The 50,073-nt window shown below is 60.8% G+C and carries 44 protein-coding genes; 25 read left to right on the top strand and 19 right to left on the bottom strand.

Features of this window, described 5'->3' with window-relative positions; all coding sequences use genetic code 11:
- Nucleotides 1-19: 19 nt before the first annotated feature.
- Nucleotides 20-1,333, bottom strand: a complete 1,314-nt coding sequence (aztD, locus tag EU811_RS04915) for a zinc metallochaperone AztD (RefSeq protein WP_187697080.1) — start codon at nt 1,331-1,333, stop codon at nt 20-22.
- 300 nt (nt 1,334-1,633) lie between these two features.
- On the opposite strand from aztD, the gene EU811_RS24545 reads away from it, so the two are divergent.
- The 6 genes from EU811_RS24545 to EU811_RS04885 all read left to right on the top strand — a co-directional run bounded on the left by EU811_RS24545 (nt 1,634) and on the right by EU811_RS04885 (nt 11,457).
- Nucleotides 1,634-5,995, top strand: coding sequence for a rhamnogalacturonan lyase family protein (locus EU811_RS24545; RefSeq protein ID WP_142937379.1), 4,362 nt, complete (start codon nt 1,634-1,636; stop codon nt 5,993-5,995).
- A 94-nt stretch (nt 5,996-6,089) separates the two neighbouring features.
- Nucleotides 6,090-6,422: a PEP-utilizing enzyme gene (locus EU811_RS04905; protein ID WP_142937378.1), complete on the top strand. Its 333-nt coding sequence runs from the start codon at nt 6,090-6,092 to the stop codon at nt 6,420-6,422.
- Nucleotides 6,419-6,982 carry a hypothetical protein gene (locus EU811_RS04900; RefSeq protein WP_142937377.1) on the top strand — a complete coding sequence of 188 codons (564 nt, stop codon included), beginning with the start codon at nt 6,419-6,421 and terminating at the stop codon, nt 6,980-6,982. The genes EU811_RS04905 and EU811_RS04900 overlap by 4 nt, the downstream gene beginning before the upstream one ends.
- Before the next feature lie 62 nt (nt 6,983-7,044).
- Entirely contained in the window at nt 7,045-8,019 is a 975-nt protein-coding gene (locus EU811_RS04895; RefSeq protein ID WP_142937376.1) for an acyl-CoA thioesterase, read from the top strand.
- A gap of 220 nt (nt 8,020-8,239) precedes the next feature.
- The gene (locus EU811_RS04890) at nt 8,240-10,804 is read left to right on the top strand and encodes a LuxR C-terminal-related transcriptional regulator (RefSeq protein WP_238703296.1); all 2,565 of its coding nucleotides are present in this window, start codon (nt 8,240-8,242) and stop codon (nt 10,802-10,804) included.
- A 68-nt stretch (nt 10,805-10,872) separates the two neighbouring features.
- Nucleotides 10,873-11,457, top strand: coding sequence for a helix-turn-helix transcriptional regulator (locus EU811_RS04885; protein ID WP_142937374.1), 585 nt, complete (start codon nt 10,873-10,875; stop codon nt 11,455-11,457).
- Here EU811_RS04885 and EU811_RS04880 read toward each other — a convergent pair.
- From EU811_RS04880 to EU811_RS23490, 6 genes are all read right to left on the bottom strand, one after another.
- Nucleotides 11,454-12,833 (bottom strand): UDP-glucose dehydrogenase family protein, encoded by a 1,380-nt coding sequence (locus EU811_RS04880; RefSeq protein ID WP_142937373.1) that lies wholly within the window; start codon nt 12,831-12,833, stop codon nt 11,454-11,456. The genes EU811_RS04885 and EU811_RS04880 overlap by 4 nt on opposite strands.
- Nucleotides 12,834-12,901: 68 nt before the next feature.
- Nucleotides 12,902-13,825 (bottom strand): nucleotidyltransferase family protein, encoded by a 924-nt coding sequence (locus EU811_RS04875; RefSeq protein WP_142937372.1) that lies wholly within the window; start codon nt 13,823-13,825, stop codon nt 12,902-12,904.
- Nucleotides 13,826-13,858: 33 nt separating this feature from the next.
- Nucleotides 13,859-14,824, bottom strand: a complete 966-nt coding sequence (locus tag EU811_RS04870) for a GDP-L-fucose synthase family protein (RefSeq protein ID WP_142937371.1) — start codon at nt 14,822-14,824, stop codon at nt 13,859-13,861.
- Nucleotides 14,821-15,858, bottom strand: a complete 1,038-nt coding sequence (gene gmd, locus EU811_RS04865; protein ID WP_142937370.1) for a GDP-mannose 4,6-dehydratase — start codon at nt 15,856-15,858, stop codon at nt 14,821-14,823. Before gmd ends, EU811_RS04870 begins: the two co-directional genes overlap by 4 nt.
- Before the next feature lie 44 nt (nt 15,859-15,902).
- Nucleotides 15,903-17,129, bottom strand: a complete 1,227-nt coding sequence (locus tag EU811_RS04860) for a glycosyltransferase family 4 protein (RefSeq protein ID WP_142937369.1) — start codon at nt 17,127-17,129, stop codon at nt 15,903-15,905.
- 67 nt (nt 17,130-17,196) lie between these two features.
- Nucleotides 17,197-17,367, bottom strand: coding sequence for a hypothetical protein (locus EU811_RS23490; RefSeq protein WP_160147622.1), 171 nt, complete (start codon nt 17,365-17,367; stop codon nt 17,197-17,199).
- Between the two features lie 629 nt (nt 17,368-17,996).
- On the opposite strand from EU811_RS23490, the gene EU811_RS04855 reads away from it, so the two are divergent.
- The 9 genes from EU811_RS04855 (at nt 17,997) to EU811_RS04815 (ending at nt 27,763) form a co-directional block, all read left to right on the top strand.
- A complete protein-coding gene (locus EU811_RS04855) occupies nt 17,997-18,554 on the top strand; it encodes a DapH/DapD/GlmU-related protein (RefSeq protein WP_223941280.1) in 558 nt (185 codons plus the stop codon).
- A complete protein-coding gene (locus EU811_RS04850) occupies nt 18,551-19,876 on the top strand; it encodes a hypothetical protein (protein WP_142937367.1) in 1,326 nt (441 codons plus the stop codon). The genes EU811_RS04855 and EU811_RS04850 overlap by 4 nt, the downstream gene beginning before the upstream one ends.
- Nucleotides 19,876-21,240: a lipopolysaccharide biosynthesis protein gene (locus tag EU811_RS04845; RefSeq protein WP_142937366.1), complete on the top strand. Its 1,365-nt coding sequence runs from the start codon at nt 19,876-19,878 to the stop codon at nt 21,238-21,240. The genes EU811_RS04850 and EU811_RS04845 overlap by 1 nt, the downstream gene beginning before the upstream one ends.
- On the top strand, nt 21,224-22,123 hold the full coding sequence (locus EU811_RS04840) for a hypothetical protein (protein WP_142937365.1): 900 nt from the start codon (nt 21,224-21,226) through the stop codon (nt 22,121-22,123). Before EU811_RS04845 ends, EU811_RS04840 begins: the two co-directional genes overlap by 17 nt.
- Nucleotides 22,120-23,403, top strand: coding sequence for a glycosyltransferase family 4 protein (locus tag EU811_RS04835; RefSeq protein WP_142937364.1), 1,284 nt, complete (start codon nt 22,120-22,122; stop codon nt 23,401-23,403). The genes EU811_RS04840 and EU811_RS04835 overlap by 4 nt, the downstream gene beginning before the upstream one ends.
- The gene (locus EU811_RS04830; RefSeq protein ID WP_142937363.1) at nt 23,387-24,484 is read left to right on the top strand and encodes a glycosyltransferase family 4 protein; all 1,098 of its coding nucleotides are present in this window, start codon (nt 23,387-23,389) and stop codon (nt 24,482-24,484) included. The genes EU811_RS04835 and EU811_RS04830 overlap by 17 nt, the downstream gene beginning before the upstream one ends.
- The gene (locus tag EU811_RS04825) at nt 24,481-25,059 is read left to right on the top strand and encodes a glycosyltransferase (RefSeq protein WP_142937362.1); all 579 of its coding nucleotides are present in this window, start codon (nt 24,481-24,483) and stop codon (nt 25,057-25,059) included. The genes EU811_RS04830 and EU811_RS04825 overlap by 4 nt, the downstream gene beginning before the upstream one ends.
- Nucleotides 25,059-26,057, top strand: a complete 999-nt coding sequence (locus EU811_RS04820; RefSeq protein ID WP_142937361.1) for a PqqD family peptide modification chaperone — start codon at nt 25,059-25,061, stop codon at nt 26,055-26,057. The genes EU811_RS04825 and EU811_RS04820 overlap by 1 nt, the downstream gene beginning before the upstream one ends.
- A 131-nt stretch (nt 26,058-26,188) precedes the next feature.
- Complete coding sequence (locus EU811_RS04815; RefSeq protein ID WP_142937360.1) at nt 26,189-27,763, top strand: polysaccharide biosynthesis tyrosine autokinase; 1,575 nt, start codon at nt 26,189-26,191, stop codon at nt 27,761-27,763.
- Between the two features lie 425 nt (nt 27,764-28,188).
- Here EU811_RS04815 and EU811_RS04810 read toward each other — a convergent pair whose 3' ends face one another.
- A complete protein-coding gene (locus EU811_RS04810) occupies nt 28,189-29,646 on the bottom strand; it encodes a sugar transferase (protein WP_342211712.1) in 1,458 nt (485 codons plus the stop codon).
- Between the two features lie 427 nt (nt 29,647-30,073).
- On the opposite strand from EU811_RS04810, the gene EU811_RS04805 reads away from it, so the two are divergent.
- Entirely contained in the window at nt 30,074-30,733 is a 660-nt protein-coding gene (locus tag EU811_RS04805; RefSeq protein WP_238703295.1) for a helix-turn-helix transcriptional regulator, read from the top strand.
- A gap of 370 nt (nt 30,734-31,103) precedes the next feature.
- Here EU811_RS04805 and EU811_RS04800 read toward each other — a convergent pair whose 3' ends face one another.
- Complete coding sequence (locus tag EU811_RS04800) at nt 31,104-31,655, bottom strand: transcriptional initiation protein Tat (protein ID WP_142937358.1); 552 nt, start codon at nt 31,653-31,655, stop codon at nt 31,104-31,106.
- A 149-nt stretch (nt 31,656-31,804) separates the two neighbouring features.
- The gene (locus tag EU811_RS04795) at nt 31,805-32,758 is read right to left on the bottom strand and encodes a hypothetical protein (RefSeq protein ID WP_238703294.1); all 954 of its coding nucleotides are present in this window, start codon (nt 32,756-32,758) and stop codon (nt 31,805-31,807) included.
- 271 nt (nt 32,759-33,029) lie between these two features.
- On the opposite strand from EU811_RS04795, the gene EU811_RS23685 reads away from it, so the two are divergent.
- Entirely contained in the window at nt 33,030-33,236 is a 207-nt protein-coding gene (locus EU811_RS23685) for a hypothetical protein (RefSeq protein ID WP_162520264.1), read from the top strand.
- A gap of 510 nt (nt 33,237-33,746) precedes the next feature.
- Here the strand turns inward: EU811_RS23685 and dnaB are convergent.
- Nucleotides 33,747-35,135, bottom strand: coding sequence for a replicative DNA helicase (gene dnaB, locus EU811_RS04790; protein ID WP_017197290.1), 1,389 nt, complete (start codon nt 35,133-35,135; stop codon nt 33,747-33,749).
- A gap of 591 nt (nt 35,136-35,726) precedes the next feature.
- Between dnaB and EU811_RS04785 the strand changes: the two genes are divergently transcribed.
- Nucleotides 35,727-36,200, top strand: a complete 474-nt coding sequence (locus EU811_RS04785) for a hypothetical protein (RefSeq protein WP_142937382.1) — start codon at nt 35,727-35,729, stop codon at nt 36,198-36,200.
- Between the two features lie 7 nt (nt 36,201-36,207).
- Complete coding sequence (locus tag EU811_RS04780; RefSeq protein ID WP_142937356.1) at nt 36,208-36,780, top strand: hypothetical protein; 573 nt, start codon at nt 36,208-36,210, stop codon at nt 36,778-36,780.
- Nucleotides 36,781-36,783: 3 nt separating this feature from the next.
- Here the strand turns inward: EU811_RS04780 and EU811_RS04775 are convergent, their stop codons facing one another.
- The 4 genes from EU811_RS04775 to EU811_RS04760 form a co-directional block, all read right to left on the bottom strand.
- The gene (locus EU811_RS04775) at nt 36,784-37,140 is read right to left on the bottom strand and encodes a TFIIB-type zinc ribbon-containing protein (protein ID WP_238703293.1); all 357 of its coding nucleotides are present in this window, start codon (nt 37,138-37,140) and stop codon (nt 36,784-36,786) included.
- Nucleotides 37,141-37,189: 49 nt separating this feature from the next.
- Complete coding sequence (locus EU811_RS04770; RefSeq protein WP_142937381.1) at nt 37,190-37,816, bottom strand: FMN reductase; 627 nt, start codon at nt 37,814-37,816, stop codon at nt 37,190-37,192.
- 95 nt (nt 37,817-37,911) lie between these two features.
- Nucleotides 37,912-38,868 (bottom strand): alpha/beta hydrolase, encoded by a 957-nt coding sequence (locus EU811_RS04765; RefSeq protein ID WP_142937354.1) that lies wholly within the window; start codon nt 38,866-38,868, stop codon nt 37,912-37,914.
- Nucleotides 38,869-38,926: 58 nt separating this feature from the next.
- Entirely contained in the window at nt 38,927-40,003 is a 1,077-nt protein-coding gene (locus EU811_RS04760; RefSeq protein WP_142937353.1) for an alpha/beta hydrolase, read from the bottom strand.
- Between the two features lie 243 nt (nt 40,004-40,246).
- Here EU811_RS04760 and EU811_RS04755 point away from each other — a divergent pair, with 243 nt between their 5' ends.
- Together EU811_RS04755 and EU811_RS04750 are read left to right on the top strand one after the other, a co-directional pair.
- Nucleotides 40,247-41,497 carry a CaiB/BaiF CoA transferase family protein gene (locus EU811_RS04755; RefSeq protein ID WP_142937352.1) on the top strand — a complete coding sequence of 417 codons (1,251 nt, stop codon included), beginning with the start codon at nt 40,247-40,249 and terminating at the stop codon, nt 41,495-41,497.
- Nucleotides 41,494-42,456 (top strand): hydroxymethylglutaryl-CoA lyase, encoded by a 963-nt coding sequence (locus EU811_RS04750; protein ID WP_142937351.1) that lies wholly within the window; start codon nt 41,494-41,496, stop codon nt 42,454-42,456. Before EU811_RS04755 ends, EU811_RS04750 begins: the two co-directional genes overlap by 4 nt.
- A 2-nt stretch (nt 42,457-42,458) precedes the next feature.
- Here the strand turns inward: EU811_RS04750 and EU811_RS04745 are convergent, their stop codons facing one another.
- The gene (locus tag EU811_RS04745; RefSeq protein ID WP_142937350.1) at nt 42,459-42,902 is read right to left on the bottom strand and encodes an SRPBCC family protein; all 444 of its coding nucleotides are present in this window, start codon (nt 42,900-42,902) and stop codon (nt 42,459-42,461) included.
- Between the two features lie 76 nt (nt 42,903-42,978).
- Nucleotides 42,979-43,272 (bottom strand): DUF4287 domain-containing protein, encoded by a 294-nt coding sequence (locus EU811_RS04740; protein ID WP_142937349.1) that lies wholly within the window; start codon nt 43,270-43,272, stop codon nt 42,979-42,981.
- Nucleotides 43,273-43,888: 616 nt separating this feature from the next.
- Here EU811_RS04740 and EU811_RS04730 point away from each other — a divergent pair.
- On the top strand, nt 43,889-44,776 hold the full coding sequence (locus tag EU811_RS04730) for a hypothetical protein (RefSeq protein WP_142937348.1): 888 nt from the start codon (nt 43,889-43,891) through the stop codon (nt 44,774-44,776).
- Nucleotides 44,777-44,782: 6 nt separating this feature from the next.
- Here EU811_RS04730 and EU811_RS04725 read toward each other — a convergent pair whose 3' ends face one another.
- Nucleotides 44,783-45,682 carry a diacylglycerol/lipid kinase family protein gene (locus tag EU811_RS04725; RefSeq protein WP_142937347.1) on the bottom strand — a complete coding sequence of 300 codons (900 nt, stop codon included), beginning with the start codon at nt 45,680-45,682 and terminating at the stop codon, nt 44,783-44,785.
- A gap of 295 nt (nt 45,683-45,977) precedes the next feature.
- Between EU811_RS04725 and EU811_RS04715 the strand changes: the two genes are divergently transcribed.
- From EU811_RS04715 to EU811_RS04705, 3 genes are all read left to right on the top strand, one after another.
- The gene (locus tag EU811_RS04715) at nt 45,978-47,090 is read left to right on the top strand and encodes an acyltransferase family protein (RefSeq protein WP_142937346.1); all 1,113 of its coding nucleotides are present in this window, start codon (nt 45,978-45,980) and stop codon (nt 47,088-47,090) included.
- Between the two features lie 85 nt (nt 47,091-47,175).
- Entirely contained in the window at nt 47,176-47,853 is a 678-nt protein-coding gene (locus EU811_RS04710) for an ABC transporter ATP-binding protein (protein WP_142937345.1), read from the top strand.
- Nucleotide 47,854: 1 nt separating this feature from the next.
- Nucleotides 47,855-49,387: a DUF6297 family protein gene (locus EU811_RS04705; protein ID WP_142937344.1), complete on the top strand. Its 1,533-nt coding sequence runs from the start codon at nt 47,855-47,857 to the stop codon at nt 49,385-49,387.
- A 6-nt stretch (nt 49,388-49,393) separates the two neighbouring features.
- Here EU811_RS04705 and EU811_RS04700 read toward each other — a convergent pair.
- Nucleotides 49,394-50,073 (bottom strand): PhzF family phenazine biosynthesis protein (locus EU811_RS04700; RefSeq protein WP_142937343.1); only part of this gene is annotated, 680 nt, incomplete at its 5' end.

Here is a 50,073-nt window from a genome sequence, read left to right as displayed (position 1 = left end):
AAACCATACGGCCGCAGTTCTAGCCCTTGACGCCCGTCAGCTCGTTCGGCACATGCTCCAGCTGGGCCGACTTCTTCACTTTGCCCGCCTTCAGGTCCACCGCGTGAATGGTGCTGGTGGCCGGTTCGGTGACGAACGCCGTCGAGCCTTGAACGAAGAGCGTGGGCCGCGGGTCCTGCCACGTGGTGGACTCTTCCCACGCGCCGACAACGGGAATGGTGGACGTGATCTCGCCGGAGATTGGATCAATAACGCGCAATCCACCGTCAGTGCCGAGCACCAGCGCTTCACCCGAAGGTCCGCGACCCAACGAACGGAAGGAGTAGCTGGCCCCGGTGTCCACCAGCTTCAACGTGGCGGCTTCGGTGTTGACCAGCGAGATCCGGGTAGGCCGCTCGAGCTCGGCGGCCTTATCCACTTTGTAGTCACCGAGAATGACGGGCGACTTTTCTGAACCCGCCTGGTTCCCCATCCGCCCGTAGGCGTCAGGGCTGGCCACCTTGGTGATGGCGCCGTCCTTGTAAATCAGCATTCCGTTTTCGCATCCGACCACTACGGCCTCGCCTGCGGCTACTGCCTCGCCGTGAACGCCGGGGCATTCTTCGTTGCGCAGTACTTCCTTGCGGTCCTGGCCTTTGCCTTCGGAGAGGACGGCGATTCCGGAACGGCCCTCCTCATTGCCGAGGGTCACCAGCAACTTGCCGTCTTCGAGCTCCACTGCCACACCGTGATGGGCCTCGGGCGTGGTGTAGACGTCGGTCGAAGGAAGCTTTCCATCCTCCACGGCAGCGGCCAGCGCGGATGTTTCGAAGCTCTCCACCTTGCCGGAACCATCGTTGAACAGCACGGTCTTGCCGCCATGCAGTACCACGTGACCGGCCTTGTCCGCCGCAAAAGCCAACTCAGTCAACGTGGGCTCAGCTACGTAGTGGTGGCTGTGATCTCCATGCGGCTCGGTCCAGGCGCCGGCGTCGAAGAGGCGGAAGGAGTCGCCGGTGGACACGAAGACGTGTCGGCCGTCGCCGGCCGGATTCAGGCGATTGAAACCGGACATTTCCGCACTTCCCACCTGCTCAAGCGAGGCCGCGTCCAGTACCGCAATGCCGGCGTCGTGGGTATAGACGAGCCGCGGAGTGGGGGCGCCGGCCTCCTTCGCACTGGGAGTGGAGGCGGCCGAGGGCGTTGCATCGACCGCCTTGCCCACCGAGCCGCCGGGAGTGGCGCAGGACGCCAGCAACAGAGCAGAAAGTCCGACGGCGGCGATCGGCAGGGCGCGGAGGCGGCGGTTGCGCGGGGCTAGGACAGGGGACATGAAGGTGGGGTGATGAGGCATGAGTTAATGATATTGATTCTCATTTATAGAGCAAATCGATGCTGGGGTGACGCTGTCACACTTCACGACAATGAACACAAAACAACAAATACTCCCGTCAATTCCTTGACTCGTGATTTCAAACACTGGTAAACATGTCCCACCGGGCAAGCGTTTTCCAGCTGCTCCACTCTCATCCCTCAGCCGGCGGCCTCCCCTCCGCCACACCACCATGGATGCGCCTCCCGGGTTGATGAAACGATACAAAGTCCGACAGTGTGGCCGGTACTCACCCCCACGCGTCATCAAAGGAGATGTTCGGTGAAACACCCCCCTCAACGCGCGGTCAGAACAGGCGCAACCGCCCTGACTGCCGCCGTCGCCTCGGCTGCCCTCGCCTTTACAGGGCTCCCTGCAGCGCATGCCCAAACGCCGCTCCCCCCAGCCGGAAGCGGGTTCAAGTTCGACTTTGGCCCCGGCGCCGTGGCCGACGGATACACGCAAGTGAACGCAGGCAGCGCCTATAGCCCCACCACGAAGTTCGGTTTCACGGACACCGCCGTCACCTCCGGGACTGACAGGGGCACCCCAGACGCCTTGCGCAGCGACTTCGTCCAAGCCCATGGAAGCTCCTTCCAGGTAGACCTTCCCAATGGCGACTACACCGTGAAGCTCATTGCAGGCGACGCAGCGGAAGCCACCAACATCGCTATCACTGCCGAGAAAATGGCCAAAGTGCAGGCCACCGACAAGCCGGCCGGCCAGTTCCTGGAAATGGAATTCCCCATCTCCTTGGTGGACGGTCAACTCAATCTGGACATCACCGGAACCGCCGCCAAGATCAACTCGCTGGTCATCGCAGCCCGCGCTCCCCGCACGGCAACAACGGACCCGGGTGTTTATTTGGCCGGCGACTCCACCGTGCAGACGTACGACCCCGGCTACGCACCCCAGGCGGGGTGGGGCCAAATGATCGACCGCTACCTGGACGACAAAGTCCCCGTATACAACCACGCGATCGGCGGCCGTAGCTCCAAGAACTTCATCAGCCAGGGCCGCCTTGACGAGATCCTCCGCGTCATCAACCCCGGCGATTACCTCATGGTCCAGTTCGGCCACAATGACGCAACCATCGGCGTCGACGACCGCTACGCGTCCCCGGCAGACTACAAGGAATACCTGCGCACTTACGTCAACGGTGCCCGCCAACGTGGCGCCACCCCCATCCTGGTGACCCCAGTGGGGCGCCGGGACTTCGACGCCGCCACCGGCAAGTTCCGCGTCAGCTTCCCGGAGTACGTGGACAAGATGAAGGAACTCGCGGCAGAAGAGAACGTGGCACTGGTGGATCTGTCCGCCCTCAGCCGCGGCTACTACGACCAAATCGGACCGGAAGAAGCCAAGTCGGTCTTCCTCCATGTCGACGCCGGTGTGTACCCCGGGCGTCCGAGCGGCACCGCTGACGACACCCACTTCCAGGAATACGGCGCCATCCAGATTGCCCGCCTGCTCGCCGGCGGCATGAAGCAGCTCAACGTTCCGCTGGCGTCGCGCGTCCAGGAGGTCACGCCGCCGTCGAACGTTCCTGCCAAGCCGCAAGGCCTGGTTGCCGGCAGCGTCTCCAACGCCGGCGCCCTGCTCAAATGGCAGCAGGTAGAGGGAGCGGACATTTACAAGATCTACCGCAAACTGTCCACTGAACCGGACAGCGCCTACAAGCTGGCCACCACCTCCACCATTCCCACCACCAACCTGAACGGCCTCGCCGAAGGCACCGCCTACACCGTCCGCGTGGCAGCAATGAACGGCAAAGGACTGTCCGAGTACAGCGATGCGTTGGCCTTGACCACCAAGCAGGCCACGTACAAGTTCGACTTCGGACCAGTCGGCGCGCCGGTGGAGGCCGGTTACACCGAGGTCAACCGCACCATGGCGTACTCTGCCGAGCGCGGTTATGGCTTCAAGGACATCACGGTCCTCAGCGATCGCGACCGCGGCGCAACCACCACCAACCTGCTCCGGGACTTCGTCCTCAGCGGCGCCAGCTTCGAATTTCAGCTGGACGTCCCCAACGGCACGTACGCCCTGAAGACGTACCACAGCGACTGGATCGGCTCCACGCGGACTGACATCGCCGTGGAAGGCAAGGGCTTCGGCACCGTCACCTCCGGCAAAGCCGCGTCCGCCACCAAGGTCATCAACGAGGTCCTGGTAACCGACGGTCAACTCAACCTGAGCATCAGTGGTTCCGGCCAGCGCCTCAACGGGCTCGAAGTAACCCCGCTGCTGGTTGGCCCCACTAACCTCAAAACCACGTCCGTTGACGCAGCCGCCCAGCCGCCCGTCGTCGGACTTTCCTGGGATGCTGTTGGCGACGCCGCCAGCTACCGCGTCTTCCGTCAGGCACCCTTCGAGACGTCCGCGCAGCTGATTGCAGAGAACGTCGCCGACCCCGCGTTTTCGGACACCACCGCCACAGCGGGACTGCCCTACAAGTACTACGTCACTGCCCTAGACCGCACAGGCCTGGAGTCCGTCCCGTCCAACACTTTGGACGTACCGCTGATCGACCCCGGAACTGCAGCGCCCGCCGCACCGGGGAAGCTGAAAACCAAGAAGGTGGAAAAGACCAGCGTTTCGCTTCAGTGGGGCGAGGTTAAGGGCTCGACGGCGTACCTCGTCTATCGCTCGACGGCAGCTGACGGGGCATTCACCTACGTAGGTAAAGCCGACGACAAGAAGTTCACCGACACCACCGTCCTGACCACCATCAAGTACTACTACCGGGTGACGGCCCTGAACGCCGGCGGGGAATCGGCTCCGTCTGAAACCGTCGGCACCGACGACGTGGTGGTTCTGGACCGCCAGATGGAGAAGCTGGACCGGGCACCTGTCGCGATACCCACGGCGGAGGGCATCCGGATCGGCTGGCGCATGCTCGGCCTCGATGAAGACAAGATCGGCTTCGACGTTTTCCGTGACGGCAAGAAGATCACGTCCTCACCCGTCACCAACAGCACCAGTTACCTGGACACCACCGGAACCGCGGCCTCGAAGTACGTGATCAAAGTAGCCGGCGGTGGAAACAGCGGCGAAAAGGAGACCAAGGAATTCAGCCCCCTGGCGCAGGACTACCTGGCCATCAAACTGGATAAGCCAGCCGACGATTACACCAAGGACGGGCAGCCTTACAGCTACTCGGCCGGTGACGCCACAGTTGCCGACCTTGACGGTGACGGCCGGTACGAGATCATCCAAATGTGGTCTCCGTCCAACTCCAAGGACAACTCGCAGGCCGGGTACACGGGCACCGTTTACGTGGACGCCTACACCATGGATGGCACCAAGCTCTGGCGCATCAACCTCGGCCAGAACATCCGTGCCGGCGCGCACTACACCCAACTCCTGGCCTACGACTTCGACGGCGACGGCAAGGCTGAAGTGGCCATGAAGACCGCCGACGGGACCCGGGACGCTGCTGGTACCGTGATCGGCAATGCCAACGCAGATCACCGGAACAGCAGCGGTTACGTCCTTACCGGTCCGGAATTCCTGACGGTCTTCCATGGGCAGACGGGCACCATCATGGACACCGTGGCGTATGACCCGCCGCGCGGTGACGTGGGCGCCTGGGGTGACACGTACGGCAACCGCGTGGACCGCTTCCTGGGCGCCGTCGCCTACCTCGACGGCGAGCACCCGTCCATGATGTTCAGCCGCGGTTACTACACCCGCGCAGTCCTGGCCACCTACGACCTGGTGGGCGGCAAAATCGTGAAGCGCTGGGTGTTCGACTCCAACGTTTCCGGCGATCAGTACCGGAGTATGGGCAACCACAACCTGTCCGTGGCTGATGTGGATGCCGATGGCAAGGACGAGTTCATCTTCGGCTCCATGACCATCGATGACAATGGCCAGCCGCTCTACACCACGGGCCTGGGCCATGGAGATGCCATCCACACCAGCGACCTGGATCCATCCCGTCCGGGCCTGGAAACCTTTGCAGTCCACGAAGACATGGCATCCAGCGGGAACCTTGGAGCCACCTTCCGCGACTCCGCCACGGGTGAAGTGCTCTGGAGCATCCCCGCGGCCAGGGATACCGGCCGTGGAGCCTCCGGAGATATCGACCCGCGCTACCTGGGTGCTGAAGGGTGGGCGGTCGGCGGCGACGCTGCGTGGAACTCCCCGGTAGGCGAACTGCGCTCGGCCAAGGGTGAGCTGATTTCCACCAGTATCCCGGCGGCCAACTTCCTGGCGTGGTGGGACGGCGATCTGCTCCGGGAAATCGTGGACCACGACTGGGACGTCGCAAGCACCAGCGGCACCCCGAGCATCAGCAAGTGGAACTGGAACACCCAAAACAGCGATCGCCTGCTGACGGCCACCGGCGCGCGGACCAACAACAGCACCAAGGGCACCCCGGCTATCCAGGCCGATCTGCTGGGCGATTGGCGGGAAGAAATTGCCTGGCGTTCTGCGGACAGCACGGAACTTCGGATCTACACCACCACGTCTGGTACCGACGTCCGGCTCCGCACCCTGATGCACGATCCTGTGTACCGGCTCTCGGTTGCCCGCGAGAATATCGCTTACAACCAGCCGCCGCATCCGGGCTTCTATATCGGTGTGGGCATGGACGCTCCTTCTATGCCGAATATTGCATATACGGGAGGTCAGTGAGTCCTTTTACTGAGATGGGCACTGCCCCGGCGCCTGCTGGTGCCGGGGCAGTGCTTATCGTCGATAAATGCTTTTCAGTGGTAGAAATAGCCAAATGATGACCATTCTTACCGGAGTCGGCGCCAGCACTGGTAGAGCCCTCGGCGCTGCCCGGCTCATCCACGGTCCCGACGAGTTCGGCCGCTTCCAGTCCGGCGATGTTCTGGTGTGCCGCACCACCGACCCCGCCTGGACGCCTCTCTTCGGAATGGCATCAGCGGTGGTCACGGAAACCGGCGGAATGTTGTCACACGCTGCGATCGTCGCCCGGGAGTTTGGGATACCTGCCGTACTGGGCGTCCGGGATGCGCTGGACCTGCTTGCCGATGGAGAACCGTTGGCCATCGACGGAGCCCAGGGGACAGTCAGCCTGATGGACGGAAAATGACGCACCTCACCTTGCACGCTGTCCGCCTCCTTGGTTTCGCTGACACACAGTCGGTGGCGGCCCGCTTCTCGCAAGACCCCGCGGTGGTGGAGTTCCAGCTCATCGACGCCGGGGTGAACGGCTTCGTTTCGCACAGTACTTTCGCTGGGGTCAGCGGTTGGTCGTTGTCCAATCTCGGGAGAAGCGAAAACGAGCGGTTGCTGGCGGAGGAACTGGACCGTGCGCGCGCACGGGACGCGGTGATGGCTGTCCACGCCGATTTCGCGGACATCAACACCGGCGTCGTGGAGGCCTGCAGCGCCGTCCAACTGCAAACGTCGCCCGGTGAAGAGGCCATGGATGTCCTGATAGGCGCCTTGGCGTCGTGGCGTCCACTCGAAGCGCAGTTATCCGGCGTGCTTCCTCGCTTTGAGGGCTACTCCCAGCGTCTGTTGCGCGCACTCAAGCTCGCTGTCCAGGACACAGCGTGGCTCACGGCCACCGACCGCGACTCCTTCCACCGGGTCTGGTTCGAACTCCATGAGGATCTCATCGCCACCCTCGGCATCCAGCGCGGGTAGGCACACCGCCGCCTTTGGACTTCGTCACGTAACAGAAACCTGGCGACAGTAAGATTCCAAGCATGAGCGATGACGCCGCCAACTCAGTGACCCTCCGCTTCCTCGCGGCTCCCATGGACGTCGGACACAGCGGGTCCGTCGACGCCGGCACCGTCCTTGAGTGGGTGGACAAAGCAGCGTACGCGGCAGCCGTTGGCTGGGCCAAGGCCTATTGCGTTACGGCTTACGTGGGAAATATCCACTTCACGGATCCGGTCAACAGCGGCGACATGGTGGAAGTAACCTCCACCATCGTTTACACCGGGCGCTCCTCCATGCACATTCACACCGTTGTCAGCTCACGGGATCCCAAAGGCGGCCCGGAGACCATGCACAGCCAGTGCATGGTCATCTTCGTTGCCGTCGGTCCGGACGGCAAGCCGATTCCCGTCCCGCAATATGAACCGTCAACGGCTGCGGAGATCGAGCAGCGCGATCACGCCCTGGCCCGCATTGAGGTCCGTGAACAGATCGTCAACGCGATGAACGCCCAGGAATATACCGACGCCGGGACCGCCGAGCGCGTCGTCCTACGGTTCATGGCGTCCCCCACTGATGTGAACTGGGGCGGCAAGGTCCACGGTGGCATCGTGATGAAGTGGATCGACGAAGCCGCCTACGTGTGCGCCTCCCGCTACTGCGGCATGGACACCGTGGCGGTGTTCTCCGGCGGTGTCCGCTTCTACCGGCCCTTGCTGATCGGACACGTCGTAGAAGTGGAGGCACGCCTCGTCTACACCGGCGCCAAGGGTATGCACATCGCGGTTCACGTCCGCTCGGGTGACCCTAAAACCAAGGTCATGAACCTCACCACCTATTGCCTCACGGTGATGGTGGCGCGCGACGAAACGGGGACGGCCGTTCCCGTCCCCGCCTGGGAACCAGTGTCTGACGAGGACAAGAAGTTGCATGCACATGCCCGCGAACTGCTGGAAATCCGTGGCCGGGCCCCGGGAAACCGGCTGCCGGACCATCTGCAGAACCGCGCTGGAAGCTAGGGCAGGCATTCCTTCTCCCCCAATGCCAAGGCCTAAGTACCGGGGCGCCTTCGTCGTGCCTATGACTGCCGTGCAAATGTACTAAGGCCCCAACCGTTCCTCGACACGAATCAAGTCCTTGGCCCACTTGGAAGTTGTCAAGTAGAGGCACGGCTTTTTGGCGGCGTCACGTGGTCGAACAGCCGCCTCCATAAGGGGTCAGCAGTTGCATACACGGAAGATGAAATGTGTCCTGGACTACGTTGCCAAAGGTCTGGGTGTGAGAATCGTCGGGGCACCCGGCAGTGGCCGAACCAGTCTCCTTAAGAGAGTCGTTGCGAAACTGGAGGAAGACGGCGCCACTGTTTACACCATGTTCGCTGCTCCAGCGCTTGCTGCCGTGCCTTTTGCCGGCGTACTTTCCCTGGGCTTGGATCTTCGTTCCAGGACAATCGGAATTCTCGGCATCGTGGACCTTCTCTCGGTCCAGATGGCCAGGTCCGGGGCGCACCTGATAGCGATCGACGATCTCGAGAACCTGGACCGCGAGTCGTTGGCAGTAGTGGACGTGCTGCGAAGAAGGAGCAATGTCCCGCTGATTACCACCATGAATGATCGACCCTTTCAGCCCAGAACCTCCGGCTATTTGGGGAGCATTCCCGAAGCCACCGTCGCCCTGGCACCTCTGGAATACGACCAAATCAGCAAACTCATCACCGAAACCCTTGGGCATCCGGCGGAAGTGAATGTAGTTGCGACTGTTCTGACCAAATCCGGCGGCAATTTGCGGTTGGCGGTTCGCATCCTCCAGACCTCGGCCCTCAGCGGGCGCATCCTTCTCAAGGACGGTCAGTGGTGCATGAACAGCCCCAAACTGATGAACGAACATCTCAACGGAACCGTGGAAGCCTTGCTCCAGGGTCTGCGGCCGGAGGAAGTCCGGGCTCTGAACAAGTTGTCGCTTCTGGGTCCCAGCCCTGTTGACCGATTGGTGGCAACTGTGGGTGAGGACATCCTCGATAACCTCGAATACAACGGGTTGATCTCTGTGATTCAAGGCCCGGAAGAAACCCTACTTGCTGCTGTCTTTCCGCCGATAGTGGATGACTACCTTCGTGCCCACACGCTAAGCTCGCGGAGAATTCTCCAGAGCGCAGTCACTGATCACGTCATTGCAGGGCCAGGCGATCTACCCACTCCGGCAGCCACAGATGACATGTTGTCGGCTTCGATTTCCAAGGTGCGCGGAGAAATGGGCAGCAACCACGCGGCCGCCACGCGATACTTCCAGCAGCGGCGCGACGCCTTTGAAGAGTTGTGCTACCAAAACTGGCAACGTGATCGCAGCCTGGCCAATGCTGTCGCGATCCTCAAATTCTATTGGGGAGCGCCTGCCAACCCGCATCGAATCCAGGAAGTTTTGCTCCAAACCGACTCCGACGGCGGTGAATTACCAGAGCTCTTTTTGTTCAGTATGTCTTTGGCTTGGTGGCAGTTCTCACACGAGAAGAACCTGCCCGGCGCAATCGGGACAATGCAGGCTCTGTCTTCCAAAGAACCGGGCCTGCGGCATGAAGCCGAAGGGGTCATCGCACTCCTTCACGCATCACAGAGCGGCATCCCCGGCGATCGGGACGAGGTTATAGGTGATCCCCCCAGGCGCGGACCACAAAGCGACATTCTCCCCATAATCAAGGGAATGCTGGAGCTCTATGAGCTCAACCCACAGAGGGCGCAGAGCGCTATGGACTCCGCCGAGGGAGCACATGGCTGCCAGCCTTTCGAGTCATTTATCCGCGGTATGGCAATGCTCTCCAGCGGCCGCGAAGAATCGGCCCTCGTCATGGCTCTCGAGTGTCGGGAAAGGGCTTTGCAGAATGTCGATCAGTTAGCCTTCGTCAGCCAGAGTTACATCGCAGCGCTTTCCCTTCTTCATCACGGCCTGTTTGACGAAGCCGAATATCTCATGGGGCGCGCCTTTTCCTTGGGCAAGCCTGGGTTTATCGTGGAGCCGTTGCACGTGGCCATGCTGCGCCTCTCCTCACTTCGGGACGCGGTGCCAGCGACTTCCTTGGGGATGTCGGCGGGATCCAACGCAGTGGATATTGGTGCGCTACCTGGTTTCGGCACGGGTTTGCACGACCTCGCCGCAAGCCGCCCCGCGAGCGCCAAAGCCTTCGACGAGCGAGCCAGCCGCATCATCGAAAAGTCACTTGCCCGTGGTTATGTCTACGAAGCCATGCACACGGGGCTTTTCGCGCTGGGACTGCTCCCGGGCCCGCGAGTCCGGGGTCTCCTCCAAAAAATTCTGGAGGACCGCTCCATGACAGCACACCACCAGCTCCTAACCATTGCGGATGCCGCCATAGCGATGGATCTACCACGACTACGCCATTTACTGGACACCTACGTCTTGGACGGAGACACGTTTCAAGTGTCCATGCTTCTTCGCGGAGCAGAGCAGAGGTGCCAGCTCAGCGGGGAGCCTGCTGTTGCCAGCCAGATCAGAAGGGCAGCAAAGGATTTCGTTGCCCGTTTCGGTGTGGTGGGGACGTTGTTTGATTTCAGGTCCGAGCCTCCCGGCTCTTCCCTGACCATGAGGGAGATCGAAGTTGCCCTCGTCGCCGGGCAGCAGAGCAATCAGGACATCGCGGAGCAATTCGGCATCAGCATCCGGACTGTGGAGAGCCACATTTCCAACGCTCTGCGGAAGACCGATACCACCACTCGAAAACAACTGGCAGATCTCATTCGGAATGCACCCAAGCCCTTGACATCGGGCGCCAGTGACCCATCCCAAGTTTGAGGCTTCGGCCCGGAGCCTTCCTCAGCGCCCCACTATTTCACTTGCCCCACAAGACAGGAGTCACGGAGTTGCCCCAGATACTTGTTGTCAGTACGCACCGGCAGTTCACGGCGCTGATCCATTGGGCCACTAACTCGTTGCCCGCCGTCTCTTCTGGTCGCGTGGCCGTGGTTGATGGAACGTTACCGGAGCTTGAAGCCGATGTGGTGGACCTGGTCCATGACAGCTACAGGGTGCTTGTCTACGGCGGTCTGCTCCACAGCTCGCGCGTCCTACGCCTGATGGATCTCGGCGTACGGGGCTACGTACCGGAAACAGCCACGCTGCCCGTCCTGCTTGCCGCGGTCAGGAGCATCGCCGCCGACGGAACACATTTGCCGTTTGATCCCACCACCGGCCGAAATCACGTCCCCCTAACGACTGCTGAGGAAGTGGCGGCCGATGCTTACTTCCTCACTGATGAGGAACTGCCGCGGATTGAAGTAGCGAAGCGACTGGGAATTGCCGACTCGACTCTCCGTAACCAACTGGCCTCGGTTCGACGAAAACTCGGAATCCCCCCGCAGGCCAGCCGCGCAGCAGTAGCCCGACGGTACCGCGCTACCGTGCGGCCGGCGGCACCGTCGAGGCAATCGATTGAGAGCCGCCTCTAAGCGGAGGGGCCGGAACTCATGTGGAGTTGCGGCTTTGGTTGGTCTTCTGTCGCCATGTTCGCCTCGTAGCGGCGACCGAGCGAACCAAGCGACCAGCCGGAATCTTCCCATTCCCGGACCTTGAGTATGTTCCGTCCGTCAATGATCTTCCGTGTCCCCGTTTGCGCGGAAAGAACCTCCGGCGTCAGGGCTTTGAACTCGTCCCACTCGGTAAGAAGAAGGATAAGATCTGCGTTCCTGACGGCATCTTCTGTGGAGGGTACGTAATTATGCTGAGGCGATCGCCGGGAGGCGTTGAGGTTGCCTGCCGGGTCATAGATCGATACCTCCGCACCCTCGTCGAAGAGCCTATTGGCGATGTCCAGGGCCGGTGAGTCCCGGACGTCGTCGCTGTTGGGCTTGAACGCAACACCAAGAATGGCGATCCTGCTGTGCGGAATCGAACCGAGCATCACGCGGGCCAACTCAACAGCGCGCTCTCGACGCCTCAAATTGATGCAGTCCATCTCGTCGAGGAATCGCATGCTTCGATCCAAGCCGAGTTCAGCTGCGCGTGCCTGAAGTGCGCGTATGTCCTTAGGCAAGCATCCGCCACCGAACCCAATGCCGGCATTGAGGAAACGCCGCCCGATACGCGCGTCGAGGCCAATGGCATCCGCAAGCGTTCGAATATCTCCCCCAATGACCTCTGTTACCTCAGAGAAGGCATTGATGAAGGATATTTTTGTAGCGAGGAAAGCATTTGCAGCTACCTTGACCAGCTCTGCAGTCTCAAAGTCGGTGCTGATCAAGGGCACGCCTTCCCCGAGGGCGGTCGCATAAACCTGCCGCAACACTGACTCGTCCTCAGGCGATTCCACACCAATAACCAGCCTGTCCGGGGTCAAAGTATCTACTACTGCGAAGCCTTCCCTGAGGAATTCCGGATTCCACGCAACGTTCAATGTGACGCCGTGGCGTTTGTTGTCACGAACAAGGGCCTTCAGCCGCCTCGTGGTTCCCACCGGAACTGTCGACTTTCCCACAATGAGGGCGTCCCTGGTGATGTTTCGGGCGAGGGAGATGGTTGCCGCATCCACGAATGACATGTCGGCAGCACCTTCTCCGGGGCGCTGGGGAGTTCCCACGCCAATGAAGTGAACATCGCCCCACGCTCCTACTTCCTGATAAGAAGTGGTGAAGCGAAGGCGTCCGCTCTTCACATGCTTCCGAAGAAGTTCGGGCAGGCCGGGTTCATGGAACGGCAACAGTCCCTCTGAAAGCGACGCGACCCTTGCGGGGTCAATATCGAGACCAAGCACCTCAAAGCCAAGTTCGGCCATACAGGCGGCATGAGTGGCACCCAGATATCCGGTGCCTATGACGGTGATTCGCATGAGTTCTCGCTTTTCAGAGTGACAACGATGATCAAAAACTGTGGGGGCGGCCGCGCGGTGGGGCCCGCCTATTTCTGGATGCGGGCCCGGATTTCGCGGACTTCCCGCAGGGTCTGGACGCCCTCGGTCAAACTCCGCCATAGTCGGCGAAACCTGAACGAGGTTTGCTGCCAATGGTTCATGTCGCGAAGGTCCAGGTCATGCCAGCTAATGGACTCCCGGGAGGGAACCAAGGCCTGCCACAGCGCTGCCGGCTTCCTGGACCACGGAATCTCCATGAGGTGGAAGAGACGGAGAGTGGCAGACCTTTGCGCCGTCGTCCGAAGTACCCAATCAAAGGGCGGCTCACCAAGGTCAAAGGCCCGCGTTTCCGGCAACTCCGCAAACAACGGTCCCAGAGGTCCTATTGCCCCGAGTTCCAGTGCCCTGTCATAGTGCTCCTGCGGGGACTGCCTTATCTCCTGGAGGCAGAATGCGACGTCGTCGTGGAGGACCCCCTTTGCCGGACTTCGCAAGGCGTGCAGGAGGGTTACCAGGAGGGCATCGTTGCGCGAAAGCGTCCAAGCGGGACGACCACCCAGCTCGATGCTTTGCCTGGCAGCCCAAAGGTGTTCGAAAACCTCAGACTCATCCTCGTAAAACCCGGGGAACCTCCAGTGGACGTCGATGTCGGAGGGCCACCCTGGGTTGATGAGCGTCGTCGAGTGATCAGGGAACGCCTCGGAGACTTCAGGGATTCTGGCCGCCCACCCCTGTTGCTCAAGTGCCTTTAGCAGAGCCTTCAAGTCCGAGCGATGGAGCAGAATGTCCAAGTCCAGGGATGGTCTTACGGGACGTGCCCCCACCATGGTTGCTGCTGGACCCTTGATGAGCAGCACCCGGATGTTGCATTCCGCCGCGACATGGGAAACCACTGCGGCAGAGAGCAGGATCGACTCAGTGATCCTGAGAACTTCCACCGGTGCTGGTGCTGCCGAGGTTGGCGGGCTCATAGCCGCGAGCAGAACGTGAAGCGGCTTCACAAGCTAGTCCCTGAGGCCGTTTCGGTTCTCGTTGAACCAGGCGTAGGTGGACTCGAGCCCATCCTTCAAGGAAATGCCCGTGGTCCATCCGAGCGCCTCCAGCTTCTCCACGTCCATCAGCTTGCGGGGCGTGCCGTCGGGTTTCGTCGCGTCCCATTCAAGGGCGCCCTCATAACCGACGACGGCGGCAACCAAGCCGGCGAGCTCCTTAATGGTCAGGTCCGCCCCGACACCGACGTTGACGTGTTCCGGACCGTCGTAGTTTTCCAGCAGGTGCAGGCAGGCAGCAGCCAAATCGTCGACGTGAAGAAATTCGCGGCGCGGTTCGCCCGTTCCCCAGTTTGTCACCGACTCATCGCCCCGAGCCCGGGCCTCGTCCATCCGACGAATAAGGGCCGGTAAGACATGGGAACCATGTGGCGAAAAGTTGTCTCCAGGACCGTACAGGTTGGTGGGCATGGCCGAAATCCACGGTAGACCGTACTGCCGACGTACAGCTTGGACGTGCATTATTCCGGAGATTTTGGCTATGGCGTAGGCTTCGTTGGTTTCCTCCAACGGCCCTGTTAGTAGGTACTCTTCCTTGAGGGGCTGGGGTGCCAGCTTGGGGTAGATGCAGGATGACCCCAAGAACAGCAGCCGTTCCACCCCATATTCCAGGGCTGCATCCATGACATTTACTTGAATCCGAATGTTCTCAGTGAGGAAATCCACCGGGTACGTCTTGTTCGCAAGGATGCCGCCAACTTTGGCTGCCGCTAAGGCCACGTATCGTGGCCTCTCCTTCTCAAAGAACGCGAATACGGCAGTGCGGTCCTTGAGGTCCAGTTCCTTGGACGTCCGCCCGATCCTCTTCGTGAAGCCTTCAGCCGAAAGTTTCCGCCACAGGGCGGATCCCACCAAGCCTCCATGCCCTGCAACATAGAAAGGGGAGGATCGATCAAGCCGTCCGGGGGTAAAGGCCGTCATCGGGCGAGTGCCTTCCAGGACTGCAGATCCACGGCATCGATCCACGGGTTTCCTCCGTGCTGCAAAGCTTCAATGTCGGCGTCCACCATGAGGCGGGCCAGCTCCGGCGTCCTGACAGTCGGTTCCCAATCCAACTTTTCCTTGGCTTTGGAGTAGTCGCCAATGAGTGCTTCAACCTCTGTAGGACGAAGGTAACGCTCATCAAAGCGAACGTAGTCTTCCCATTTCAAACCAGCATGTTCAAACGCGGTCTCAAGAAAGTCCTTGACCGTATAGCCCTCATTGGTGGCCAGCACATAGTCATCGGGCTCGTCTACCTGAAGCATGCGCCACATGCCCTCGACGTACTCCGCGGCGTACCCCCAGTCGCGAACAGCTTGAAGGTTGCCCATGTACAACTCGGACTGTTTACCTGCCTTGATGGCTGCCACGGCACGCGTAATTTTGCGCGTAACGAATGTCTCTCCACGGCGTGGTGATTCATGGTTGAACAGGATGCCGTTGACGGCAAACATCCCATAAGCTTCCCGGTAGTTCTTCGTCATCCAGTAGCTGTAAACCTTGGCCGCGCCATAAGGAGAACGCGGATAAAAAGGAGTGGCCTCGTCCTGCGGCGGCGGGGTAGCGCCGAACATCTCGGACGAGGATGCCTGGTAGAAGCGGGTTTCGATTCCGGCCATGCGCACGGCCTCCAGAAGCCGGGTTGTACCAATTCCAGTGGTGTTGCCGGTGTGCTCCGGTTCGTCGAAAGAAACCCGCACATGGGACTGGGCGCCCAGGTTATAGACCTCGTCAGGACGGATATCAGCCAGTAAAGTCACCAGCCGGGCGCCATCGGAAAGGTCACCGTAATGGAGGAAGAGGCGTGCTTTGCTGTTATGCGGATCCACGTAAAGGTGGTCGATCCGGGACGTATTAAAGGTTGAAGAGCGGCGGATCAATCCGTGCACCTCATAGCCTTTAGAGAGCAGGAGTTCGGCGAGATAAGAGCCGTCCTGCCCCGTAATTCCTGTTATTAGCGCTTTCTTGGCCAAGGTCTTTCCTTCTCTTCGTACAGATAAATGAGGTAAATCCCGTGTCAGCGCAGTCGCTTTCGCGACGCCAGATCGCTCAACCACTCGACGTAGCTCTCCACTGCCACCTCTTCGGTAAGAACCCTGTCGCTGTACTGCCGGCCTGCAGCACCGAAGTCTTTGGCGGTTTCAGGGTCCTTGCGGAGACGCTCGATGGCTGCCACCAGGTCTCCGGGTGATCCGCACTCAGCCCGGATCCCGGCCCCTGCGGCCAATAACTCGTGGGCTGTTGCGCTGCCTGCTTCAGTGGCGGCAATAATCGGAAGACCGGTCACGAAGTAACTCGTCAGCTTGCTCGGCACTGACATCTCTTTGACACCCGGGCGCTCGTTGACCAGCAGGACGTCGGCGGATCGGAGCGCCTCGGAGTAGTCGCGGTCCGGAAGCGGCTCCAGGAACTGCAGCCTGTCGATGCCCACACCTTTGGATTCGAGGGTTCGCCGCTGGTTACCGTTGCCCAGCAAGACGAAACGAACATCGCTTCCGCTACGTCCAGCCAGGCGCGCGGTATCAATGACGTTCTCCAACCCCTGCTTGACCCCCATATTGCCCGCGTGGAGTGCTACGAAATCCGTTGCCGCCCAGCCAAATCGTTTGCGGGCGGCCGTTCTGTCAAAAGAATGGTGGTGTTGTACGTGCGTCCAGTTTCGAATGACGCGGACACGGTGGGCGGGCACCCTCAGGTCATTGACGACGTGATCGCGGAAACGTTCGTGAATCACACTGACTCCGTCCGCGGAGCTGAAGATCGCGGCTTCGAGGCGCTTCATGATGGAAGCCAGCGGGGAACGCGAATCGCCCGTTTCTTCCATGCCCTTGCTGTAGAGGTCCTGGACCCAGATGCCAACCGGGACACGAAAAATGCGTGCCCGAACAATAGCGAAAGCCGCGGAGAAAAGGGCAGGGCTGACTACGAGGACCACATCCGGGCGGTCCCAACGCTCAAGCACGGTGCGGACTCCGAACGTAATCTCCATGAGGAGGCGGCTCAGTCCGTTGGGTCGTCTAGGGACGCTGGACCGTAGTCGCTTAACAGGCACGCCGGCCAAATTCTCTTCCATGGAGAGGCCGGTATAGCCGTCGGCGATCTTCCATTCGGGGTAGTGGGGGTAGCCTGTCAGCACTTTGACGGACACCCCGCGCCTCGCCAGCCCTTGGGAGAGTTTGGTGGTGTACGGAGCGTTTCCGCTGGGTTCCGGGGCATAGTTCAGACCCACAATCAGCGCTTTCATGAGCCCTCCCCGCTCGGGCAGAAAGTCATTGCCGGAACGGATGTCCATTGCCGAGAAAATGTGCGCGTCACAGGGGTGCCACGGGCCATCGGCCAAGCAGCAACGGCCCGAAGATGGTCACAAGATGCCCCATGACGATGCCCGCAATCAAAGCGATGCGTCGTCCCTTTCCGTAGGCCTTGGGTTGGGGCTCAGCCGGGATATCCAGGCCAGTGTGAATAACCGGGCTTTGAGTCACCGGTTGGTGTTGCACGGCATGGACGTGGCTAATAAGCGATGGTGAACATGCCGGCGCCCTCGTCGTGGTGTCCATTTGTCCTCAGCATTCTTTCAATCGGGTACCCCTCGATTGTGGAAGGGGGTTTGCGCCCCTTAGACCCCAATGGGAGCCCATTCTCAGTGGCGGGGCCCGCCGCGGGGATAGCAGAACGCTAGAGAACCCGAACCCTCCGTGGAGGTCCTCCCCGTATTAGGTGTGGCAGTGGAAAGCATCTGCGTGTAGAGGAAGAAGACGCTGGTTTTCGCTCCGCTTTGACCTGTCCTTGCCCGATACGCAGATGGACTTTGCGCCAACACGGAATAGCCACACGCCACCACGGAGGACCCGGAAAGCAAGAGAGCGGAACCGGATGGTGACAGCGCAGCATCCTGTGACTGGTTGCCCCTGCACCGTGGATAAGCGGCACGCCGCACTACTGAGAAAGTGAGGCCATCCGGCTCTAGGGGGTGTGCGTTCTGGCAAGAATCAAGGGGTATCCGAATGACAGAATGCCGAGGACAAATGGACACCACGACGAGGCCGCTGGCATGTTCAGTATCAACCGCAGGCCACGCCTATGCCTTGGAACTCCACCAAGGATGAGCCGCATGGATCTGGCCGGGTTCACCGGGGCCGGCTACCACAAAGGCCGCGGACTACTCTGGCAAGCGGCCTGGTTCGCCGTTCAAAATCTTGTCTTCAGCACCTGGTGGTGCCCGTCATCATTGCGGGTTCGAATCCTCAGGGCTTTTGGTGCCTCCGTCGGGCAAGGTGTAAAAGTCCGCCATGGAGTCAAAATCCATTGGCCGTGGAAGCTGAAAATCGGTGACAACGTGTGGATCGGAGTCGATGCCTGGATCCTCAATCTTGAGCCTGTCACCATTGGTTCCGATTGCTGCATCTCGCAAAATGTCTTCATTTGCACCGGCAGCCATTCGTACGACTCCCCAACTTTTGAGTTCGATAACGCTCCGATTGTGGTTGGTGACGGCAGCTGGATAGGAGCCCGCGCAACAGTGCTGCGCGGCGTGGAAATCGGCGCTTCGTGCCTGGTGGGAGCCGGCGCATTGGTAGTGAAGAACCTACAGCCCGGGACACGCCTGCTGGCACCGACGGGCACTGCATGGCCCGCCGTGAAAGCCAAGGCAGACGGAGCGCCGCATTGACTGCGCTGATCGTCTGGTTGGGTTTCGGTCTGGTTTTCAGCGTCGTTTTTGTGCGTCGCATGCACATCGTGCTGGTTGCCGTGATCGTGGCGAGAATCCTGGTTCCGGGGGTGGTTCAAAACGAAGTCATGCCCGGGTTGCACCCTTCGACGTACCTCTTCCTCTGCTTTATCCTCGTCCAGTTGGCATTCACCCCAAGCGTCTTTGGGCGGGTGATCCGTTCTGCAGGGGTTTTGCCCCAAGCAACCATCGGTGGCATGGCGGCGGTCATGATGACCGACGTCGGAAACCCCGGAAGCGCGGGATTGCTGGATACAGCGATGTTCGTCCTTGGCATCGTGGTGGCACCGTATTACGTCTTCGTGTTTATGCGATATTCGATCCGCTCATTGCCAAGGGCAGGCAAGGCCTTTCTTCTGACGTTTGCGCTACTGGCACTGGCGGAAGCCGTGCTCTCGCAGGCCCAAGTGGCCACAGGCAGGCCCGTGGTGTGGGAAAGCGACTTCTCCAGGATCTGGCTGAGCGGGACGACCTCCGAGCTTGGCGCCGCTATTGGAACCTTTGGCCACGGCATCCAGGTTGGTGTCCTTTTTGCTGCCACTATGCCGCTCCTTGCCTTGATCAAGTCGATGCTGCTGCGCTTTGCGTTGGCGGCGGTCCTCCTCGTGACTGTGCCGCTAGCCTACGGTCGCATGGGCCTCATTCTTACGGTGGCCGGATTCGTCTTCCTGGTGATCATCGGAGGACGAAAAGTCATCCGAAGCATTCTCTTCGCCGCTGTGGTCCTCATAGCCCTTCTGGTCAGCGTCCAGGGGGTGGCCGGCGAGAAGCTCCTGCGAAAGTTCGAGGACGACAACGGCTCGGCCGCCCTAAGAGTGGCCGCGTTCGACTGGTTTTGGGAACATACGGCGGACTTTTTTGCTGGCGGCTACCCGGGAGCTAGGGACCTCAAGGGCGTGGGCACCCTGGGCTCCAGCCTTGAGAACGGCTACTTCATCATGGCTCTCATGTTCGGAACTCTTGCTGCAGTAACGTTCTTCATTTTCATGATTTGCCTACTTTTTGCTCAGATCGACATCAAGGACCGTGGGAGTTGGCCGGGCGCCGCGGCGGCAGCCTTGATCATCGTGGCCATCAACGGCTACAGCTCAATCGGTGGCAACTCGATCGACATTCACCTTTTCTGGTTCGTGCTTGCCATGGCGAGCTACCGTTCCACCCGCACCTTGCCGGCAGTGGACGGCATCCATCGGGCTTCATCTCATGAGTTGCGGCCAACGGGTGGATCATCGGGTTTTCCAGTAACGCGGGTACCCGCTTGATGAGGATTCGAATACGCCCTCTGTCGAGTGTGGATGCTACCCAAACGGATAGCCATGGAAGCCGGATATTCCATGCGGTAGCCGGCTCGGCAATTACCCCACTGATGTCACTGGCTACGGCTCCAATTCTGGCCCAATCCCTCGGTGTTGCCGGCCGGGGAGAGCTAGCTGCCGGAATGGCTCCCATGCTGTTCGCGGTGGCAATCGGCGCACTTGGCATTCCAGAGGCGCTCACTTTCTATGTTGCCAAGCAGGCGCGGGGCGCCCGAAGGGCAGTTAGACGGGCCTTTTGGATTCTCACACTCTTAGGGCTGGCAGCAGCGGCCCTTGTGGCGCTAAGCGCATCTCTCCTCTCCGATGGAAACCTGGAGATTGAGCAGCTCATCTTCCTTACGGCGATCCTGACCGTTCCCACCTTCTGGGCCTCAATACCGAACAGTGTCCTGGCCGGGAACCACGCATGGAGGCTATCGGCAAGGATTGATCTGGCCCTGTCGGTCCTCCGGCTTGTTGCGCTGTCCGCCCTGGCAGCAGCACATCTTTTGACCCCGCAGGCAGCGACGATAGTGATGCTGGGCTTCCCCCTATTGAAGGGCCTGGTGACTCTGCCGTTCCTCATCATGTATCGGCGCGGGTGGAGAAATGCCACCGCTGCAAGGGTGCGGCTGTTCAACTATGGAAGTCGTCTGTGGGTGGGCTCCCTGGCAGGTGTGGTTCTTTTGCGCCTCGACCAGCTTCTGATGGTTCCGTTCGGGAACGCTGCACAGCTCGGACTTTACTCGGTGGCGGTCAGTTTGGGTGAGATCCCCGCCCTGCTCTCCGGAGCGGTGCGAAACGTCGTCTTTTCCTCCGATGCGGAGGACTCCCACCAGCGCGACGACGGAGGGCGTCTGCAACAGACTTCACGCTTGACGGCGGCAGCCACTGGGTTGGCGGCCGTCGCAATCGGCCTGGTCCTTCCTTGGGCCATCCCCACGTTTTTCGGTACGGCTTTCAATGACGCCGTACCGGTGTGTTGGGTAATTCTTGCGGCAGTGTCCTTGGGCACCACCGGTTCCGTCGCGGGCGCCGGTCTGAGCGCTCGTGGCCGGCCCGGGCTGCGCAGCTTCGGAATGGTCATTGGGGCGCTGCTCAACACCGCCACTCTCTTGGCGGCAGTACCCGCCCTCGGTGCGATGGGAGCTGCGTTGGCCACTTTGGCCGGCAGTGTCGTCGCCGGCACCATGAACATCGTCTGGCTACGGACGCATTTCGGCATGGCAATGCGGGGCTTCTACGGACTCAGGCGGATGGATTTCCAACTGGTCCGCACCACGATCAAACACCTGACAGGAAAGAAGAACGTACATGCCGTCTCCTCATAATCCAGGGCCACAGCTTGCCTTGGACAGTCTCCTGCCGAGAGTTCCCCGGCTTGCGTACAAGGCCGGGCTCATCAGTATGCTCAGGCTTCGCAACCGTTTCAGCCGGCACAAGATAACGGGTTCAGCGGACGTTGTGGTGAGCATGACCTCCTATGGCCGCCGGTTGGGGATCGTTGCCCATGCCCTGGAGTCCATCGCAGCGGGTTCAGTACGTCCGGCACGGATGATTCTGTGGGTCGACAAGCCGGATTTCGAGGTAGCCACGTACCCCATGCTCAGGAGTCTTCAGCGCCGCGGGTTGGAAATTCTTCCCTGCGAGGACCTCGGACCTCACAAGAAGTACTTTCCCTATTGTCGTGATTTCACCACTGACCGCATGGACCTCGTCTTAGCCGACGATGACCTAATGTACCCACGGCGTTGGCTTGAGGGCCTCCTTGGAGCCGCCGGGCATGCCCATGAAATTCCTGCCTATCGTGCGCACCGCATGAGGACTGATGCGGCGCGATGCGCCCTGGAGGACTACAACTCATGGGCCCCGGCACCCACCGGGTCAACCAGCCACGCCAATTTCCTGACGGGCGGGGCCGGCGCGCTCTTGCCTCCCAGGCTTCAGTCAGCCATACGTGAGGCTGGGACTGCTTTCCGGGAAGTGGCTCCACGTGCCGACGATATCTGGCTCAACGCCCTGGCCATCCGCAATGGATATCGACGGCGGGTGGTGGCCGCCGCGGGGCAACACCTCACCATGTATCCTCGTTCGCAAAGAGAGGCCTTGCACAGCGAAAACGTAGAAGGCGGCCGCAACGACCTGCAAATTGCTGCTGTCTTCAGGCCCCATGACATAGCCACCATCGCCGCCGACATCGTCAACGCGCCATGAGAGAGTCCACGCAGCACGCTTCCGCCACCGATGTGGAAACGGTCCTTGTGCACCCCTTCGGTAACGAGAATGTCCGTCAAACCCTGACCGCGCTCAGCGAGCACCGTCAACTATCTGCCTTCATCACCTCCATCGGTTGGACAGAGTCGGAGGCCTTGTCATGGCTCCGGCCCGCAAAGTCATTGGTTGAACGCCGGCTTTTTCCCATGATCGGAAGCCAGCAGCTGCACGTCACACCGGCCAGTGAACTTGTTCGCAACCTTCTCCTGCGCGCACAGCCCGCGGCGTTGAGACGGCTTGGCTCAGGATCAGGTCCGCTCTCCGCGCACTGGGTCGCACGGCAGGTGGAGAACAAGGCGATCAAGGCCCTCAGCCGGCTGAATCAGCCTGCGGCCGTCTACGGATACTCGACCTTCGCTTCAAGAGTGTTCGGGGCGGCCAGGGAACGCGGCATGGAAACGATTCTGGAAGTTCCTCACGTTCACTGGGCTACCACCAGAAGCTGGGCAGGTCAGCTTCAAAGCCGCGCACCGGGATGGGCCGTTACGGCGCGTCAGGACTTATCCAGAAGCAAGGTCCATGCCATGGAAGACCTTGAGCTAGCGTTGGCAACCCGGCTGATCTCACCGTCGGCACAGGTCACTGAGAGCCTTCGCGCGGCCGGCATTGACAGCCACATCACTGAGATTCCCTATGGCTGTCCTGATGTCCATCCCGGGCAAAAGCCCTTGAGGTGGGACGGGCGCGGTCCGCTAAAGGTCTTGTTTGTGGGCCGCATCGTAGGCATGAAAGGGATCGCTGACGTTGTGTCAGCGGCCAAGGCCCTCTCTTCCGCCGTCCACGTCACGGCCATTGGCCAACTTCCCGGCGAGACTTTTCCAGCCCTTGAAGACATGCTCCGCACGGTGGATTACCGCGGGACGATGCCAAGGAGCGAAATTCTCCTGGAAATGCGCAAGCACCACGTGCTGTTGCTACCGAGTCTTGTTGAGGGTCGTTCGCTTGCCGCTTTGGAAGGACTCAGTCAGGGTCTGCCCGCGGTGGTCACGGCCGGCAGCGGTGTTGACGACCTCGTGGCCCTAGGAGCGGGCGCCATAGTGGATCGCTTCGCACCTGAACAGATTGCTACTGAACTTCACCGTTTTCTGGACGATCCCGGGCTGGTTGAAGCGCGGAGTGCCAAAGCCCTGGAGATAGCCAGAGCCTCCGGATGGGGGCCTTTTCGCGACGGGACAGCGCAATTCTTTCAACAGATTGGAAGTGGTGTTCGTGGTCACTAAGCTCAAGACCGAACGAGCACTGAAAATCGCAGTGGTGGCCCACGTGTTCCACCCGAGTGTCGGCGGAGTTGAAATTACTTCCGACATTCTGGCCCGTGGATTCATGCGTCATGGTGCCGACGTAACAGTCATCACCAACACACCAGAAGCGCACCCGACGAAGACATTCCCTTACGAAGTCATCCGGAAGCCAAAACCATGGCGACTGTTAGCGCTGGTGAACAGGGCCGACGTCGTATTCCATAACAACCCGGCAATATCGCTGTGGTGGCCTCTGGTACTCATCCGCAAGCCCTGGATGGTCACCCTCAGGATGTGGGTGACCATGCCGGGGCAGGAACTGTCCCGCCTTCAGCGGCTGAAGTATTCAGCTAAGTACAAAATTATTGAGCGGGCCGATGTCCTTGTGGCAAACAGTAAGGTTTTGGCGGATCACATCAAAGGTGATGTTGAAGTGATCCCTAACAGCTACCGGGATGAGTTCTTCAACGTCCTCGACGGCGAAGTGCGCGCTCCGTTGGGCATTGTGTATTTAGGCCGGCTCAGCCAAGACAAAGGCGTGGACCTCCTCATCCAGGCAGCAGCTGATCTGGTAGGCGAGAACGACGGCTTCACACTGACAATCGTGGGTGATGGTACCGAACGTGAACGACTGGAGACCCTCGCCGAAGAGAGCGGTTTGGGCAAGGCAGTAAAGTTCCTTGGCTCCAAGGGTCCGGAGGAGGCCAACCGGATTCTGAACCAGAATTCCATCGTCGTTATACCGAGTCGGATGCCCGAGCCTTTCGGAACCGTGGCTCTGGAGGCGGCCGCCGCCGGGTGCGTGGTGGTTTATGCGGATCATGGCGGACTGCCTGATGCCGCCGGTCAGCAAGCCATAGGCTTCACGCCCTTGGACCCGACGTCGTTAAGCGGTCACCTGAGGGCACTGCTCAGCAATCCGGAGGACGTTGCCGCGCGGCGGCGAGACGCCATATCCCATGCGGACCGACATCGGGAGAGCGTCATGGTTGACCGGTACTTCGCGGCGATCAAGCGAACGTTGTTGGTGTCCGGTAGGGGCAGGAGTCACACCCCATGAAAATTGTGCAGGTAGTAACGCTGGTCAGTCCGGACGGAGCATACGGCGGGCCCGTTCGGGTGGCTCAAAACCAGTCGGCAGAGCTTTCCAAACGGGGTCATCAGGTGCAGGTATTCGCTGGTGCACGCGGGCATGTGGACCCTTCGTACTTTGGTCCAGGCGTAAGGACCCGACTTTTCAAGGCCCTCCAGATTGTCCCCCGCACCGGGTTCGCCGGGCTCTGCGCACCGACAATGCTGCCGTCCCTATGGTGGGCACTCAAAGGTGCAGATGTTGTCCATCTTCACCTGGCACGTGACTTGGTGATGCTTCCGGCTGCCCTCCTCTGCCTGATCCGGCGAACACCCTTCGTGGTCCAAACACACGGCATGATCGACGAATCCGACAAGAAGCTGGCGAAGATCCTGGACCGGCTGCTTACCCTTCGTGTGCTGCGCGCCAGCCAACGGTGCTTTTGGCTGACGCCCGAGGAACAGAAATCCTTGGGAGAACTTCTAGGTGACGGTCACCAAACCCTCGAACGGCTCGTCAACGGAGTGCCTCAGGCCGACGTCGCGATGAACGGTGCTTCGTAGTGAATACAGCGAATAGTTCCTTTCAATTTCTCTACCTGGCCCGGCTGCATAGTCGAAAACGGCCCACGGTGCTGGTCGATGCGGCCGCCATGCTGGCCAAGACCATTGACAAGCAAATAGAAGTGGCTTTAGTGGGGCCGGACGAAGGCGAAGAGTCCAAAGTGCGGCAACAAATTCTGGATACCGGGACCTCAGACTGGATCCGGATTGAAGGGCCGCTGCAGCCCGGCAGCACGCTTGACCGTATGCGGAAAGCATCCGTGTATGTGCTGCCCTCCGTCAACGAGCCGTTTCCCATGAGCGTCCTTGAAGCCATGTCCGTGGGTGTCCCCGTCATCGTGACAGACAGCTGCGGGCTCGCCCCGTTCATTGCTGAGTCAGGGGCGGGGATCGTCTCGGACTCAAGCGTCGAGGCACTCTCCGCAGCCATGCGCCGCTTTGTCGAAGAGCCGGGGCTAAGAGCATCGGCGGCCGCAGCCGCCGTCGGACTGGCCAGGGAACGATTCTCCATGTACGCGGTCACCAGTCAGCTTGAAGACGTTTACCAGAGCTTGGCCAGCTCTACCGCAGGTCAGGCGCCTTCGCCCGTACAGCAAATGCTCAAAGGCCGCGGGGGGCCCTCACCAACTACGGACAAATTGGGGGGTGAATACGGAGAACAATCCCAGCAGCACCACGGATGCCATGACGTAAATCAGTTCTGGCACAGGGCAGAAGCCGTGGCTGAAGTTCCGGCCTTGGGTGAAGAGCGCGTGGTGGTGCTGAATGTGGAACTCGGTTTCCCCCTCGTCCTTCAGGGGTCGGCGGCCGCGATTTGGGAACTCATTGACGGAACACGTACTGAAACCGACATTCTCATGGAGCTGGCAAGCGCCTACTCGGGAGCAGATGAACCTTCCGTGGCCCAGCAAGTCAGGAACTTTCTGGCCGGGCTGGCTTTCCATGGCCTCGCCGCGAGTTGCGACACCCCCGGTAACGACGGCGGATCAAGGTACTGAGGCGCGCGGCTTATCCGGTACTCAGTGCTCCACGGCAGTACCGAGACTGACACTACAAGTCTTGGAATAGTACGCACCCGGCATGCATGGAGAGGACCACACAATTGCTGCAGGACGATAAACCTCAAGGGATGTCGGGCAATGACCTCCTTTCCGTAGTCCGCTCACATTGGCTCGGGATCCTGCTCATCACAGTGTTGATGGTGGGAGGATCCCTGGGGTGGTATGCGCTTCAGCCCAAGATCTACTCAGCGGAGTCAAGCGGAATAGTGGTGGCAGCGGGGGCCGAAAACCTTGGCATGTCCCTGGCGGGAGACAGCCTCGCCAAGTCCAAAGCCAAGGGCTATCAGTCGGTGGGCGAGTCCATCCTGGTAGCTGAAAGCGTCATCAAGTCATTGGGCTTGAAGGAATCGGCCCCGGACATCACTAGATCGATCAGCGTGAGTGTCCCCCTCGATTCGGTGGAAATCCGGATCACTGCACGGTCATCCGACCCCCAGACAGCCCAGAACGTAGCTGATGCGTGGGTGACCGCCTTGGCCGCGCAGGTCTACGACTTGGACAAAGGAAATGCCAGCCCCGGGACAGAACCCGTCACCAAGATCGTCCCTTTGGCGAAGGCGAGCCTTCCATCGGCCCCCGTTTCACCGCTCTTGACGGCAACGCTGGGCATTGGACTGGCCGCGGGATTGCTCATTGGTCTTGGCTACGCGCTGGCACGAAACCACCTGGACCGGAGGATTCGCGGAGCCAGCGAGATTGAGCGACTATTTGGCCTGGCCGTCGTGGGTACTTTGCCTCTGGACAAACGGCTCAGCGAAAAGTCGAGCGTACTTGAAAATACTGCGGGAACTCATCGGGTTCCCGGCGGCCATGCCATGGCTGAAGCCTTGAGGGAACTACGCACAAATCTGGACTTCATTGATGTAGACAACCCTCCCCGAATCCTGCTGATTACCAGTTCCTTGCCCTCCGAAGGCAAGAGCACAGTCACCAGCAACCTGGCGGCGACCATAGCCGCTGCCGGCAGGGACGTCATTGTTGTGGACGCGGATCTTCGCCGTCCCACAGTTCATCAGGTTTTTGGTGTCTTGCCGGACGTTGGTGTGACGGACATCCTCTCGGGCCGGGCGGCCATCGATGACGTACTTCAGGAATGGGGTCCGAATTCCCACCTCCGGATCCTCACAGCTGGTCGCATCCCCCCGAATCCCTCCGAACTCCTTGGCTCACGGGCCATGGAACATCTGCTCAGGGAACTGTCGCTGAGAGCTATGGTCCTCATCGATGCGCCGCCGCTGCTCCCCGTCACTGACGCCGCTGTACTTTCCCGAGTCGCAGACGGCACGCTTGTGGTAGCAAGGGCACGTAAGACAACCCGTGACACCCTGTACCGCGCCCTCGGCAACCTTACTCGTGTGCGCGGGCGCGTCCTGGGCGTCATTCTTAACTGCGTATCCACCAAGGGTCCCGGAGATCTCAATTATGGCTACTACGGAGCATACGGAAGCGCCGAAGACTTGCAGGGCCACAATCCACTGACGCCCGAAAACAATCCACCGTCTGCTCCCGGCAGGGCTCTTGAGGCTCACCCGGTGAATTCTTTGCCTGGAAGCCAGGAGGGACAAACCGCGTCGGATCCCCTCAGCCGATGGCGTGCATCTCAGGATGGCTCCAGAGGCCGGCGTTCGGCCCCTCCGGGCTAGATGTACTGCCTCGAGGGGTCGGTTGAACCGTGAGGACCAAACTTGCGATTTCTCCGGCATGAACGAATGCCCTCAGCTTTCGCCGGCGAGCATTGATCGCCACCGGAGGGTTTGCCCTGGCGGCCGGGGCAGCTTTCGCCGAGACGGTGCCAGAGGCAGCTGCAATCGCTGTAACGAAGAGCGCCAGACGGGTTTACTATGCATCGGATTTCGGTATCTTCCCGAAGGCGACTATGCCAGCCACAACACCCCAGGGTGCGATTTCCAGCACCTGGATTCTTGCCAATGGCAAACCGTTGAGCGACGCACTGCGCTAGGTGCCACGTGACATCCCCACTACAGACACAATGGATCGCTTTTGAGCCGGACTCGGGGATCGGTCCTGGATGCTCTCCCGCAGCAGCGAGCCCCCGACGAGGAACCTTCTAGTAGGCGCCGTCTTTGGCAAAGACGGCTCTCACGGTTCGCAGGAGATAGATCATGTCTTGAAACATGGACCAGTTCTCTACGTAGTAGAGGTCAAGGCGAATCGAGTCATCCCAGGACAGATCGCTGCGCCCGCTAACCTGCCATGGACCCGTAAGGCCGGGTTTGACCAAGAGCCGGCGGTGGGCAAAGTCGTCGTAGGTTTCTACTTCCACCGGAAGCGGCGGACGCGGACCCACCAAACTCATGTCGCCCATGAGGACATTGAAGAGTTGGGGCAACTCGTCAATGGAATACCGACGGATGAATCGGCCGACCCTTGTGACGCGAGGATCGTCTTTCAACTTGAAAAGGACTCCGTTGCCCTCGTTGAGATCGGCGAGCCGGGACAGTTGTTGCTCGGCGTCGGTCACCATGGATCGAAACTTCAGCATACTGAAGACTTCACCGGACCGACCGATACGCGTCTGCCGAAACATTGCCGGGCCAGAGCTGTCGAGTTTGACCAAAAGGGCAACGACGCACATGGGGACGGCAAGGATAGTGAGTATGACCAACGACGCAGAGACATCCAGCCCGCGTTTGGCTACAGCTTTCAGGCCCTCCAACTTAGGCGTGGTGACATGGATCAGGGGCAACCCGGCCAAAGGCTGCATGTGAATTCGCGGACCTGCCACATCGGTCAGCGCAGGAGCCATGAACATGCCGATGTCGCGAGCGGTTAGCGCCCAGCCAAGTTGCCGCAATGTGGGCGGGTCAACGTCTGCGCCGGATATGGCCACGGAGTCCGCCGCGGAGGCTTCCACCGCTGCCAATATTCCTTCCAGGTCCTTGCCCTTGCCCATGACAGGCAGGTCGAGCCCTTCCGGCCAAGGGTCGAAAGCATCTGGAGTGGTTAAGTATGCGGCCACAGGCTGGTAGCCGGCAGCCGGATGGGCCCGGAGTTGCTGAATAAGGTGGGCAGCACTCGGGGCCCCTCCAACAACAAGAACCCGGCGCAGATGCTGGCCGGACTTCCGCCGGAGGATCAAGTCTTTCCGCAGTGCCCACCGGCCGATGAGCAGGCTGATGGTGCCCAATGGCAGGGCCACCGCCACATAGCCTCTGGCAGTGTCGAGCTGGAACACGTACGAGAAGATGGCTATGCCTCCGAACAGCCACAGGGAAGCCGTGGTCACCCGCCTGTACTCCTCAGTGCCGAAGCCTTGGATTCGGTGCCCACGGGTTCCTAGGGCCCCCAAGGTAATCAACCACAGGACGTCGAGGACCACGCTAACCAGCGGGTACGGCGTCTGAACGGACCCTATGCCCAATGAGGGTCGCTCCAGGCCGAAGCGGAGGAGCTCGGCAATCGCGACAGCCCACGTAATGCACAGGAAATCAACCAGCAGGACTCTTACCCGGCCGTCATGCTCAAGCATGTCCAGCTTGTCATTTACCTGGCGTGAACTGCTCACACTTTGGGTGGGTTTATTCATCAATGTCAACACCAAAAAATCCCATGTGGCTAGCTGATGGTTCCGGAAGGAGTGAGGCAAGAGATCCCGCATGAATGACCGGAACAGGCAAGGAAGGTTGGCATCGTGGCCTCTCTTGTTCGGTCATCTACTCACTCCCGACTGAAAGCGGAGTTGCTCCGCCTGTCTGATTATGGAAGCGCTGGTGACCTGAGGTGCTCTGACTACTCCCAAAGTACTAGGGGTGTAGGCCCGGTGCCGCGCAGGTCACAACGCTCGCCGAGCCTCGCCCCACAACACTTAGCCAACACAGGAAAGGCCACTGATAGGGCGAAAAGAGCGGGCTAACTTACTCATGTGTCAGATCGACATCTACACATAGCTGGCGCGTTGAAAGCGCGGGCCTAGCCATCGATCAGGGGGCAAAATGGGAGCTGTTGCATACACCTTTGACGTCGACTTCATCCACAGGAATCCAGTTCTCAACAGCGCAGTCATGTCTGAGTGGGAAAGCAGTGCAAAAGCCACAACGCTGGGGAAGGTCTACAGTTCCTGGGCTTCCTTCTCGCGGGATCATCCCAGAGCTGCCCACTGGATAGCGCTGGACGCCTTTTTTGATGACGAAGTTCCTCTTCCGCTGAAGGTCCGCACTATTGCTGCGACCGGCCGACGCTGCATTGTGTTGGGAAGGGTGAGCTCAGCTCAACGCTCTGCGCTAGGCGCAGAGGGTGCCGTTGCCATCCTGGATGATGACTCAACACCTGCGGAAATTCCACGGCGGATTGAAGAGGTGGTGGTTGGTTCTGCCCCCACGCTTCCGGCAAAGCCGGGAGTCGGCACCAGGCTCACCGATCGTGAAATCCAAGTCTTGGAACTCTTCGCGCAACGCCGGGCCCTGACAGCTTCGTCGCTGGCCTCAGCGCTCGGACTCCGTACCACCACCGTCCGGGGCCATCTCTTCCGCGGCCGCCGGAAACTTGCTGCTGCAGGCCTCAAATGCGCCACACGCGGGGAGCTGGCGAATGCACTCCAGGAGATTGGATACAGCCACACTGACGCTCAGTGGCATGCCTCCGGGCGATGGTGAACAGGCCTTAGGCGGCCTATGCCACTGAGGGATTCCATGCTCCACCACTGAGATTGGGGCATCGGGCATGAGCCACTAAGAGTGCCAAACCAGACAGCAGCGAGCCTTGCCCGCAGCAACGCCAACAGCGAAGTGATCCTGGCCCCGATACAACGGGAGTAGCGCGGGGTTGCAGTGGGCAACTAGGCAGAGCCCAGGTACGTAAGCGAAGACTCCCAAAAAGACCCTGAAACGCAACCTACGGGCCCGACGAATAGCGTCGAACCCGTAGGTGCGCCTTCCCGGGCTGGGCGGACACACCCACCACCCGGGACGAGCGGAACTGCAAAAGCCCTCCCCATCAAAGGCAGGGCAGCCAACGTTTCGGCTACTAGTCAGATTCGGTCAAGACAACGCTGATGACGGACACAGTGGTGGTGCCGTTGTAGGTCACGGTCACAGTCATGGTTGCGGTGGAAGGCCTCTCGCTGGATGCCAGGTTTTGAGTACTCACAGCAAAGAGAGCAACACCATCTGCACCCGTGACGACGGTGACACTGCGGCTCTGATCCGACTCTGGTCCGCCGTTGTCCGGCGCCGGGTACGCGTAGATACCCAGGACGTCGCCGTCGCCATTTTGGCCGGATACGGTGACGGTGACCGTAGCGCCTACAACAGGGTTGCCGTTGGCGTCCTTTACCGTGACCGGGAAATCGTAGGCTCGTTGATCCAGATCCTCTTCGAAGCTCCCGTAGTGGTGGTCGCCCTTCCAGTTGCTGATGACGGTTCCGGTTCCGGGCGTCACAACCACCGGTGGGAGTGACGCAGCCACTGCCGGAGTTGCCGCGGCTATAGCAATTGCAGGAATGCTCCACGCCGTCCCGATAACCACTTTACGCCGGTCAATAGTCGAACTTTTTGCTTTACCTTTATCCAAGGTCATCGTTTGCTCCTTCAAGTCAGTCAGCGCGCTAGCTGACTGAAGTAAATCTGTCGTGGAAATTTCGGTGCAAACGGAACTTATCATTGTGCTCTTATCCCAAATTTTTTGCTGCTTGGGATGTACTATGCAAGTTTCAAAGGCCTCACTGATCATGCATCCAGCAGAATTCCGTGAGACCGAAGCTTCTCAACACTCTCCAGCAAATGGGATTCATATCCACCTGGAAGTCCAATATGAGGAGCGATGCGCTCGGAGATTCCGACTAGATCGCAAGGGGTAGCCAGTGCGTGCCAGATGGCGGGCCCAATGCCTGAAAGTCGAACTACGCCCTGGCCGGTCATCACGATCAGTTCAGGGTCCTGGCCGTTTGGTGAGGGAATCTCAACGGCGTCGAGGAGTTCAGCCCTCTTGAGGACCCTGGAGTGGGCGCCATGGAGGTGCGAATGTTCTTCCGACGACGGTTCTGTGCCCCTATGCAGGACTGACCTCCACGTTTTACGTATGGCTGGCTGTTCAAGGAGGGCGGGCAAAACCACCGCCAAGTCTCCGGCCTCGCGGTAAGTCACACGGACCGCGCCACCGGTCGCGTCGAGGATCCCACAGAGGCGACTCACTGGCTGGCGGACTTCACCCAGGGACGAGGTGTGGGGTGCGAGCTCGATGATCGCCTCCGCGTGAGAAAGCGGAGTGACCTTAGGTGTGGACGCATTGGGCTTTCGGTCCAGTAGGACAACCAACGCCAGCGTCGGCGAGGCAGGTGCCACCAGCAGTCCGAGGTCGTCAGGGCCGATCTGGTGCTTGGGTGCGGGGAGTTCTTCGACTATCAGCGATAGTGGCTTCGCATATGGAACGATCATTCCTGCGCCATCAACGGCAACGGTTTCATCAGTGACGTAGCCCAGGGTAGCCCCCAGACGTCTGGTTGCGGTGGTCTTTCCCATGCCCGAACGCCCTACAAGGGCAACTGTCCGGCCGGTTCCCGTATCCGCCAATGCTGCGGCATGCAGCATCACCAATTCTCCCCGGCCCGCGGTGATGCCCGCCAAGGTTATGGCGCTTGTCAGATCCGCGGCGAATTGCCTGAATGTGCGGCCGGTGACCACGGAAGTTCCAACACGCGATGAGACTGTGGCCCGAAAGGGCCGTCCCGCTGCGTGAACCGGTTCTGCCCCGGCGCTATTTCCGGAAGACGGCTCGTCAGACAGATCGAGGCAGCGCTCCCATGCTCGCCGCAGTTCCGCGTAGAGATACGGAGTTACTCCCGCCTGCAGCACCACTGAGACAGAAGCTCCCAGAACACGGAGTTTCAGTCGGTACGACCCCGCGAAGTTTGCTGGTTCTTCCGACAAATCAACCCCACTTGTACTTCCGTGGATGCTGGTCGCCGACCCTGTGGTCATGGTTGTACTCCTCTTCATCAAAGTGGCCTTGCCGAATTTTTCAGGCCAGGAGACCGCCCATTGGGCCGGTGCCGGCGTTACCAATGAGTGCATCGGCATTCTTTATTGTTTGCAATCAATACCACTAAATGGTGCGGACCGCGTGGCTTCACTCATTATTGGTCATTGCTTCACTACGTAGATGCGAACCGAAGTAGCCACTGATAGATGGCATAGTCCACATATAGTGAGGGCTTGGATCAAACCAACCAGAATGTCAATCTGAATTCCCTGGAAACGGCACCGACGTGGTCCGTATCAAACACCAAACGCGCGCATTTATCCGCACCGAACTAGGGGCCAAGAGCGCCGAGGCAGCATCCCGGAGTCCCTAACCTTAATGTCGACCAAGTACGCAGCCTGATCGGAGGCTGGGGGAAGACTTTCAGGCCGCCGGGAACTGGGTGCGTCCGATTGCGCTCAGCATGGCCTCCACACATCAGTCGGCTGGGCACAAAGTGATAATGCCGCAGTATCTCGACTCCGGGGACGAAGTCTTACTGTTCCGTGGCGGAAACCCCGGGAAACTACCGACGCCGTTGATCTTCTAAATTGGGCTACCTGTCCCAGTCCGGGAACGACCGCCCGGCTCAGGGGATGCGCCAGCGGACACGGGCATCACCAACACTTCTTTCCCAGGCCGGGCAACGGGCTAGAAGCCGCCGCCACCCGCCCCGGTTTCACCGGCCATGTTGGCAAAGCGGGAGTAATGGCCCTGGAATGCCACCACGATGTCCTTGGTGGGACCGTTACGGTGCTTGGCGATGAGGATGTCAGCTTCGCCTGCGCGCGGTGACTCTTTGTCGTAGACGTCCTCACGGTGGAGCAGGATCACCATATCGGCGTCCTGCTCGATGGAGCCGGATTCACGGAGGTCGGACACCATGGGGCGCTTGTCCTGGCGCTGCTCGGAACCACGGTTCAGCTGCGACAGGGCAATGACGGGAACCTGAAGCTCCTTGGCGAGCAGCTTGAGCGCACGCGAGAACTCGGAAACTTCCTGCTGGCGCGATTCCACCTTTTTGCCGGAGCTCATGAGCTGGAGGTAGTCGAGGATCACGAGCTTGAGGTCGTGCTGTTGCTTGAGGCGGCGGCACTTGGCGCGGATTTCCATGAGGGACATGTTGGGGCTGTCATCAATAAACAGCGGAGCATCGTTCATGCGACCCATGGTGGTGGCGATCTTGGACCATTGCTCGTCCTTGATGGTGCCCTTGCGGAGATCCTGCAGGCCAATGGTCGCTTCTGCTGAGAGAAGACGCATCGCAATTTCGTTCCGGCCCATTTCCAAGGAGAACATGACCGTGGCCAGGTTGTTCTTGATGGCAGCGGAGCGGGCAAAGTCCAGCGCGAACGTGGACTTACCCACGGCAGGACGGGCGGCGATAACGATCATCTGGCCCGGGTGGAGTCCGTGCGTCAGTTCGTCCAGTTCGTAGAAGCCGGTGGGAACGCCGGTCATGCCCTCGCCGCGGTGACCCGAAGCTTCGATCTCGTCCACGGTGGACTCCATGACGTCCTTCAACGCCACGTAATCCTCGGCAGTACGCTTTTCCGCCACCGCGTACACCTCGGCCTGCGCCTGGTTGACGAGGTCTTCCACCTCGCCGTCCTGGCCGTAGCCCATCTGGACGATTTTGGTGCCGGCGTTAACAAGGCGCCGTAGCACCGCACGCTCTGCAACGATCTCAGCGTAGTAGCCTGCGTTGGCCGCCGTTGGCACGGTCTGAATGAGCTCGTGGAGGTAGGCGGGGCCGCCGATACGGTTGATCTCACCACGCTTGGTCAGTTCATCCGAGACGGTGACGGCGTCAGCGGGTTCACCGCGGCCGTAGAGGTCAATGATGGACTCATAGATGGTCTCGTGGGCGGGACGGTAGAAGTCGTGTCCGCGAACGATCTCCACGACGTCGGCAATTGCGTCCTTGGACAGCATCATTCCACCGAGCACCGACTGTTCAGCGGGGATGTCCTGGGGAGGTTTCCGGCTCGAGTCCGAAGCGCGTGAGCCCTCGATTGAGTCCAAGTGCGTTACTGACAAAGCCGTCCTCCATTTGTGTGCCGCTGTAGAGCTGAACTCCCTGGCGGCCCGTAAAGCGCAGTGCGTGGCCAAGTGTCCGCCTGGTGCATCTCACGATGTCACGCAGGCCCGACAGAATAGCCGCGTCCACAGGTTATCCACAGTGGCTTCCATGGGCTCTTCTCAAGTGGTGACTTTTTGGAAGCCCAGGAAACACTTTCGCGGGATATTCGTGCCCAAAATGGACACTCCAGACACGTTACAGCAGGTGCTTCACACCCCCTGTGGATAACCTGTGGAATACCAGCCAGAGGTTGTGCACAGACTGTGCGTTACCCTGTGGATAGAGAATTTCTTTCACGGGAAATAACGCTCTGACCTGCGGAAACACTCCCCACACGCTGTGGACGCGAGAAAGTTTTGCCAGCAATTAATCCACAGACACTACAGCTCCGGGGGTCATCCAAGGACGGAAAATCCGGTGATACATACTCGAAATGTGATGCATCTTACAAAACCGTCTTTAATTTGACAGAGATCTCTCAGAAGCCTATGCCGGAAGTGGAATGTGCTGTGGATAACCAAGTTCTGGCATAAGCTCTAGGCATGGGGATGAACTTTGGTGACGTACTGACGATTGTCCTTCCGCTTCTTGTCCTCGTGGGCCTGCTGTGGGCGCTCACGGCAGCCTTCAAGCCGCGCGATACCGGCCTTTCCGACGCCGAGAGGTATCAACGCGAACTGGCGGCACGTTCCGCTGCCCACCAAGCGTCCCAAGTGCGGGAGGCACTGGCCCTTCGCGCCCGCATAGATGCCACTACCAAGCCGAGCCAGAACGAGGCCAGCCATCGCGAGCAGGTGGAGAACAGCAGGACGGCCATTCAGGCACAGGCTGCGCGGTCTCACGCTGCCGGACAAACGGGACACCAACCAGCAGTGCTCCCCAACGGTCAACTGAACCCTCAACTGGCCTTCGAGTTACAAAACCTGGTCCGCAGCGGTAAAAAGATCGAGGCCATCAAAGTCCTCCGCCAGGCCACCCATTCAGATTTGCTTACTGCCAAGAACTACGTAGATCGGCTATGACGACGCCATGGATTCCATCCTCATCCCGCTCCTGATCCTCGTTGCGGTCATTGCGGGAGTGCTCCTGCTTATTCGCTCTTTCACCAAGCGCTCCGTCGAAAGCAAGGCCGACTTCGCAGCGGCGAATGCACCCAAGGACGCGGTTGAGTTGGCCAGAGAGTCTGCAGCGAAGCTGAATCAAGAGCAGCACAGGCAGCTCTACTCGCTCATTGCCCAGGGACAGGGCATGGCGGCCATCAAGCTTTACCTGCAGGCGACTGGAGAGGGCCTGCGGGCCTCGCGTGACGCCGTCGGCGCACTGGCGGCGCACCCCCAGCCGTTCACTCCGGAAGCCACACCCAAAGATTTGATTGCCGACGACGACGAGCCTGAACGTTTCCCCTACAGGTACAGGGCAATCGTCAGTAAGGGCGATGTCACCCGGGAAGTGAGCAGCAACATGCTCAACGACGAGATTTACGGTCGTATCCGCACGCTGGCAAAGAGCGGCGATGTTGAGGGCGCGGCACTTGCTTTGACGCGCCACTCAGACATCAACATCAAGCAGGCCCGCGAGTTCATTGAGCTGTTGGACGACTAAAAGCTAGAAGTCGAACAAGTCCCCCAGGAAACCTTCCTTCTTCTTGCGCTTGCGGCCGTACTGGTCGCGACCATAGCCGTCGCGTCGGTCGTCATCCCTCCGGTCGTAGTCGCGCCTATCCCTATCGTCGTACCGCGGCTGCTGTGGCCGGGACTCGAAGGGGTTGTAGATGGGCGGGGGCGCGATCGGCGGCTGGGACGGTGCGGCGGCAGGCCGGGCAGGGGCTTGAATGGTCTCCGCAGCGACCCGGTCAATGATCTTGTCCAGCTCCCCGCGATCCAGCCACACGCCCCTGCACTGCGGGCAGTAGTCGATCTCCACGCCGCTTCGTTCGCTCATCACCAGGTCAATGGAATCCACAGGACATTTCATGTTTGCCCCAACGATCGGCCCTGGCAATTAGTTCGTCCTATCTGCCTGCTGAGATTCCGGCAAGCAACTGTTCAAACGGCAGCGACTCAAGTGCATCGTTCTTCCGGTGCGGCTGGGAACCGCTCAATAGTTGCACGAGTTCACCGGCCGCTCGGTCTACGCGCACCGACAGGGGCGAGGCGCCGTCGCCGGTGTTTCCCCAGTCCTGCGGCCCCGCGAAGACGCCGGTGGCCGCAATCCTGGTGCGCAGGTAGCTGAACAGGGGACGCATTGCGTAGTCGAGGACCATCTGGTGGCGGTCGGTGCCGCCTGTGGCGCCCAGCAGCACGGCTTTGCCGTCCAACGACTTCGGGTCCAGGACGTCGATGAACGACTTGAACAGGCCGCTGTAAGAGGCGCTGAAGACGGGGCTGACGGCGATGATGGCGTCAGAATCCTCGACGCCGGCAATCACGTCCGCCAGGCGCGGTGCGGCATAGCCGGTGACGAAGTTGTTGGCGATGTCCACTGCGAGGTCGCGCAGTTCAACGACGTCAATCTTCGCGTCGTACCCGGCCGCGCGCAGTTGCCGCTCGGTGGAGGCGGCCAGCTGGTCGGCCAGCAAGCGGCTCGACGACGGGACGCCGAGTCCGGCGGAAAGTACGGTGATGCGGCGGGTTTCCATGGCATTCTCCTGTTGCTCGTTCATCCAGCTTACATGCATTTGCATCTAAATCACTGAACGGGTGATGAGTCAGAAGTATTCCCGCGGCGTCTTGGCTACTCCTTGAGCTGCATCAGAAACGCCACGGTTGCCGCGGAAATCTGCTCTTGGGCAACGCCCCGATCCACAGAGGGTTCGCCGTCGCCGGGCTGCGCACCGTAGCTTCCGAAGAACGCGTGATTCCCGCCTCGGATTTCAACGAAGGTGGCATCGGCGGGCAGCAACTCACGGGAGGCGTCGATCTTCGCCGGCGTGCTGAGGCCATCTTCGGTGCCGGAAATGGACAGAACCTGCAGTCCCGACCGGTCACGCAAGGAGTCCAAAGGGTAGGAGGCGTAAAGCAGCAGACCATCCACATCCTTGTTTCCCAGAGCAAAAGAGCTCGCGCTCACCCCTCCCAGCGAGTGGCCACCCACCGTCCATGTGGAGATCTCAGGATGGTCAGCCATGGCCCCACGTGCCTGGCTTCCGTCCAGCAGGCTGAGATTCAGGGGCGTCTTGAGAATCACCACGAGGACCCCGGCGTCCACCGCTGGCTTGAGGATGTCCGCATACGCCCGCGCTTCAACGCGAGCGCCCGGATAGAAAACGAGCCCCTTGGTGACAGCTGCCCCGGCCGGCTTCATGGTGATGGCTGTGGGCGATTCCACCATGGATCCGGCCACCGATCCCGCTTCAGCCGCTTCGGAGGCCTGGTATGCGAAGGGATTCAGCCACGCCAGGATGGCCACAAGTGCCAGCACGCCGACGCGCGCGGCCCACGCACCCACAGCCCTGGCCAAGGACCGCTTCGAGGAGCTACGGCGTCGACGCCACAGCAAAATACCCCAGAGAACTCCGACGACGGCGGCCGTCACCAGGAGCGACGGCAGGAGCGGATGACCACGCAGTACGGCCGGATTTCCCAGCAGCATCCACCCCGGAACTAGGACCAACGCGGCCACGCACACGGCGGAAACCCAGAACAAAACCGGTAGGCGCTTGTCTGCGGTGACCTGCAAAGAGGAAGTCATTCCTCAAGAATAGTTCCATCATGGAGATAAATTGAAGTCCGCTAGGGTTCTGCCGTGCTCAACGCCTCAGCGCGTGCTCGGACAGGAAGTCGAACGTCTTGTCCCGCGCCTCACGGGCCTCGGCAAAGTTCAAATGGAACTGATACTCATGAGGTAGCTCGGGCTGGTGAGTGGCCGGCCAGAACAGCTCGGTCACCGGAACTCCCGCATCCTTCAGCCGGTTGCTGTAGGGAACCGACTGGAGCCACGTGAGCCCGTCACCATTGCCGCCGCTGATGAACGTGGGAGGGAAGTCGTCGGTCACGAAATCGATGGTGGACATGGTGGCCCCGGCGTAGGTAGCGGACCAGTCCTTGGTGCCCGTGTAGGCCCACAGTGACGTCTTGAATCCCCAGGCCACAATCCCGTTGAGATCCGCCATGGCCCTGAGGTCGTACACGCCGCAATGCAGGATGGTGGCAGCCAGATCCGATTTCTGGAGCGCGGGCTCAATTCCCATCAGATTGGCATACCCGGGGTTTACGGTGAGCGTGGTCATCTGGCTGGCGAGCTGGGCGCCGGCGGAGTCACCGGCCAGAACTATGCGGCTGGCGTCCACGTTCAGCTCGGCGGCATTGGCCTTGATATAGGCGAGAGCTTCGTTGATGTCCCGCACCGCCGTGGGGTAGGTGGCCTCCGGTGCAATGGGGTAACTCATGCCGATGGTGGTGTAGCCCTCGGCGGCGATGATCTTCAGGTACGGATTCACGTCGCGCTGCGCTCCTGAAATCCACGCGCCACCGTGAATCCACACCACAGTGGGAAGTGCCGCCGTGGTGCCTTGAGGACTAAAGACATCAAAGGTGGATCCGGGCTTGTAGACGACCCCTTCTTGGGTTTGCAGCGGCGTATCCGGAACGTATGGAGTCATTTCGTCAATGGTTGCCTGTGCTCCGCGCTCAAAAACAGCACGGATCAGCAGCGCCGAGGGCCACGGAGTAGCCGAAAGTGCCAGCGCGACTACCAACACCAGCAGGATCGCCAACTCAAGCTTCCGTTGCCGCGCGGAGCGCTTTCGCTTGGTGCTGGAACGTAGGCCCGTACGTGCCTGCTCATCCTGCCTCGTACTGGCTTGGTTCGATTCCAACGGCCCCATCACACACTCCCCCGGTCGGCGTACCTCTGGACCATGCTAAGGCGGAGGGTCGTCCCCGAGGGTCAGGACAGCGGCCGCGCCGCCGCCAGCGGAACCCCTCGCCGCCGTCGAACGTCATAACGACCATCCACCGCGTGTAACCCACGACGCGTTCTAGCGCCTGCGGTCACTTTTGAGCCAGAGTGTAGGGGTGCACTCTCATCGGCGCGCCCACCGCCTATCCGCCCCGCACGAAAGAAGACCATGACACACCAAACAATCGCCCCTCTGGACGGCGTCCGGGTTCTGGAGCTCGGCAACTACATCGCCGCGCCCACGGCAGGCAGGCTGCTGGCCGACTTCGGAGCTGAGGTCATCAAGGTGGAGCGGCCCGGGACCGGCGACGAACTACGCAACTGGCGCCTTCACAAGGGCAGCACCTCCATGTTGTACCGCACCTTGAACCGCAACAAAAAGTCAGTGGTCCTGGATCTCCGCACGGATGCGGGCAAGCAGGCAGTGCTGGAGCTCGTAGCCAAATGCGACATCCTTCTGGAGAACTTCCGTCCCGGCACCCTGGAAAAGTGGGGTTTGGGGCCCGAGGTTCTCAACGACGCGAACCCGGACCTCATCGTCACCCGCATTTCCGCCTTCGGGCAGACGGGACCGCTGTCGCAGCGGCCTGGTTTCGCCGCCGTCGCCGAAGCCTACGGAGGATTCCGCAACCTGGTAGGCGACCCGGACCGCGCGCCGGTACGGGTGGGCGTCTCCATCGGCGACTCAATCGCGGGCCTGTACGCCGCCTTCGGTTCCATGATGAGCCTGTACCAGCGTGAAGCACGACGCCGGGACTCGGCTGGCGCTGTTCCGCTCACCGAGCGCATCATCGACGTCGCGTTGAACGAGGCCATGTTCTCCATGATGGAGTCACTGATCCCTGACTACCAGGCATACGGCGTGGACCGGCAGCGCGTCGGTGGCCGCATGGAGGGCATCGCTCCGTCCAACGCCTACGTGTGCAAGGACGGCGCGAGCATTGTGGTGGCCGGTAACGGGGATTCGATCTACCAGCGGTACATGCAGACCATTGGTCGCCCTGACCTCGCAGAAGACCCTTCCCTGCAGACAAACGCCGGGCGCTGGGCCAAGCGTGAAGAGTTGGACCAGGCCATCGGCGAGTGGGCAGCCACGCTGTCAGGCGCCGAGGCCCTCGAAGCCCTCGAAGCCGCCGGTGTTCCCGCCGGTCCCATCTACACCGCGGCGGACATCAGCACGGACAGCCAGTACGCCGCCCGCAACATGATCCAGAAGTTCGACGTTTCCACCGGCGAGGAAATCCTCCCCGGCGTCGGATTCCCCGGCATTGTTCCCGTGATCGGAGACCAGTCCCTGCCCATCCGAAACCTCGGCCCCGACCTGGGCGAAAACACGCAGGAAATCCTTGGCGGACTCCTCACCATGGATGCAGCGCAGATCAATGCGGCTTCCGGCCGCGAGGAGGCCCTCCGACCATGAACCGCTTCGAAAGCCCCCTGGCATCCACGCTGGGCAACGTCATCCTCAGGGACGTCACCCTGCGCGACGGACTCCAACTCACCGGCAAACTCCTGCCCACGGACCAGAAGATCGAAACCGTGCGGGAACTGCTGCGGCTGGGCGTTCCCGCCATCGAGCTCGGCTCCATGGCCCGCGCCGACCTTGTCCCCACCATGGCCAACACACTCGAAGTAGTCCGGGCCCTCACCCCAGAAGAACTGGAGAAATGCTGGATCTGGGTAGCCTCACCAGGCCACGTAGCCAAAGCATCAGCAGCTGGTGCGCGGAACTTCCAGTACTGCCTGTCAGCCTCCGACTCCCACAACAAGGCGAACATCGGGCGGACCACTGATGAGAGCCTGGCCGCCCTGCCCGAAGCTGTTGCGTACACTCGCGCAGTGAACGGCCAGATCCAGCTGTGCATCGCAACGTCCTTCACCTGCCCATTCGAAGGTTACGTTCCGGAGGAGCGCATTCTTTCGATCGCCAACGACCCCCGGGCCGAGGGCACCACGGACATCGTCATCTGCGACACCCTGGGGCAAGCCATTCCAGCGCAGGTAGCCCGCCTGATCACCCGGGTCCGGGACGAGTCCCCCGCCCGGCGAATCGTCTATCACGGCCACGACACCTGGGGCCTGGGCGTGGCCAACACACTTGCCGCCATCCAAGCCGGTGCCGCAATGGTGGACGGGGCCCTCGGCGGACTGGGCGGCTGCCCGTTCGCACCCGGCGCCAGCGGCAACACCTCCAGCGAGGACATCCTCTTCGCAACCCGGCCCGAGTGGCTCACCCCGGATGTTTTCGGGGAGCTCGTAGTCCTGTCTGAGAAGCTGCTTGCCGAACTGGGCGAACCGAACCGCTCCAAGGCAGCCCAAGGCGCGAGGTCCAAGGCAGCGGCCTTTGACTGGGTTAAGCCGTTGCGCTACACCACCTAGTCCTACCTGCCTGCCCCACCAGCGGCCATCAGTTCGAGGCGCTTCAAGGTCTCCCGGTTCCGGACCCCGATGACAGGATCCCGCAGGACCTTGGGAACCACTTTTCCCGGCCCACGCACGGCGTCTTCGGCAATGGAAACACGGCACTGATGGCCACCCAAATCTTCAAGGGTGATCACTATTTTCGCTTCACCCATGGGCCATCCCCGGGCAAGCAGCTCCAGCTTACGGCCGGTCTCCACGGCGGTGACACTGGTGCTGTCATCGATGAGGAAGGGCCAAGAGCCCACGGAATGATGCAGCTTGGCACCTGGCTGGGGCCATGCCGCGTCCACGGAGCGGATTCGGGAGGCACCCACCACCCAGCCTGTATAGAGCCAGCCATCCTCGATCACTTTCCATACGTCCGCGGCGGGGCTTTTGAACAACTGGGTCACTATGGACATGGTGGTCCTCTCTGCGTGCTCACCAGGATGGCTTGATTAACCTAAGCATGCTTAGCGTCAGCATGTCACAGGGGCATTAAGGAGTGGGCTTGCTCGCCTTGCCATCCAACCAGAGAGTGTACGATTCGTCGCGGTGCGTGCCGTCCGATCCCACATGCTTGCTGTCAATCCGCGGCCCCTTCTTGATGACATGCACCAACGCCATTCCGTGACCGCGTCCAAGATCGTAGTCCGCTTTGAGCCATTCAAGAATCGCCCCGGCCTTCACCGAAGGGTCTTTGAAGCCCTTGGTGTCTGCTATTTCAACCAACTGACGCGGAGTGAGGCCGGTCTTGTCTTCAATAGCGTCAAGGTAAGCCTGGAATGACATCAGGGTGGCCTTTCGTCCGGAAATCAACGAGCAGAATTCTGCGTGCGTGCGGTCATCTTACCCAGCTCAAGGCAACAGATCATGCCCATGTAGGCTGGGATCGGCAAAATGGGGGAATCAGTGGCTGAACCGGGCAAAACTCAAACACGTCCGCGCTTAGGATGCTTTGCCGTGCTCCTTATTGGAGTGGTCTTGTTTGCATGGGTGTGCTCCATCCTCTGGACAGGAATAGACGAGGGCGCCGTTCCACCGGATTCAGCATTTCCCTCGATTCCCGGCCCCAGTCAACCGAGGGCTGTTTCCACTGAATGTGGATCGGGTGGTTGTTGGCGGGAAATGGCAGTAGAGGTCGAAGCACCGCATACTGCCGAATCCCTGGCAGCCGAAATGGGCTTGGCTTCGGACCGTTGCGGGGCAGCAAACTTGTGGACTCTAAGAAAAACCTGCACCGGAATCGCCCATAGCAGTGCGGGGAAGCTATGGATCTCCTTGTCGTATTCGCCTCTTATTTCAGAGTACTAGCCGCGAAGCGGATACCGGGCAAGAGCGGACCGCGGAAGGGCTCCAACTGGTTGGCCCGGAGCCTCCTACTCGTCCGCGCCCCTACACTGATCGCATGACGTGCCGGCGGTGGCTTTTCCTTGCGGCGGGTCCGGCTCTGGCCATGACCATGCCATTTCTGGCCGCCTGCAGCTCCGGCAGTACCGGCTCTCCCTCCGGCAGCGGGAGTACCCAGCCCGTGGCTGTGGAGATCAACCAGTCCCGGGACCAATACGGAAAACAGGCCATCCTGCTGCAGCTCACCAACACCACGGATTCGCCAATAACTGTGACTGTGGCGCAGCTGCAATCCCCGCTGTTCCAAGGTGACATCGCCTGGAAGCCTTCTGCTGGCGGCCTCGAACTGCCACCCCGTCAGCCGAAGAGCCTGCCCGCAATACTGCCCGCGGCCGCCTGCGAAGTATCAGAAGGCACAACAACAGCACTTAACGCCAGGATCACCTACGCAGAACCGGGCAAGGAGCCCGTGGAGGCCAGCACCAACGCTTCCGATCCCTTCGGCGTCCTTTCCAGAAACGCCGGCGAGCTGTGCCTGGCATCGGAGGCCGCCGCCGTCGCTGTCATGGTCCTGGACCCCGCGCTGGAGGTGGCCGCTGACGGCCGCACCGCCGTCGTACGCCTTCTCATCACGCCGGCCACGCCGGGGACTGACCCGGGAAGCCTCACTATCGAGTCATTTGAGGAGACCACCTTGCTGGCGCAATCTCCGGCAGACCCCTGGCCGGCACATCTCGCCGTGGGCGCGCGCAAACAGGAACTACCTCTTACTATCCGGCCCGCCCGCTGCGATCCCCACGCTGTTGCTGAAGACAAGGTGGGCACCCTCCTGCCGCTGAGGGTGACCGTTGGTGACCGGAGGGGCGTGCTGAAGATTGCGGCCTCGAATGAACTGCGCGGCCGGATTTATGACTTCGTTACGGCCGCCTGTGCCCCGGCAGGCTAGAGGTGCCTAGCCGAGGGTAGCCAACGCCCCGGGAGCACACTCCACTCTGACCTTGACGTTAGCCTCCACGGACTTGACCTCGCCGTCCATTTGATACGGCAGCGGCTTGAGCGTGGTGAATTCATAGCTGCTCACGCTCGGCTGATCACCAAGGCCCTGGGTGGTGGCCTTTAGCGCGGTCAGCAGAACACGCCACTTGGGCATGTGCGGAAAAGTGATGACTTCAAACTTTCCGTCGGACGGGTGATCCTCTGCCTCACTCAAAGTGGCGTACTTGGCCATTTCATTGATGTTGGCGAACACCAGGCTGTCGAACTTCCGGCGCTTTCCATCCGCCAGGCGGATGCCGAAAGGCTCGAACTTGGAAAAGGTCTGGATCACGGTGACCATTTCCTTGAGAGCACCCTTACTGCCCTTTTCCAGTTCGGTGGCCACCACCGGGGTCAGGCCGAATCCGATGTAGGAATGCGCGTATTCATAGGGCGCATCATCATTCTGACCCGTGTGAATACGAAGAAGATCGATGTTGTGGACGCGGCCCTCCACAATGGCCTCTTCCAACGGCTTGGTGCCAATGATCCGGCTATGGTCGTTGGCGTTGCCTGCAGCCAAAACCGCGGAAACGGCTCGCGGATTCTCCGCCTGCATGACGCCGTTGACAACCTCGTTGTACCCCCCATCGCCGCTGACGGAGACCACCAGGACGTCGCCGCCCTTTGAGGCCGCCTCACGCGCCAGGTCCACAGCATGCCCGGCATGCTCAGTGGGCTGAAGTGTAATTTCGGACTGGTACGTGAGCAGCTGCTTGAGCTTGTCGTGCAACTGCTGCGCGAGCTCAGGTGCGTCCCCGGTGCTGTTGGGGTTGAAGATGATGACAATCGACTCAAAGGTCCGTGCAGTATCCATATGTGCTCCTCCTAGATGCGCCCGCTTAACTTCTACCCAATGCGCTGGGCGTCAATCAGGTGCCGGTGGAGTGAGTGAGGTAGGGGCGGCCAGCCCTCATGTGCCCGTCCAGCTCTTTGAGTTTGCCACGATAGGCGGCCACGGAGAAGTCGGGCACTAACCACACGCCTTTACGCAGGTCCACAACAACGCGCTGCGTAGACCAAATAGATGGTGTGAACGGACCAAACCCCCTGGCCCGTTCACACTATTTAGACGATTGGCGTGAACCTGCCGCGATGTCTCAAGGCAGGCAGTGAAGCCTGAAAAGGGATCTGTGGAAAAGCTTGAGTCGTCCTTCTTGTCCGCCCGGTACTGGCCGCAGCTAGACGGGCTCCGAACCGTCAGCATCGCAATAGTCCTCGTCTCTCACATGAGCGACCCCCACATCTGGGGATTTCTCAACGGGTCAATGGGAGTGACTCTCTTCTTTGTGATCAGCGGTTTCCTGATCACATCGCTCCTGATCCGCGAGGAACGCCGACGTGGCCGGGTGTCGATCTTTCAGTTCTATGTAAGAAGGGCCTTTCGCATCCTGCCGCTTTATTACATTGCGCTTTCAACGGCCGCAGTGGGCGTCTTCGTGTTCGGCCTGGGTGAGGGTCCGGTCAAATTTGCGGAGCGGTTACCGCTCCTGGCAACGTTCAATGGGGATCTCGCCAGCGGTGGCAGCTTTGTCCACAGTTGGTCGCTTGGCATCGAGGAAAAGTTCTACATCGTGTGGCCGTTCCTCATGTTCGCCATACCGCTGATAAGAAGGCATCGACTGGCCACGGCCAGCGTTTTGCTCGTCCTCGCCTCCGCGGCCAGTTACTGTGAAGGTGCGCGATACTTCGGGATTTACACCGCCATTCTTGCCGGTTGCGTCCTTGGCCTCACCATGCACACCCACCGGGGATTCAAGATGGTGTCAAAGCTCGCGCACCCCGGAGTGGCTGCCGCGCTCATACCTGTAGCTATCACCGCCTACATTCTTGACCCGGTCCTCCCCGGCGGCGCCGAGAGCGGCAATGCGCACGTCCTGTTCTCCTTCACCGTTGCGCTTCTTTTCCCTTCATTCATCCTTGCTACCTCGCCCCTCACAAGGTTGCTGAGCTGGAAGCCTGTCGCTTTCCTGGGGACCAGGACGTATGCGATCTACCTTTTCCACCCTTTCTGCATCGACGTGGTGAGCATGGCTATCCCTGCTGACCAACGAAATTTTGGGCTCGCTATTGTCAGGCTGGTCCTGGCCGCCGCCATGTCATTCGGTGTTGCAGAGGTACTGGCCCGTACCGTCGAACAGCCGCTGATTCTGTTAGGGAAGCGGTTGACATCCACCTCGAGGCGCACGACTGCCCCGTACTCAGTACCCGCCAACAAGGCCTAAACAGGCATCTCTTCTTCTCCGCCGCGAAGTGGGCAGCAACTTTGGCTATCAGAGGGTGACGCAATCCCGCCGGTAGGGTTGCACCATGGGGAAGGTATTGGAGGCCGAAAGGCTGCTGGTTGGCTATGCCGGGTCTCCGGTTTGCGGCGAAGTGACCGCGACGGTGGACGCTGGTGAAGTCCTGGGAATGGTAGGCGTCAACGGCGCCGGAAAGTCCACGGTGGCCCGGACCATTGCGGGACGGCAGAGCGCCCTGGCCGGAGACATCAAGGTCCACGGCCTCCTCATCGATCCGGACGCGGTACCGTTCCGTCGGCACGTCTCCGCAGTTTTCGACGACGATCTCTTCTTCCCGTCCCTCACAGTCCGCGAGCATTTGCTCCTCATTGCCCGTGGGCACTCCCTGGATGACCCCGAAGCTCGCGTTGAAGAAGAACTGGACTTCTTTGGGCTCCTGGGCAGGGCCCACGCCATTCCGGATGCGTTGTCCTCCGGCCAGCGCCGCAGGTTACTGCTTGCCGCCGGGCTCATCCGCCCGTCGTCGCTCCTTATCCTGGATGAGCCGGAACAGCGGCTGGATCCCACAATGCGCGACGCCCTGGGTGATCGAATCGCCGCGCATGCCCAAGACGGTGGTGCCGTGGTCCTGGTGACCCACGATCCGCAACTGCTGCTCGCCACGGCCACCACGTGTTTGGTCATTGGCGAGGAAGTCCAGGAGTTTCACCCCGAGCAGGGGGCCTCGATCATTGCCGGATCCTGACGTGCTTGCCCTTGAACGTTCCCCGCAATACCGGGAGCTGGCCTCGGACATTGTCCGCTTCACCCGCCAATCCGCCCGGCGCTACAAACGCAGCCGGATCTCGTGGGGAACCCGCTTCGTTGACGCCTACAGCTGGGGACTCGGCATAGGTGTTTCCCTGACCATTGCGGCCTCGTTCGTCCTGGCGCTGCGCAACGAAATCGCGGAGAGGACATCACCGCAGAACAGCATCATCCGGGCCCAATGGGTGGTGCTGCCGGAGTCCTTGCTGTGGACGTCCATCACACTCGCGGCCCTCCTGGTCATCAGCAACCTTGCCCGGAAGCTTGGACCGATGTCAGTGAATGGAGCAGAGAGCACTTGGTGGCTCACGCTCCCGGTCGACCGCCGGCCCATGGTTCTGCCACCCTTCATTCGCAGGGTGGCCCTTACCGCAGCCGGATCAACCATCATCTACCTGCCCTTCAGCATGGTGACCGCTGTTGACCGTGCTCCTGGCGAACACGTTCTTGCCGCACTCACCTTCGGAGCTGCGGGTTCCATCGCGGTGACTCTGGCCGCCTTTCAGCAGCTTGCCCTACTGGGTCCGCGGCTTGGCAAGACAATTGCGATGGGGGGAGTTCTTGCGTGCTCTGTCCTTCCGGCCTTCTCATCCTCTCCGTGGCCCACAGCACTGGCGACCGTTGCCGCCGTCGGGCTCCTTGCCGTGGTGGTGCCGCGCGCCGGCCAGGTGCGGGGAGACGAACTGGTACGCGGCGGCGCCGTTGCCGGGCACGCCGGTGCGTCGCTGTTCATGATGGACTCCAACGAGGTGCTCAGAGCTCTGGGCGGCAATCGTAAAAGGATCGACGGCGGCAGGGCAGCCCGCTTCTACGCCCGCCCCACGCGGGGCCCACTGAGGGCGCTGATCCGTGCTGACGCGGTGGCCTTCCTCAGGCTCAATCCCCCGGTGACGCCGCCGGTCCTGTGGCTCACCGCCTGCATCGCCATACTGCTGGTGAAGGGTGGCCTACCCGAGTTCGCACAGTTGACGGTGATCGTGATCGCAGGGTGTGCCACGGCTTCCGGACTGGGCGGTGTGGCCCGCAAAACGGCATTGGTCCCTGAACTCGACGCAATGCTTCCGCTGCATCCGGCACTTGTGCGAACAAGCCGGACACTGATGCCGTGCGTGGCGATGTCCGTGTGGATGGCTGTGCTCTGCAGTCTGTTGGTGCTGCTCGGGGCTGCGAACCCTGCCTTGATAGGCGTTGGTGCCCTGGCCGGGGTCGGGATGGGTGCCGGGACACTCCGCGCAGCCACCAGGACCCCACCCGACTGGACCGCCCCGCCGGTGGAGACCCCCTTCGGGCCGGTACCGCGGGCCCAACTCGGCTCCCTGATGCGCGGGCTGGACGTGACCGTCCTGGCCATGGTTCCGATGCTGCTGGCCCTGTACCTTGGCTACGTACCGACGTCCGTTGTTGCTGTCCAGGCGGCCTTCAGTGCCGGCATCTTCCTGCTGGTTGTCCTGACACGCCCCAAGCGCTCCTAGCAGCGCTTAGAGCAGCACCGTGCCTTCAATGCACGTGACTGAGGCACCGCCCACCCAGATTTCGCCATCCTCCGCCCTGACGTGAATACGGCCAGCCCTGCCCAGGACAGTACCTTGGGCGGCAACATACTCGTGGGGAGCCCGGCCGCTGCCGATCAGCCACTGGGCCGCACCGGCATTGAAACTTCCCGTGACCGGGTCCTCCACCATGGCGTCGCCGGGAATGAACGTACGCACCTCGAAGTCGATGCCGGCCCCGGGCTTGTGGGGGCCAATGATCCCGACCTTCAGGTCACCCATGGCAGCGAGATCCGGCTCCACGGCCAGGACCTGCTCAGCCGAACCGAGGAGCACGCCGATCCACGTGGGTCCGTTGACCAGCCACGACGCATCCAGCAGGGCATCCTCGGGCAGCTGCAGGCCGGCAGCGAGCTGCGCCCGCGTATTCTCATCCACCGGACCGAAGCGGGTCAGCGGTGGCGCAGCGAAAGCCAAGCGACCGGCGTCGTGCTTTACTCGCACCAAACCCGCGCCGCACTCCTGAACCACAACGCCGCCAGTCTTGGGCACTCCCCCGGCATGCAGCCACGTGTGCGCCGAGCCCAGCGTGGGGTGGCCAGCGAAAGGGAACTCCTCGCTGCCCGTGAAGATCCGCACCTTGTAGTCCGCTTCGGGGTGGGTGGGAT

The organism is Arthrobacter sp. TS-15, assembly GCF_006964045.1.
In the GTDB taxonomy this organism is placed as follows: domain Bacteria; phylum Actinomycetota; class Actinomycetes; order Actinomycetales; family Micrococcaceae; genus Arthrobacter.
This window is presented reverse-complemented; position numbering and strand designations above follow the sequence as displayed.

Bases quoted from the DNA above. Each gene is read 5' to 3' on its own strand.
- aztD (WP_187697080.1), bottom strand. From the start codon at position 1,333: ATGCCTCATCACCCCACCTTCATGTCCCCTGTCCTAGCCCCGCGCAAC.
- EU811_RS04905 (WP_142937378.1), top strand. From the start codon at position 6,090: ATGATGACCATTCTTACCGGAGTCGGCGCCAGCACTGGTAGAGCCCTC.
- EU811_RS04900 (WP_142937377.1), top strand. From the start codon at position 6,419: ATGACGCACCTCACCTTGCACGCTGTCCGCCTCCTTGGTTTCGCTGAC.
- EU811_RS04895 (WP_142937376.1), top strand. From the start codon at position 7,045: ATGAGCGATGACGCCGCCAACTCAGTGACCCTCCGCTTCCTCGCGGCT.
- EU811_RS04890 (WP_238703296.1), top strand. From the start codon at position 8,240: ATGAAATGTGTCCTGGACTACGTTGCCAAAGGTCTGGGTGTGAGAATC.
- EU811_RS04880 (WP_142937373.1), bottom strand. From the start codon at position 12,833: ATGCGAATCACCGTCATAGGCACCGGATATCTGGGTGCCACTCATGCC.
- EU811_RS04875 (WP_142937372.1), bottom strand. From the start codon at position 13,825: ATGAGCCCGCCAACCTCGGCAGCACCAGCACCGGTGGAAGTTCTCAGG.
- EU811_RS04870 (WP_142937371.1), bottom strand. From the start codon at position 14,824: ATGACGGCCTTTACCCCCGGACGGCTTGATCGATCCTCCCCTTTCTAT.
- EU811_RS04860 (WP_142937369.1), bottom strand. From the start codon at position 17,129: ATGAAAGCGCTGATTGTGGGTCTGAACTATGCCCCGGAACCCAGCGGA.
- EU811_RS04855 (WP_223941280.1), top strand. From the start codon at position 17,997: ATGGATCTGGCCGGGTTCACCGGGGCCGGCTACCACAAAGGCCGCGGA.
- EU811_RS04845 (WP_142937366.1), top strand. From the start codon at position 19,876: ATGAGGATTCGAATACGCCCTCTGTCGAGTGTGGATGCTACCCAAACG.
- EU811_RS04840 (WP_142937365.1), top strand. From the start codon at position 21,224: ATGCCGTCTCCTCATAATCCAGGGCCACAGCTTGCCTTGGACAGTCTC.
- EU811_RS04835 (WP_142937364.1), top strand. From the start codon at position 22,120: ATGAGAGAGTCCACGCAGCACGCTTCCGCCACCGATGTGGAAACGGTC.
- EU811_RS04825 (WP_142937362.1), top strand. From the start codon at position 24,481: ATGAAAATTGTGCAGGTAGTAACGCTGGTCAGTCCGGACGGAGCATAC.
- EU811_RS04815 (WP_142937360.1), top strand. From the start codon at position 26,189: ATGTCGGGCAATGACCTCCTTTCCGTAGTCCGCTCACATTGGCTCGGG.
- EU811_RS04805 (WP_238703295.1), top strand. From the start codon at position 30,074: ATGGGAGCTGTTGCATACACCTTTGACGTCGACTTCATCCACAGGAAT.
- EU811_RS04800 (WP_142937358.1), bottom strand. From the start codon at position 31,655: ATGACCTTGGATAAAGGTAAAGCAAAAAGTTCGACTATTGACCGGCGT.
- EU811_RS23685 (WP_162520264.1), top strand. From the start codon at position 33,030: ATGCTGGTCGCCGACCCTGTGGTCATGGTTGTACTCCTCTTCATCAAA.
- EU811_RS04785 (WP_142937382.1), top strand. From the start codon at position 35,727: ATGAACTTTGGTGACGTACTGACGATTGTCCTTCCGCTTCTTGTCCTC.
- EU811_RS04780 (WP_142937356.1), top strand. From the start codon at position 36,208: ATGGATTCCATCCTCATCCCGCTCCTGATCCTCGTTGCGGTCATTGCG.
- EU811_RS04770 (WP_142937381.1), bottom strand. From the start codon at position 37,816: ATGGAAACCCGCCGCATCACCGTACTTTCCGCCGGACTCGGCGTCCCG.
- EU811_RS04765 (WP_142937354.1), bottom strand. From the start codon at position 38,868: ATGACTTCCTCTTTGCAGGTCACCGCAGACAAGCGCCTACCGGTTTTG.
- EU811_RS04760 (WP_142937353.1), bottom strand. From the start codon at position 40,003: ATGGGGCCGTTGGAATCGAACCAAGCCAGTACGAGGCAGGATGAGCAG.
- EU811_RS04755 (WP_142937352.1), top strand. From the start codon at position 40,247: ATGACACACCAAACAATCGCCCCTCTGGACGGCGTCCGGGTTCTGGAG.
- EU811_RS04750 (WP_142937351.1), top strand. From the start codon at position 41,494: ATGAACCGCTTCGAAAGCCCCCTGGCATCCACGCTGGGCAACGTCATC.
- EU811_RS04745 (WP_142937350.1), bottom strand. From the start codon at position 42,902: ATGTCCATAGTGACCCAGTTGTTCAAAAGCCCCGCCGCGGACGTATGG.
- EU811_RS04740 (WP_142937349.1), bottom strand. From the start codon at position 43,272: ATGTCATTCCAGGCTTACCTTGACGCTATTGAAGACAAGACCGGCCTC.
- EU811_RS04730 (WP_142937348.1), top strand. From the start codon at position 43,889: ATGACGTGCCGGCGGTGGCTTTTCCTTGCGGCGGGTCCGGCTCTGGCC.
- EU811_RS04725 (WP_142937347.1), bottom strand. From the start codon at position 45,682: ATGGATACTGCACGGACCTTTGAGTCGATTGTCATCATCTTCAACCCC.
- EU811_RS04710 (WP_142937345.1), top strand. From the start codon at position 47,176: ATGGGGAAGGTATTGGAGGCCGAAAGGCTGCTGGTTGGCTATGCCGGG.